This window comes from Luteimonas saliphila, from assembly GCF_016774335.1.
Lineage (GTDB): Bacteria > Pseudomonadota > Gammaproteobacteria > Xanthomonadales > Xanthomonadaceae > Luteimonas > Luteimonas saliphila.
The window spans coordinates 217,247-270,976 of sequence record NZ_JAETWA010000045.1; the positions used below are offsets into that span (position 1 = coordinate 217,247).

Below are 53,730 nucleotides of genomic sequence, written 5' to 3' on the forward strand. Positions count from 1 at the left end.
TCCGCTCCGTTAACTCAAGCAACGGCGAGGTTGTGATGAAAGGCCTTCCATACTTGGTCAAGGGACGTATTCACGGAGAGACTGCCTCAAACATTGTGTTTGTCACGGAAGAGTTTCTTGCGAACGTGTCTGATGAGCAGTTTCGTCAAGTTATGCGGTCCACGGTTTCTGACATCATTGAGGAAAAGTACGGGCCCGGCGTCGAGTTTGAGTTGACGTGGGAACGCGGAAATTTCGCAGAGATTCCCGTTTCGTCGTGAGACGAATCGCCGCACTGTCGTGAGACAGCGCAAGTCCTGACAGGACAGCCGGGTGGGATTCCCGGCCCTATTTGGGAGCGTGGCCGAGAGGCCGAAGGCAGCGGCTTGCTAAGCCGTAGGTCCGTTGTGGCCCGCAGGTTCGAATCCTGCCGCTCCCGCCAGGTTCAAACGGGCGGTTCCGCTGTGCTGGACGGCAAGCGGTCTCGAAAACCGTGGTGCCCAGAGATGGGTAAGGGTTCGACTCCTTAACCGCCCGCCACATTCACGCAGGCAGTGCTCCCCGTGGAACGGGAGCCGTAGGGCTGCGCCACCGACTGCCGTGAGGCAGCCGACCGCATCGCCGCGAGGCGAAGCAATCCCTTTGCTGGAAAAGACAATGAGCGATTACAAGAAGCAGATCGAGGATCTGCAGGCGACGCGCAAGGCCAAGGCCGAGCGCATGAAGGCGATCCAGGCCAAGGCTTCCGACGAGGCCCGCACGCTGGACACTGGCGAGCAGGAAGAGTTCGACACCCTGCAGGCCGAGCTTGGCACCATCGACAAGAACGTGGGCAACCTGCGCACGCTGGAAGCGATGGACAAGGCCGATGCTGCGACCGCCGCGCCGATCAACGACAGCGCCAACCGCAACGCGACGGTTTCAACCGCCCGTTCGCATGTCGAGGTCAAAGACACCACGAAGCTTGAGCCGGGAATGGCGTTCGCGCGCATTGCCCGCGTCAAGGCGCTGGCGTTCACCGGGCAGGCCGGCACCCGCAATGAGCTGGATATTGCCAAGAACGTGTACCCGGGCGATGAAAAGCTGGTCACTAATCTGGTGCAAAAGGCTCCAGTGTCGGCGGCCAACACGCAATCCGAGACGTGGGCAAGCCCGCTGATCAACGACCGGGGATCTGCGTTCGCGGACTTCGTGGAGTACCTGCGTGCACGCGGCCTGTTCGGTCAGATCGCAAGCCGCTTCCGTACCCTGCCGTTCGATACGCCCGTCCTGATTCAGACTTCGGGCGCGATGGGCTACTGGACCCCGGAGGGTGCAGGCAAGGGCGCAACCTCTTGGGGCTACACCAAGACGCGCCTGTCCCCGCTTAAGGTCGCCACCATCGCGGCAGCGACTCAGGAAATGCTGATGCGGGCTTCTGTAGCCGCTGACACGCTGATTCGTGACGAGCTGGCCCGCGCGGTGAATGCCCGTATCGACACCACCTTGGTGTCGGAGGACGCGGCGGTTCCGGACGAGTCTCCGGCCGGTCTGCGCAACAACGTGACTCCACTGACCCTGACCGGCGACGGCAGCGTGGCGGGCATCCGCTGCGACATCGCGCAGTTCCTGAAGGAGCTGGTTACGGAGAATCTTTCCGTGGCTGGCGCTTTCTGGGTCATGTCGGAAACCACCGCAATTGACTTGTCGATGGCGACGAACGAGGTTGGCGCGACTGCCTTCCCCGGCGTGACCCCGACCGGCGGCACTCTGGCCGGCCTGCCTGTTTATACGTCTCAGTACGTGCTGGACGAGACGGAAGGCCCGGTCGTGATGCTGGTGAAGGGTGACGAGATCTTCCTCGGCGACGAGGGTGGTATTCAGGTCTCGGTTTCGGATCAGGCGTCCATCCAGCTCGACACCGCGCCGACAAACAACAGCATCACCCCGACGGCAACGTCCTTGGTGTCGCTGTGGCAGACCAACTCCATCGGCTTCCGAGTGGAGCGGTATCTGAACTGGGCGAAGCGTCGTGCCCAGTCGGTGGTTTGGGCGCATGTCAACTGGAATGCGTGCGCGTCGTAAGCGGTAGTTCGGAGGGGCTGGGAAACCGGCCCCTCCTTTTCATAGGCGAGGACCAATGTTGATCGAATACGTGGCGAACGGATCTCGGCGGGAAGTGCGGGACAGCATCGGCGAGGTTCTTATCGCCCGCAAGATCGCGCGGCCCGTCTATGACACCCGGCACGTTGAGCCGGAGCTGGAGATTTCCCCGCTCACCGGCAAGCCGAAGCGGCAGTACAAGCGCCGGGACATGAAGGCCGAAGAATGAAAGGCAAGCTCGCGGCATTCGCCGCCAACCCGATGACCTATGTCCTCGGATTCGCGCTGTGCGGCGCCGTGAGCGTTGTTTCCGGTGTGGCCTTGCTGGCTGGTGCCGGGTGGGCGCTGGTGGCCTCTGGCGCGTTCCTGCTGGCAGCGGCGGGCTACATTACAAAGGGGCTGACGCCTAATGGCTGAGTTGACCATCTTTGGGGCGCTGCGCAATGCGGCGACCAGCCAAAAGGCGCTAACCCCTGTCTCCAACTGGCGCGGAGGCTGGCGGACGATCCACGAACCGTTCGCTGGCGCGTGGCAGCGTAACGATGAGCTGAAGGTCGGCGACCTGACGTGCTACCCGGCGCTGTATGCGTGCCTGAACCGAATTTCGCAGGACATTGGCAAGCTGCCGTTCCTGCTGAAGCGGGAGGATGACAACGGAATCTGGCAAACGGTCGAGAACACGGCCTATAGCCCCGTCCTGCGCAAGCCGAACGGATACCAGACCGCGCAGCAGTTCCGCGAGTCGTGGATTCTGTCGAAGCTGATTCATGGGAACACCTACGTCCTGAAGCAAAGGGACAATCGGGGCGTGGTCACGTCCCTGTACGTGCTGGACCCGTGCCGCGTGATCCCGATGGTGTCGGACGCCGGCAATGTGTTCTATCAGATCAACTATCCGTCGGCGCAGAACCTGCTGCCGCAATCGTACCCGGCTGAACAGCTGACGGTCCCGGCTTCGGAGATCATCCACGACCGGATCAATTGCTTTCACCACCACCTGATCGGGGTTCCGCCGCTGTGTGCCGCGTACTGGCCAGCGGTGAAGAACCTGAAGATTCTGAAGTCATCGGCTGAGTTCTTCGGCAACAACGCGCAGCCGGGCGGCATTCTGACGGCGCCTGCGGGGATGGGGCCGGAGGACGCCGAAGCGATCAAAGCCTACTGGGCCGAGAACTACACCGGAGCCAACGCCGGCAAGATCGCGGTAATCGGCGCGGACATGAAGTTCACCGCGTTTGCGATGAAGTCCGCAGACTCGCAGCTGGTCGAGCAGATGCGCTACTCCGACGAGCAGATTTGCCAGCCGTTCGGCGTGCCGCCGTTCAAGATCGGCATTGGGGCGATCCCCGCCGGCCTGGGGGTGGACGCGATCAATCAGCTCTACTACGCCGACGCCCTGCAGGGGCACATCGAGTCGATGGAAAACCTGCTGGACGAGGGGTTGCGGATCAGCCGGCCGGAAGGCGTGGAGTTGGACCTGTGGCCTCTGCTGCGCATGGACCTTGGCAAACAGGCTGACGTGATGGTCAAGCTGACTGGCGGCGGGATCGCCACTCCGAACGAAGGTCGCAAGGAATTCGGTTATGCGCCCTTGTCCGGCGGCGACACCGTTTACATGCAGCAGCAGGACTTCCCGCTGGATCAGGTGCGCAAGAACAAGATCGTGGAAGCGGAGCAGAACCCCGCACCACCACCCGCCCCAGAACCCGAGCCTGACCCGGAAGCGGAAGCCGAGCGCGACGAGACGCGCCGCATGGCTGCGGAGCTTTACACACTCAAGGCGTTTGACGCCGCCCGTATCGAGGCTACGCGATGATTGACCCGATTGAGTTCGGCAAGCACATGGGCGGGATCGTCCGGGATGCCGTAGCCCCGCTGCTGAAGCGGATCGAGGAACTGGAAGCCCGGCAGCCAGAGCGCGGCGAGAAGGGCGCCCCCGGTGATCCGGGCCGCGACGCCGATCCGGTGGCAGTGCCTGACGTTGTTGACGAACTTGTCAAAACTGACGCGCTCAAGACGCTGATTGACTTGCAGGTAGCGGAATCACTTGCAGAATACATCAAGGCCAACCCCCCAAAGGATGGCAGGGACGGTGATCGCGGACCTCCCGGCGATACTGTGTCGGCGGCCGATGTTGCGTCCGAGCTGGTCAATAGCCCAGTCATCGATCACGTCATCGCCACCCGCACTGCTGATGCGGTCGCCAAGCACTTGGGCTACAACCCCCCGCCTGCCGGTAAGGATGGCGCGCCAGGACCGGAAGGCCCGCGCGGCGAGAAGGGCGCAGACGGCAAGGACGGGGCTGGAGTGGCTGACCTGCTGATCGACCGCGAGGGATCGCTGGTGGTGACCCTGACGGACGGCCGCACCAAGTCGCTGGGCACAGTGATCGGCAAGGACGGCACGCCGGGGCGCGACGGCAGGGACGGCGCCGACTTCACCGACGTTGAATTCGACTATGACGGCGAGCGCACCCTGACCATTCGTGGTCGGGGTGGTGAGATCGTCAAGCGGCTGCCGATCCCGATTGACCGGGGGTATTGGTCCGAGGGCAAGGGCGCCGAACAGGGCGACGTGTACACGCATGATGGCACCGCGTTCATCGCCCTACGCGAGACGAAGGCCAAGCCGTGCCGGGAGAATGGCGAGGACTGGCGCATCCTGGCGCGCAAGGGCCGCGATGGGAAGGACGGGCGGAACGGTATCGACCGGACCAAGCCGGTGAAGGTCGGCGGCGATGCTTGAGCTTGTCAGCGTCGAGGACGCCCGCTATCAGCTTCGGCTGGACGACCCGGACAGCGACGGCGGGGCGGATGACGGGTGGCTGGCGATCTTCATCCCGGCCGTGTCGGCTGCGGTCGCGCTGTGGCTGAAAGACGAGTGGCGGGTGTACCTGCCGGAGCTGGATTCAGTCGGTGTCCCCGTGCTGGACAGCAACGACGACCCGATCCCCGCGCTCGATAGCAGCGGCGCCCCCATCGTTCACCCGACCGTGCGCGCGGCGGTGCTGATCGAGCTGGCCTCGCAGTTCCGGTTCCGCGAGGGCGAGGGGAAGGACAACGTGGTCACACCCGATGCGGGCTATGGCTACACGCTCAACAAGGCGAGCACGGCGCTGCTGACCGGGCTGCGTCGGCCGACGGTGGCCTAAGTGAGCCTCGCATCCGGCCGCCTGCGCCACCGCATCGAGCTACAGGCTCCGGTGACGACGCAAGATCCGATCACGGGCGAGATGGAGACGACGTGGCAGACCTACGCCCGCGTGTGGGCTGAGATCGTTCCACTGTCCGCGCGCGAGTTCATCGCCGCATCCGCCGAGCAATCCGAAGTCCGGGGCCGCATCACGATACGCCGCCGGGCTGACGTGAACGCATCGCACCGCGCGGTGCATCGCGGGATGGCGTACGACATTCTCGGCGTGCTGGCCGACCCGGTGAGTGGGTTGGAGTATCAGACGCTTCCGGTGAGCGAGGGCGTCAAGGTCGCGTAATGCTTTGGTACGTCCTCGCCCCCGGCCCGAGCATGTCGGCCGGGCTGGCCGAGCGCGTCCGGGGCAACAATTGTTGCGTGGTCAGCAACACCTACACGCTGGCCCCGTGGGCTGACGTGCTGGTCGCCAATGACCATGCGTGGTGGCGCAAGCATCCCGAGGCGCACCAGTTCTCAGGGCGCAAGTTCAGCGCCAACGAGATCAAGGGAGTCGAGCGGGCCAAGCCCTGCACCTTCGGCAGCCGGGGGAATAGCGGTGTCCTGGCGCTGGACGTGGTGCGCAACCTTGGGGCCAAGCGCGTGATCCTGCTGGGGCTGGACATGCACGGCACGCATTTCTTCGGTCCGTACAAGAACGGCTGCACGAACACGACCGAAGCCAAGCGCCGGATTCACGTCGCGCAGTTCAAGCAATGGCGGCGGCGGAACCCCGGCATTGAGGTCACCAACTGCACCGAAGGGTCAGCCCTGACGTGCTTTCCCATGGCGAGGCTAGATGAAGTCGATTGTCACATGGCTGTGGAATGACGGTGGACGCGGGTACAAGCCCGAGCACGTCAACGTCCTGCACCGGATGTTCAAGCGCCACCTTCCGGAGCCGCATCGGTTCATCTGCATCACGGACGATGCGGGGCAGTTTGACGAGGGGGTCGAGATTATGCCAACGCCTGCGGACGCCCGCGCGCTGGCGAACCTGAAAACTCCGGAGGGTTCACGGTTCCCGAGCTGCTACCGGCGGCTGTGGATGTTTTCGGACGAGGCTCGCTGCCTAGGTGAGCGCGTCCTGCTGGTGGACATTGACCTTCTGCTGGTCGGGGATGCGTCCAAGCTGTTCGCACCGCAAGACGAGTTCGTTGGCTGGAAGCCGAGCGCATCGTGGGGACACAACAACAACCGGATCGGCGGGGGAATCTACCTGTTGACGCCGGGAGCCCGCACCGAAGTCTGGACGGACTTCAAGGGCGCCGAGTCAATCCGCGAAGCCCGCGCCAAGGGATACCGTGGCAGCGATCAAGCGTGGCTGAGCCACAAGCTTTGGGGATGCCCACTGTTCCCGAAGTCGGCCGGAATCTACAGCATCCGCGACCTGCGAAATGGTGCGGTGAAGCCGCCGTCGGATGCGGTGCTTATCCAGCACAACGGGACCACGAAGCCGTGGACATCGCGTGTTCCGTGGGTGCAGAGCGCGTGGCATTGATTACCGAGGAATACCGCAGGCTTAACCGGGAAGCGCACGAAGATCCAAGGTATGGGACGGCGGGGCAAATGCACGCCGATCTGGTGCAGTCCGTCATCGACCGATCCGGGGCGCGGGCCCTGCTGGACTACGGGTGCGGCAAGCAGACACTAAGCGGCGCTTTGAGTGGCGTCGAGTATCGGGGATACGACCCCGCCTTGCCGGGTCTGGACGGGCCCCCTGCGCCCGCTGACGTGGTGTATTGCGGCGACGTGATGGAGCACGTGGAGGAACAGTTTACTGATGCCGTCTTGGCCGACGTGGCGAGTATGGCAGGCAAGGCGGCCATCTTCACGATCTGCTGCGCCGAGGGCAATCGAATCCTTGGGGACGGCAAGCCCGCGCATCGGAACGTCCACCCCGTAGAGTTCTGGCGGGGCAAGCTGTCCGCGTATGGCCGGCTTGAGGAACACGAGGGGATCGCAAGCAAGCCCGAATACCGGGTGGTCGTTTGGAAGGGGAATTGAGTGGCTGACTTCGAGTTCCGAATCGAGGGCCTTGAGGAAGTCAAGCGCAAGCTGAAGGCCCTGCCGGAGAAGTTCGCCAAGCGCGGGATGCGACGGGCACTTCGCAAGGGCGCCAACATCGTGCGCAACGCGGCGCGCAACAACGCCAAGCGGATCGATGACCCAGCAACCCGCGAGCAAATCTGGAAGAACACCGTTGTTGCAGGTGGTGGAGCGCGGCGGGAGCGGCAGGAAGGCGGCCCGATGATGCGGATTGGCGTGCGTGGTGGCGCCAAGCCAACGAGCGGCGACAACGGCCAGCCCGGCGGTAACACGACCCACTGGCGGTTCATTGAGCTGGGGACAAGTCTCGCAGCCGCGCAGCCGTTCATGCGGCCCGCGCTGGCTAACAACGTGGCGGCCGTGACCAACGCCGTAGTGGACGCGGCAAAGGTCGAACTTGATAAGGAACTGGCGAAGCTCTGATGATCCCGACCATCTTCACCTACGCCGCGCAGTCCGTCACAGTGACGACGCTGCTTGGCACGAACCCGACCCGGTTCTGGTCGTTCAACCAAGCGCCGCACGCCAAGGATGACGCCATCGCGGCTGCGCCCTATTCCGTATGGCAGTTGGTCTACGGCTCGCCCGCAAACTACATCGGCGGACTGCCCGATTCGGATAACACCGGAATCCAGGTGGACTGTTACGCCACCACCGCAACAGGTGCGCGCTCCGTGCTGATCGCCCTGCGCGACGCATTCGAGCCGCACGGCTACGTCACCGCATACAACGGCGAGGACAGGGACACCGCAACGGGCCTGTACCGCGCCGGCTTCACCGTCGAGTTCTGGACGGATAGAGGCAGCTAGTTCGGGGTCTAGAACCCGAAGCCGCCAGCCGTGAGGCTGCCGGTTCACCGCGCCGTGAGGCGCTGTTTCCCATCGATGGAAGGAAAGAAAAATGCCAGCTCTGAATGTGCAGGGTTCCAACCTGTACTTCATCGACCCGGACGCCAGCGGCGGACCGGAGGTTGTTGAAGTCGGGTGCGTGACCACCCTTGACGGCCTGACGGCCTCCCGCGACCAGCTTGACGTGACCTGCATCTCCGACGAGGCGCGCAGGTTCGAGGCTGGTCTGCTGACGCCCGGCGCGGCGACGTTCACCATCCTGTTCGACCTGTCCGACGAGTCTCATGCGCGGATGCATGAACTCTACCGTGCCGGCACGACCTTGGAGTGGGCGCTCGGCTTGGCCGACAACCCGGACACTCCGCCGACCGGCGTCGATTCCGACGGGTTCATCCTGCCGACCGACCGCAGCTTCATCACGTTCGAGGGCTACCTGTCCGACTTCCCGTGGTCGTTCGCTACCGGGCAGAAGGTGACCAACAACATCTCTGTGCAGGTGTCGGACTTCCCGCTCCTGGTCCGCGCGACCACCTAACGGCGTAGCACTACCTTCGGAGGGGGTCAGCGGGGTTTCCTCGCCGTGCTACCGCGCCCCTCCACCTATTCAGGCGAGACGAAATGACCACGATGAAAGAACTGCGCGCCAAGGGCGCGCTGGTGTCGGACGTTCCTGTCCGCAAGGAAATCACCTTCAAGCTGGACGGCAGCGATGACATCACCGCCGTGATCCATGTGAAGAAGCTGTCGGTCGGCGACCACGAGAACCTGTTTCTCACCGGCACCGACGACAAGAACCGGACCTGCAAGCTGATCGCCGAGACGATCACGCTGGGCAACGACGGCAAAGAGAAAATCACCTTCAAGGATGCGTACCAGCTGCATCCGGCGCTGGCTGGCGCAATGCTCGCCGCCTTCAACGAGGTCAACGGCGCAAAAAAGCCCTAACCGCTCGCGACAAGTTCCTGCACGACCTGGCCATGGCCCTCGGCATGACCGTGGCCGATGTGCGCGAGCGGGTGTCTTACGGGGAGCTGTTGGATTGGATGGCCTACACGGAAGAGATGGGACCGCTTAACGGGCATGTCCGCGTGGAGTGGGCGATTGCCCGCGCCGTCGCGCCATTCCTGAAAGACGTGACCCCGCGCGACCTGATGGCGTGGCCCAAGGAAGCGCCCAAGCCCGCAACCCCTGACGAAGTGTTCGGCGTCCTGATGGATGCCGCCCGAAAGAACAAGAAGGACTGATATGGCAACCCGCAGCCTCGGCGCGTTGACGTTGGACATCATTGCCAAGATCGGCGGCTTCGAGCAGGGCATGGACAAGGCTGCCCGTGTCGCTGACCAGCGCATGAAGCAGATCGAGGCGCGGGCTAAGAAGTTCGGCGTGGCTGTGGGCGTTGCACTGGTGGCCGGCGCGGGGATCGTTGCCAACGAACTTCGCAAAGCCATCAACAGCATGGACGAGCTGACGAAGGCGGCGCAGCGTGCGAATGTTCCGGTCGAGGAATTCACCAAGCTTGCCCATGCCGCCAGCTTGGCCGACGTTCAGATCCAAGACCTGCAATCGAGCATGGGCCGGCTCGCCAAGGCGCAGGGAGACGCGCTCAAGGAAACGTCGCAGCAGGGTCGCATCTTTGAAGCGCTAGGAATCGCGGTCAAGGACGCAGGAGGGAACCTGCGTTCGACCTATGAAGTGTTCCTTGACTTCGCGGATGCGTTCAAGCGCAACCAAGGGTCCCCGGAGATCATGGCGGCTGGCCTACTGCTGTTTGGCCGGTCGTTCCAGAACCTTGTCCCACTGCTGAAGGAAGGGTCGCAGGGGCTTCGCGATGCTGGCGACGAAGCGGAGCGCCTGGGGCTGGTGTTCAGCGCCGAGGCTGGGGCCAATGCCGAGAAGTTTAACGACGACCTGACCCGCCTGCGTGGCGCGCTTCGTGGCGTGTGGGTCGAGATTGCTCAGCAGCTTCTGCCGCAGCTTTCCGAGACGACGGACCGGCTGCAACAGTTGGCGAGGGATGGCGACCTCGCGTCCAACGCGGTCTCTGTTATTTCGGCGGCGATGAAGTCCGGCGTCTGGATCATTGAGCAGTACAACAACGCCGTTGCCCGGACCTCGATCGCCATCGAGACGGTCGCCAACTCCGCGAGCGGGCTTGCGGAGATCATGCGCAACGTCGGCGTCGGAGGGCTGCTGAATGAAGGTTCCGTCCGAGACGGAATGGCGAAGGTCGCCAAGGCATTCGAGGACGGGCAGAAGCAACTAGACAACCTGATCGAGCGCCAGAACAGCCCGTGGCGCAACGTCCGTTCGGGCTCGTCCACGGTCACTCCGGGCGGCTCCGGCCCTGACAACCTCTCAGCTCTTGGGTTGGCGCTGGGGGATGCTCCCAAGCGCGGCGGCAAGTCCGAAGCGCAGAAGCAAGCCGAACAGCTACAGCGTTCCTACGACTCCCTGATGGAGACGATGCGCGAACGCATCGACCTGATGGGCGTCGAGTCCGAAGTCTCGCAAATGCTGTACCGCGTCACGAACGGCGACCTGAAGGCGCTGGACGACACGCGCAAGCAAGCACTGCTGACGCTGGCGGAGGAATTCGACGCCAAGAAGATGCTGCGCGAGGAAATCGAGAAAGAGAACAAGGAGCGAGAAGAAACCCAGAAGCGGATCAAGGACGGTCTGAAATATGGCGAGGAAGTGCTTGACCATCTCCGGTTCGAGCTTGAGCTGATGAGGATGGGCAACGCCGAGCGCGCCGCTGCCATCCAGCTTTACGGCATGGAATCTGAGGCGGTCGCCAAGTACGGGGAGGCCATCATCCAGGCTAACCGCGACATTGAAGAACAGCTCAGGCAGATCGATGTGGTGGACGACTTCCGTTCGGAGTTCGCCGACTTTTTCGAGGACGTGCTGACTGGAACCAAGTCCATCAAGGACGCTTTCCGCGACATGCTGGACAACATCAACCGGATGATCCTGCGGCGTATCAACGAGAACTGGGTCGAGCAACTGTTCGGGCAAATGGGGACTACGCAGACAGGATCGTCTGGCGGGTGGCTTCAGCTATTTGGCAGCCTGTTCGGTAGCGGCAGGGCCAATGGCGGCGGCGTCAAGGCCGGGATGATCTATCCGGTTACCGAGTTCGGAGACGAAATGTTGACCGTCCGGGGACGGAACTATCTGCTGCCCGCCAGCTCGGGAACCGTCACCTCTAATCAGCAAATGGCGAGAGGCGGTGGTGGTGTGGTGTTCAACAACACCAACAACTTCAACCGCCCTGTAACGCGCAGCACCGGGCAACAGATCTCGCTTGAGATCGCTCAGAAGACTCGAATGGCAACGGTAAGGGATAGCTGATGGCACATCTTGAAGCATTCATTCCGGCCTGCGCGGCGTATGGCTGGGTCGGCGGCCCTGAGTTCAAGACTGAGGTGCTGCAGCTTCGGAATGGGAAGAAGCGGAAGAACGGAGAGTGGAGTCAACCCATCTATCGTTTCACGCTTCCGTTCAACAATATCAGCCAGGGGATGTACCTCGGAATTCTCAATCACTTTCTCGCATGCCACGGGCAGCTGCACACGTTCCTCTATCGGAACCCGCTCGACTCTGCGGCGAACGATGAAGCATTCGCCGTTGGTGACGGAACGACCACCGTCTTTCAGCTCAAGAAGGTTAGCAATGTCGACGGAGTGTTTATGCAGCGGGACGTGACTGCGCTCTTCGTGCCAGGCGATAACGGTTCTGCAGTCCAGGCATCCATCGAGGTCACCGAGGACACTGTGCCCGCGATGGCGACCGTCGATTACGAGCGGGGGCTTGTTGCGTTCGACTCTCCCCCCGAACTCGGCGCGATCCTTCGATGGTCTGGTGATTTCGCGCATTGGGTCAGCTTCGCGCAGGACTGGCTTCCGTTCTCGATCGACAACAGGTCGGGCGCCGAGTATGTCAATAACGGGACGATAGATCTGATCGAGGAAGACCCGCCGGAAGAGGTTGAATCCTGATGCGCGCCTGTTCGGAAGCGCTACTGCAGCATCTGCGCGGTTCCTCCACCACCATGTGCGGTCTGCTGAAGATCGGCCCGCTCGCAGACGGCAGCTATCTGTGCATGACCTCGCTAGACCGGGACCTCACCTACGACGCCACCGCATGGGACCCGGCCGTGACCGGCGGCGAGCAGACCTACCACGCATCCACCGGCTTCCAGGACTCCGCCTATTCGGCCACGCACGACCTCGGCGTCGACAACGCAGAAGCCGAGACCCTTCAGCCAGTGTTCCCGAATACCAACGGCGTCACCGTTGAGATGATCGACCGAGGCGACCTCGACGGCATCCCGTACGACATCCTGGTCGTGAACTACCGCGACCTGTCGATGGGGCACATCTACTGGGCCTCGGGCCCGCTGGGCGAGCAGATCGTTACGCGCGACGGCATCGTGAGGCTGGAGCTGCGCAGCTGGTCGCAGCTGATGAAGCAGCGGTCGGTGGTGCAGTACACGTCGGTCACCTGCCGCGCGGACTTCGGCTCGATGCCCATCGGTACCGGTGGCGGGATGATCGATGAGCGGTTCCCCTGCAACTACGACACCACCGACGAGTGGGTGCAGGTGGTGGTGACGGACGTCGGCACCGAGACGGTGCGCGAGTTCACCGTGGAGGCCGATGGCGGCGACACGCTGAACCCGGCGGCCGACTACTACGCGCCCGGCCTGATGGTGTGGGAGTCGGGCAACAACGCGGGCCAGCGGCTGGAGATCGAGGCCTACGACGACGGCGCCGTGAGCCTGATGATCGCCGCGCGCAACCCGGTGCAGGTGGGCGATGCCGGCCGGCTGCGGCGCTCGTGCACGAAGCACTGGACCGGGCACAACAGCTGCGAGACCTACGACAACCGGGAGTGGTTCCGCGGCGAGCCGAACCTGATGATCGGCGATGCCCTGGCGCTGAACGTGCCGGGCGTGGCCGGCGGTGGCAGCATCGACGGCACCGGTGAATCGGCATGAGGCTGCTGGGCGCGCCGTTCACCGACGAGGAACGGCTGGCGGCCATCGCCGCCGCGCGTGCGCTGCTGGGCGTGCGCTGGGGCCACCATGGGCGCGGCAGGCGCCTGGACTGCCTGGGCATGGTCCACGCCGCTGCCTGCGCCGTGCGCCCCGCCATTCCGGCCCTGCCGACCGACTACGGCCGCACGCCCTACGGCGGCACGCTGCGGTCGCGCATGTGCCAGTGGCTGGGCGACCCCGTGCAGCGCGAGCCCCGCCCGGGCGACGTGGTGTCGTGGACGCTCGCCGGCGAGGAAAACCATGTCGGCCTGATCACCGACCACCGCGACTACGGCATCGGCCTGATCCACTGCTATGCCCGCACCGCGGGCGGCAGCGGCGGCAAGGTGATCGAGCACGGCATCGACGCGAAAGAGCGGCGCCGCATCGTGGAGGTCTGGGCGCTATGAGCGGCAGCACCATTGGTGGGGTAGTCGGCGGCGTCATCGGCTTCGTCGTCACCGGCTTCAACCCTGCGGGCGCGCAATGGGGCGTCATGCTGGGCTCGATGGCCGGGTCGATCATCGACCCCGAGCGCATCGCTGCGCCCGACGGCCGCGACGCCCAGGAGCAGACCACCACCGACGGCATCCCGATCCCCGTCGTCTATGGCTCGCCGTCGCCGTTCATGGGCACCGTGCTGGATGGCGAGCGCAAGGCCCGCCGGATCAAGGGCAAATACCAGTCCGGCAAGGGCGGCCCGCGCGTGCAGGAGCCGGACAGTTACCTGTGGACCGGTGCCATCCTGATCTGCGAGGGACCGATCGACGGTCTGGCCTTCATCGTGCGCAACGGCGTGCTGGTGGCCGACTGGCGCGACAACCCGAAGATCCCAGCGGCCGAAACCGCCAAGTTCGCGAGCAAGATCCGCATCTACCTGGGCACCGAAGACCAGAACCCGGACCCGGCGCTCGAAGCGATTCACGGCGTGGGCAACACGCCCTACTACCGCGGCCGCGCCTACTTCGTCATCGTCGACGACGACGTCACCGACACCGCTGGCCGGATCGCGCAGTACGCCTTCGGCGTGGTCAAGAGCGGGCAGACCAACACGGTCACGGTGTCCGAGTACGCGACCCCGCCGCTGTCCAGATTCCAGAATGCCGACTGGCCGCTGGTCGACTCCGAGATCGAGTACGACCTGACGGGCTACATGCACAACTACAACGGGGACGGCGGCGCATATCTGTCCTCCTACACCGGCTCGTCCATTCAGGACATCAAGAGCCACTTCGCCGACCACCTCGGCGGCAACCGTTCCTTCACCGCGTTTCTGGGGTGGTCAGCCTCCACGGCCGTCGAGCCCGGCGGCGTCGCATCCGGGCCGTTGGGGTCTTTCGGTTACACCGGGCTGCAGACGCAACCCGATGTGACGGACAACGCGCTGCTCTGGCTCGTCTTTGCGGACACGCAGCCAGAGAACATCCTCAGCACGATCGACTGCACGACGGTGCCGCTCGGCGCGCCGCCGAACACGTTCAACGAGTCCGGAATGCAGGTGATGCAGGTGCCAGGGAGCTACCCGGGCGCCTTCATCATGGCGGGCTACTGCATCCCGCCAGGTGCGCCCTACATCGTGGCCGGGCTGCCGGCGCTCTACATCAGGGTCAGCCGCAAGCGGCGAATTCCGGACTACGAGTTCGGAGATCCGTGCGACGAACGGATGCCGGTCAAGCTGCCGGATGCGCCGGCCTACCACATCGACTGCGATGGCGTGATCGACGGTTCCCCGGAGATATCGACCGCTACCGGGATCTTCCGTCACTTGAGGCTGCTTCAGTTGCAGACGATCGACGGACGCCTCCAGGTCACGGCGTACCCGGTCGGTCCCGTCCTGCGCAACGACGACCCCAACTACAGCAGCCAGGTCTTCTGGGAAAACGCCTACAACCAGGCCGTGCTCGCCGGTCGGATTCCAGCGGGTCTGACGTACGGCGTCGACTATCCGCAGGCATCGAGCACCGCCACCAATCCGGTCTACATCTACACCTATAGCACCACCACCATCGAACCGGACGAGGTGTTCCTGCAGGAGGTTCAGGAGGATCTGGCCTACCGCTGCGACGTGCCCGCGTCGCGCATCGACGCGAGCGAGCTGGCGGCCATCCCGATCCCTGGCTACATGGTGGCCACCCCGGCCACGGGCGCGAATGCCAGCCGCGGGCTGCAGCCGATGTTCTTCTACGACATGCCGGAGGTCGACGGCAAGATCCGTTGCGTGGTGCGCGGCAAGGCCGCAGTCGGCACGCTCACCGACGACGACTTCGTCTCGATCGAGACCGACGACGAGGACATCCGCAGCCAGCAGATCGAGTTCCCGAAGAAGATCCACCTGGCCTATCCGGACCCGGAGCTGAACTACGCCGTCACGAAGCAGACGTTCTCGCGCGAGGCGGCGAGCGTGGTCAGCGTGGACGAGCAGATCGTGAGCACCACGATTCCATTCAGCGGTGACCAGGCTGCCAAGATCGTCGACATCATGGGCAAGGTGGCGTGGGCTTCTGCCGAAGGCAGGATGAAGTGCACGCTGCCGCGCGAATTCACGCTGTGGACCCCGGCCGACTGCTTCAACTACAACGGCAAGCGCTGGGAGATCTTCAGCGCCAACTACGACAGCTACGCCACCATCGCGCTGGAGGCCCGCTACGACCGCGCCTCGAACTACCTGTCCATCGCCACGGGCAAGGATGCGCGGCCGCCCGGCGAGCAGACTTCCGGCCTTCGCGGCCCTACGCGACTGGAGACGATCAACCTGTCGCCGCTGCTCGATTCGCAGGATCGGCTGGGCCTCTACTTCGGCGTGTGTGGCATCCTTGAGGGCTGGCGCGGTGGCATGGTCAGCGCCTCCATCGACGGCGGCGCCACGTACACCACGCTCGGCACCTGGCGTGACGGGTCGGTCATGGGGCACTCCACCACGGCGCTGGGCGAGGCCAGTCCATGGGTCTACGATCCCGCCGCCACCGTGACGGTCAAGGTGCACGGCGGAGAGTTGGAATCGGCCACGTTCCTGCAGTTGCTCAACGAGGCGAACGCCTGCGTGATCGGCGACGAGGCGATCCAGTTTTCCCAGGCCGTGGAGTTGGACGAATACGTCTACGAGTTGACCGGCCTGACCCGCGCTCGCCACGGCACCACGATGCAGGCGCATGGCGTGCACAGCCGGTTCGTGCTGCTGGGGGGATCGCTGAACTTCGTGGAGCTGCAGGCGTCGTGGATCGGGCGCACGATCACCCTGCACGTGCAGAGCATCGGCACGCCGGCCGGCACCGGCTACACCGAAACCTTTGTCTGGCAGCCGGCCAACGCGCAGACCGAGTGGCAGCCGTTCCAGTTCCAGCACGAGCACGACGGCAGCAGCACGCATGTCAGCTGGAACGGCCGCGGCCGGCTTGGCACCACCGCCACCCCGTTCCATTCCAGCTACTTCGACGGTTACCGGATCACACTCACGGATGGCGCCACGACGGTGACCTTCGATACCGCCGCGACGAGCTTCGACTACAGCGACGCTCAGCGCACCGCGGACTTCGGCAGCCTCGATCCGCTGTCGGTGTCGATCTCCGCATTGAACCGCATCACGGGCCCCGGCCCGGCACTTACAGGAACGATCTGATGTCCGTTGAGCCGAGAACCAATCTGTCCTTCTGGCCGCCCGGTGCGATGCAGCCGGACCTTGTGTTCAACGCCATGATCTTCTGGCTCGCCGTGTGGGCGCAGGGCGTGGTGCTCTCCCAGGAGAACGACCCACCAGGCTCGCCTGATCCTGGCGACACGTATCTGGTCCAGACGGGCACCGGCGCGTGGGCGGGGCAGGACGACAACATCGCGTACTGGGACGGCTTCCAGTGGAAGTTCTTCGTGCCGGGCGAGGGGTACTTCGTCCGCGATCTAGACGCCGATGTCTGGCTCACCTACAGCACCGGCAGCGGGTGGACCGTCTGGGCGGGCTCCGGTGGCGATCTGCGCAACACCACGACTGCGATTACGTCTGGCACGACGGTAACGATCGACCTGTCGCAGGGCGACTACTTCACCTTGACGCTGGCGCACAACGCGACCGTCGCTTTCTCGAACCCTCCGGGGAGCGGCAAGGGCTTTTCTGTCCGCCTGCGCGTTACGCAGGATGGCACCGGCGGGCGTTCGCTGACCCAGCCGGCCGCCGTGAAGCTCACCGATGGCAGCGACCTGGCGATTCAGTCGGGCGCCGGCGTCGTGACGCTGGTCCACTACACCAGCGATAACAACGGCACCAGCATCGACGCAACAATCAAGGCGCGCGGCGTATGAGCCTACTCGCCGCGCACGCAATGATGATGGCCAGCGGCGACGTATACGCGCCGGCCTGGAATCCCGCCGACTGCCACTCCAGCATCGCGCTGTCCTCCGCCAACACCATCGCCACGCGGACCACTGCAGCAGCGGCTTGGCGCTCTGTCCGCAGCATCACGTCGCACAACTCAGGGAAGTGGTACGCCGAGTGTGAGAACTTGGCGAACGGCGCGAGCAACGGCTCTGCGATATTTGGAATTGGCGATCCAATCGACGCGCTGACGATCTACCCGGGGCAGTCAAACAGCAGCTACGGGGTGCAAGCGAACGACCCGGGAGGGAAGCGAACATATACCAACGGAATCCCAACGGGTCGCGCTGGCGCTACGATAGGAATCGGCGGAGTGAGTTGGGTAGCGGTTAACTTCGGCCCCGGCCATATCTGGTTCGGCGATAGCATTAGCGGCTGCTATGCGGGCGACCCCGCCGCTGGGACGGGGCCGCAATACACGTTTGCAGCAGGCACCGCCCGTAAGCTCATGCTCGGCCTGTTCAGCAACCCGCAGTCCTGCCTGCTGCGTAACCATCCAGGCCAGAACCTGCTAACGATCCCCGGTGGCTTCTCGATGTGGGGCTGACGCCCCCCACAGCAGCCGGGCCATCGTTGGCGATATGTCGTGCTGGTCGAGTTCATCGACCACAAGTCCGAACTGCCCGCCAAGCTCTGCCGCGCGCTTCTCCACGAACGGCCGGTAGGTGTGGGCAAGATCGCCTGGGAAGCAGCAGGGGTCATGCCGCACCAGTACCTGGAACTGCTCGCGGCCCTCGGAAGCGGCCATAAGGTACAGGTCGATGTAACCCATGCTCAATCCTGGCAGCGACTGCTCGTGGTCGCCGATCGAGTGCGGGACGAATTGGCGCAGGTATTCCGGAAGCGAGCCAGCAATCTGGTAGCTGCGCTGGATGCGCGGGTCCATCGCGGCGTAGACAACCGTTGTCCAGCCGCCGCCGGACAGCCCGACCATGATCACCTCGTCGTAAGCCTTCTGCTCCAGGGCATAGTTCAGCCCAAGGGCCACCGGCTCTAGGAAACGACGCAAGGGGTACGGCTCGCCATCGATCCGTTCGTGATAAACGCCCGGCAGCATGCTGATCGCGAGCACGTCATAGCCGGCCGATTGCAGCGCCCGCGCGCCGAACGCTTCCTCGGCAACCTGCTTGTGGCCGCCATGGTAGATCGCGAGCGAGCGCGACGGCTTGTCGGCGGGCAGGATCGAAGCCCTCACCAACTCGCGGCCCGTGGGCAGTTCGCCACCGAACACCTCCCGGATCAACTGCGCCCGGAGGCGGTGCACGTCCTCGACGGTGCGCACCTGCGTTTCCGCCTCGAAGTCCGGGATCGCCAGCTCCGGCGGCGGCGGGGCGGTCACCACGGGCTTTTCCTGCGACAAGCGCCAAGCCCACGTCGCGCCGGCCGCTGCCGTCAACACGATGAGAATTGCGACGTTGCGCTGCATGCCCCTCCGCCCCCTGTGGCAGGTGGCCTATCCTACCTCGGAGCGGGATATGGCTCCGACGATAGCCGGGTGACCTTTGTGGGCCGTCCGTCGCGCCCCACGCGACGCATGGGCGTACCCTGCGCCCATGCTCCCCGACAGCTACCGCTGGGCCGATTCCGACACCGGCGCCGTCCTGTTCCAGCGCTACGGCGCCGTGGCGAAGGTCACCGTCGACGGCCGGGTGACCCTGATCGGCGGCAAGCGCATCGAGGGCCCTGCGGCCAGCCTGGCGCAGGGGAAGCGCTTCGTGGAGCGGTGGATCGCCGCCAACGGGGCGCCGCTGCGCGCGCGGGAGCGGGAGATGCGCGACAGACTGCGCAACAGGGCCGGCACCTGAAGGGCAGAGTCAGTGCTGGCGGCGTGAAATCAGCTCGATCAAGCGCCCACAATCGTCCGGGCCCATGCGCCCGATGTGGGCCTCGTGCTCTGCCAGGCCCATGGCCTCGGCCATCCAGAGGTACGCGGCCGACCGGCTCATGCCACCGCCCTGCCATAGGCCGTCCAGGGCGGCGTGTGCGCGGCGACGCCACTCCCGGGTATGCGCGTCGGCCAAGGACCCCAGCGGACGCGTAGTGCCGGCGTAGCAGCGGATATATGCGTCGCAGGGGGTGCACTTCCAGGCGGGGCCCCAGTCGGCGGGGTAGGGGTAGCCCGGGTCCGCCGGCGCCAGCAACACGGCCGGTTCGCGGCAGTAGGGGCAGGCTACTCCGGGAATGGCGTGTCCTCGTCGCCTTCGCTGCCGAACAGGGCGGCGTCGAGGGCGCCGTCGACGATGTCGTCGATCCGTACCGTAGCCAGCTCACGCAGTTCCACCGGAGCCTGCGCCTTGATCTCGTCGGCCCGCTCCCAGAACCAGGCAATGAAGTCGGCAGGGGTACGGCCAGCGCGCTCGTTGGACCAGATGGCCACGTCGATCGCCAGGCGCTGCAGCGCGGCCTCGACCTCGTCAGGCGTCATCGCAGGGCTCTCCGTCGTCGCCGGGGATCAGCCCGGCCTCGTGCAGGATGCAGCTCAGTCGCGAATCGACGTGAGGCAGGTCCGCTGGCGCGGCGCTCTCGCGGATCTCGTCGGCGATGCCGGCGAAGGCGTCCATCTGGTCCGAGGCCTGCGTCTCGGCCAGCAGTTGCGGCATGTGGGCGGCGAGCTCGTCGAGGCGGCGATCAAGGGTGGCACGGTCCTGGTGGGGCATGGTTACGCAGCCTTGCGGTGTTCGTAGTAGGGGTGGCGCTTGTCGTCGAAGATGGCGTAGAGCGCGTCGAGGCGCTGTGGATCCGGGTTGAGCCAGGCCTCCAGGTGCTCGGGCTTGATGTTGATGATGGTGCGATCGTGGCCGGCGGCGGCCACCTCCGGCTCGGGCTCGTCGGTGATAGCGGCGAAGCAGGGCATGTCGGGCTCTTTGCCTTCGGGATCCGTCCAGTTGGCCCAGAGGCAGGCCACCAGCATGGGCTCGCCGGTCTTGGGGCGGAACTGCAGGCGGACATTCTTGCGGTCCGGGCCCTCGACGTTCTCGAAGAACGTGTTCACCACCATGAGCCCGTGCGTGTAGCCGAACTGGTGGCGCCAGTAGCGCTCCAGGTTGTCCCGACGGGCGTTGTAGGTGCCACTCATCTGGCCGGTGCGGGTGAAGTCGCTCGATGCCGGCTTGCCGGGTTGGCGGAGCTGGTACCTCATGGGGCGGACCACGTACCCGTCGCCCTCGCGGATCAGCACCGGCACCCACCACTGCGGGTAGAACTGCCAGTCCCGGGGCTTGAGCTCGGTGCGGTGCAGGTCCGCGATCCAGCCCTTCAGCTGGTCGACCTTCCGCGAGGCGCGGCCAACCTCGGTCTCCGCGGTCTTGGTGTGCTTGGCCGCCAGCTTCCGCTCATTGTCGGCCTTGCGCTTGGACTGCTTGAACAGCTCCTGCTGCCAGTCCTGTTCGTCCTGGGCCAGCATGGCGTCCATGGCCTGCGCGACCTCGGGTGGCAGATCAGGCCGGAGGGTGTCGATCAGCGCCTTGGGGATCTTCTTCCGTTCGAGGCCGTTCTGCTGCAGCCAGAGCTTGGCGAAGGCCTTCAGGTCCATGATGGCGCCGACTTCGCGGACCATTTTGCGGTAGTCGGAGTGGATCTGGGCGGAGTAGCACATGGGCGGGATGGTAGCGCCGGCCTGTGAAAAGGGGAGCATGCTCGGCGTAGGAATTCCCCGACACGCCAGCACGCTGCGGCCCGATTGCTTGGTCCCGGCCCCACGGGCACCCTGACCCTGCCAGCAACGCACGGCGCACCGACGCGACCATGGCGGAGCCATCCAGCCGTGCGGACCCCGTAAGGGATTGCGGGGTCGCTGGCACACCTCGCGGCCAAAGCGCCGCGATTACGCCACCGCTACGCCAAAGTAGTGGACAGTTGCGGAAATAGTGGACAACGAGGCTCGGAGAAACTCACGCAACCCGTTGAATTCATGGCGCCCGAAGTTGGACTAGACACGCCGGTTCCCCTTGCGCCGATTCTCCGCCCTGGTGATGACCCGAAGATTGCCATCCCAGTGAAGCCCGCTGAAGTTTTTCCCCAGTAGCGGCTCTATGTGGTCAACCTCGTGGGGAATTCCGGTCTCGCTTGTGAGTCGCCGCGCTTCGGCATAGATGGCCTGAATAGCCGCCACGTCAGCCCACGGCGGCATGGCCTCGCGCAATCTGGCATGGTGCAGGTGCTTTACATGGGCCTGCTTCGCGCGCCGTTCGCGCTGGGCGGGTTCGCATAACAGCTTGCACAGCTTGGCCCGCTTGGCTGCGGTCAGACCTTCCGCCGACAGGCCAGCGCCTTCGATCATGGCAATCTGACGAAGGCGCAGCGACCTTGCTTTCTCATAGCGAGACATGGGCAGAGCGGCACCACGGATTCGGTTTGTGCTCACTGTGCTAACCGATGCGTCAGAAAGCCCAATTGTACACCACGCCGGTCCTCTAAGTCGTTGTTTGACATAGCTTCAGACGAACGGCTGGGCTTTAGGAGGGGGACGCTCTATCCAGCTGAGCTACGGGGGCCAAGTGGGTGGATTTTCGCATGCCCGGAACGAACAAGCCAAAACGAAGCGAGGCCCGCGGTGGATCCGCGGGCCTCGTCGTGGGTGGGGCGATGTGCGGCGGGTCGCCGCGTCTCAGGGCGTGACGGTCACCGTGCCACGCATCAGCGAGGAGTGGCCGGGGAACGAGCAGAAGAAGGTGTAGGCGCCCCCGGCCTTGAGCTTGCTGCCGGGAAGCGAGGCGCTCGTGGTCTCACCGCCGCCGATCAACTTCGTCGCCGCCAGGACGCGCGCATCGCCCGCCGGCAGGTAGCCGCCCGCGGCACCGGCCTTGAGCCCGTCCTTGGCCACGGCGTCCGCGTCGGCGGTGGCCGTGACCACCACGTTGTGACCCATCGCCGCGACCGGCAGCTTGCCGGTGTGCTGCAGCTCGATGGAGACGCTCTTGCAGGCGGCCGAGACGCTGACGCTCTTCTGGTCGAACTGCATGTTGTCGCCGCCCTTGAGCTTGATCGTGCAATTGGGGGCGGCCTGGACCACACCGGCGCAGCCGAGCAGGGCCAGGGCGAGGAGGGATTTGCGGATGTTCATGGGGTGGTACTCCGTAGGGTCGGGTGTCGATTCCGGTTGACGCCATGGTCGCGCTTTGCAGGGCGCGGTGCCTTGATCTGGATCAGCCGATGCGGATGCGCCGCATGTGAGACTAGCGTTGCACGGCGCCCAGCCGCTATCCCGGGGCTGAATGCCGGTTGGGCATCGCCTGCGCGATCGCGAGGGTGCGCCGCGGCCCGTCCGCAGTGCATCGACGCCTCCGCTCGGGCGTCTTCACTCCCGTCACCGCTTGCCGATCAATGTCGACCTTTGAACCGCCATCGCCCTTGCCCGGCCCGGACCTCTGTACCGAGGAGGAGGTGGCGCGTCTGGTGCACGCGTTCTATGCCCGGGTGCGCGCCGACCCGCTGCTGGGGCCGGTATTCGCAACGCATGTCGCCGACTGGCCGGCCACCTGGCGCATCTGGTGGACTTCTGGTCGGCGATGCTGCGCGGCACGCGCCGCTTCAGCGGGGCCCCGGTGCAGCGCCACAACGCGCTGCCGGGGCTGGATGCAGCGATGTTCGAGCGTTGGCTGGCGCTATTCGCGGAGACCACGGCCGGCCTCGGCAACCAAGCGATGCAGCGACTCGCCGACGAGATGGCGCAGCGGGTGGCGGCGAACCTGCAGGCGCGCTATCGGCCGGAGGACGGGGCCGCGGACGCAAGCGGACTCCATCGCAGTCGGCCTGGGCGGTGAGGGACGCAATATCGAGGCGGGCGGGCCTGGGGCGGGTGGGATGGAGTCGTTCCTGCGCGTTGGGGCTCGACGGCAAGGTGGTCCCGGTCACGCGATGACGGCGGGACGGGTCCTAGGGCAGGGGCTGGCAGCCCAGGGCCGACAGCAGGTCGTGCAGCGCCGGCACCCGCATCAGCCAGGGCGCGGCGATCGTCAGCAGTCCCATCGCCAGCACCACCAGCGCGGCGCCCGTCCGCAGCCCGGGACGCTGCAGCCAGCGTCCCATGCGCTGGCCCGACCAGGTCAGCGGCAGCATCACCGGCAGGGTGCCCAAGCCGAAGGCGAGCATCGTCAGCGCGCTGTTGCGTGGGTGCGCCTGCAGCCAGGCCACCGTCAACAGGCTGAAGCTCAGGCCGCACGGCAGCCAGCCCCAGAGTGCGCCGATGCCGAGCCGCCGGGGCGGCGTGTCCGCCGGCAGCAGGCGCCGCTGCAGCGGCTGCAGCCACGACCAGGCGCGCGCGCCGGGCCGGGACAGGAAGCCGGGCAGCGCCCGTACGCCCAGCAGGCGCAGCGCCACCACCACCAGGGCCGCGCCAGCCAGCGCCCGCAGCACGATGCCGATCCAGGGATCGCGCAGCACCGTGACCAGCCCGTGTCCGAACGTGCCCACGATCAGCCCCGCCAGCACGTAGCCGCCGACGCGCCCGAGGTTGAGCTGCAGGGCGCCAGACCAGCCGCCGCCGGGAGCGGTCGCGGACAGGCCGGTGGCGATGCCGCCGCACATGGCGGCGCAGTGCAGGCCGCCGAGCAGGCCGCTGGTCAGCGCGGCCAGCAGTACCAGCCAGTCAATCGGCATCAGGCGTCCCCGGTGCGCGATTGCGTTCGCGCGCGGCGCGGGTTTCGCGCAGTTCGTCCTCGTCCTCGGCGAGGATGTCGAGGCCGGGTGTGTCCAGGTCGTCGAACTGGCCACGCCGCACCGCCCAGACGAACGCCCAGACCGCCAGGCCCAGCAGCACCAGGCTGATCGGCACGAGCAGCAGCAGAATCCTCATTGCGGACTCCGGGTCAGGCGCAAGGCGTTCAGTGTGACCACCAGCGACGATCCCGCCATGCCCAGCGCCGCGATCCACGGCGTCACCAGGCCCGCGGCCGCCAGCGGCACCGCCAGCAGGTTGTAGCCCAGCGCCCAGGCGAAGTTCTGGCCGATCACGCAGCGCATCCTGCGCGCCAGTCGCACCGCGGCGGGAATACGCAGCAGCGTCGGCCCGGTCATCACCAGGTCCGCCGCGCGTTGCGCCAGCGCCGCGCCCGTGTCCATCGCCAGCGACACGTCGGCGCCGGCCAGCACCGGCGCGTCGTTGAGGCCGTCGCCGACCATCGCCACGATCCGGCCGTCCGACTGCAGCCGCCGGACCAGAGCGAGCTTGTCTTCGGGGCGCTGGCGGGCATGGGCTCCGTCGATGCCGAGCGCTTGCGCCAGCGATGACACTGGCGCCGCGGCATCGCCACTGGAGAGGTGGATGCGCAGGCCGAGCCCGCGCAACGCCTCCAGCGCCGTCGGCGCGTCGCCGCGGATCGATTCGCGCAGGGCGAAGCGTGCCGCCGCGTTCCCGCCGTCGCCGAGCCAGAGCGCGCCGTCGTCTTCGCCGCCACACGCGAACTCGGCACGGCCGAGCTTCCAGCCGCGCCCGGCGATCGCGCCCTCGATGCCGTGGCCGGCGACCGCACGTACCCCAGCCACAGGCAGTCCGGCATCGGCATGCGCGAACGCGGCAGCGAGCGGGTGGTTGGCATCGCGTTCCAGCGCCGCGGCGATGGCCAAGGCGTCGCCCGCGGCGAATCCGTCGAACGTCTCGACGTCCGCCAGGACCGGACGGTCGTCGCTGAGCGTGCCGGTCTTGTCGAACACGATGTCGGTCGCGCCGGCCAGCGTTTCCATCGCGTCGGCGCGCGTGGCCAGCACGCCCACGCGCGCCAGCGCGCCGTGCGCGGCCGCGAGCGCGGTCGGCACCGCCAGCGACAGCGCGCAGGGGCAGCTGATCACCAGCAGCGCCAGCGTCACCTCGAACGCGCGCGAGGGATCGTGCAGGCGCCAGCCGGCGTAGACCAGCACGGCGACGAACAGCAGGCCGACCACGAAGCGGCTGCCGACACGGTCGGCCATGCGCGCCAGCCGAGGGCGGTGCGACTGCGCGTCCTCGACCATGCGGGTCAGCTGCGAGAGCCGCGTCTGCTGGCCGGTGCAGGTGACGCGGATACGCGCGGGCGCCTCGCGATTGACCGTGCCGGCGTAGACCGGTGCTCCCGGCGCCTTGCGCACCGCACCGGGTTCGCCGGTCAGCAGCGATTCCTCGAGCCAGGTCTCCGCGTCGAGCAGCACGCCGTCGGCGGGCACCGGTTCGCCCACCGCGATGCAGGCCACGTCGCCGGGACGCAGGTCGGACAGCGCCACCGACTCGCGGCCGCCGTCGGCGGCTTCGCGGGTCGCGAACGCGGGCCGTGCGCGCGCCAGCGCGTCGACCTGGGCGCTGGCGACGTTGCGCGCGCGTTGCTCCAGCATGCGCGCGGCCAGCAGCAGGAACACGAACATCACCGCGGCGTCGAACCACACGTGCGCGCCGCCGCGCAGCGTCTCGACCAGGCTGGCGAAGTAGGCGAGCAGGGTGGAGGTGGCGATCAGCGTGTCCATGCCGACATGGCGCGCGCGCAGTTCCCGCCACATGCCCGACAGGAACGGCCAGCCGGAATAGAACACCACCGGCGTGGACAGCAGGAACGCGATCCAGCGGAAGAAGTCGCGGGTGGCGGCCGGCATCTGGTTGTCGAAATCCAGGTACAGCGCCTCGGCCAGCATCATCGCCTGCAGCGTGCCCAGCCCCGCTACACCCAGGCGCAGCAGCCAGCGGTTGCGCTCGGCGATGCGGGCGCGCTCGCGCGCGTCGCCGCCGGCCAGGTAGGGCCGGTAGCCGAGTGCGGCGAGCCGGTGCAGCACCCGCGACAGCGGCGTGAGCGCCGGGTCCCAGTCGATGCGGATGCGTCCGGTGACGGCGTTGGCGGTGATGTCGTGCACGCCCGGCTCGCGTGCCAGCGCCTTCTGGATCAGCCAGGCGCAGGCGGCGCAGCGCATGCCGTCGGTGAGCAGGGTGATGCGATGGCCGCCGTCGATCGCGTGCGCGTGTTCGCGCAGCAGGTCTTCGCGGTCCCAGGCGGACAGGTCCACGCGTTCGTTGCCGACGCGGCCGGCGGCGACGGTGCGCAGGCGGTAGTAGTCGCCGAGGTCGGCGTCGCGGATCCAGCGCGCCGCCGCCGCGCAGCCGTCGCAGCAGTAATCGCGGCTCTCGGCATCGACGACGCGATGCACCGCGCCACGCGGCAACGGCTCGCCGCAGTGGTGGCAGGCGGGCGCCGGTACGGCGTCCATGCGGACGCCTAACGCGTCAACGACGGGGCCAGACGCGCCGCGTGCTGCTGTTTGGGCAGGCGGCCGCGCAGGCGCCAGCTGCCGTCGGCGGCGGAGAGTTCGACGATCCAGTCGTGGCCGTCGTCGATCGCCTGCTCGGTGCGCCAGCCGGTGGCGCTGGGCGGGAGATCGGCTTCGAGGTCTTCGGCGCTGCGGCTGGGGTGCTGCAGTACCAGCCGCAGCGTGGCCCTGCGCGCGAACTCGCCGGTGGCGGGAATGACCTCCAGCACGCCTTCGTCCGCACGCAGCACGGCGCTCAGGCCGAGCGCGCGCGCATTCTCGTCGGGCCCGAGATTGGCGGTCTGGATCTGCGAAACGCGTTGCACGTCGTCGCGCACCGAGTCGCTGCCGCCGCTGCGGGTGGCGATGACCAGCAGCGAGATCCCGGCCACGACAGACGCCAGCGGCAGACCGATCACCAGCCACATGATCGGCAGCTTCCAGAAGGGTTTTTTCTCGCTCTCGTTCATCGCACCGGTCCGAAGAAGCTGCTGTCGACCACTTTGCGGCTGGCGCCGTCGTCTTCCTCGACGATGAAGCGGATGTCGTTGCGCCCGGCCGTCCCGTCGCGCGAGACCACCACCACCGGCACCGACGCCACCGCCCCGGCCCTGGCGCGCACGGCGCCGCCATTGTCGCGCAGTTCGATGCCCGGCGCCGCCTCGACCGAGATGCGGAACGTGCGGTCGCGGTCGGACTTGTTCACCAGCTTGAGCGTGTAGTCGTTCTCGACGACGCCATCCGCGGTCTCGCGGTAGAGCGCATTGCGGTCGCGCAGCGCTTCGACGATCAGGTCGCTGCGGGTACTCACGCCCACTGCCCAGGCGACCATGAAACCTAGCAGCAGCAGGCCGTAGACGACGATCCGCGGGCGCAGCACGCGGGTCGACTTGCCGTCGATCGCGTTCTGCGTCGAGTAGCGGATCAGGCCATGCGGGTAGCCCATCTTGTCCATCACCTCGTCGCAGGCGTCGATGCAGGCGCCGCAGGCGATGCACTCGTACTGCAGCCCGTTGCGGATGTCGATGCCGGTCGGGCAGACCTGCACGCAGATCGTGCAGTCGACGCAGTCGCCCAGTTGCTCGGGCGCGAACTTCGGCAGCGGCGCCACCTCGCCCAGGTCGCCGTCCCAGGTGATCGTGCCCTTGGCGTGCACCAGTTGGGAGGCCGCGGAAGGGTGCCGGCCGGCGCGGAACACGTAGTCGTAGGCGGTGGTCTTGTCGAGCAGGCCGCGGACGCGCTCGAGCACGCTGCCCAGGCCGCGCTTGCGCGGACCGCGCGGCTCGCCGCGCAGCGGGTCGTAGGCGATGATCAGGGTGTTGCGGTCGAACATCGCGCTCTGGAAGCGGGCATAGGGACACATGTACTTGCACACCTGCTCGCGCAGGAAGCCGGCGTTGCCCCAGGTGGCCAGTGCGTAGAACAGCACCCAGAAGGTCTCCCAGCCGCCCCAGGACAGGGTGCCCAGGCGCGCGCCGAGATCGGTGATCGGCGTGAAGAAGCCGACGAAGGTGAAGCCGGTCCACAATGCGAACAGCATCCACAGCGCGTGCTTGGCGCCCTTGCGCAGGACCTTCTCGCGGGTCCACGGCGCGGCATCGAGCTTCATCCGCTTCGGCCGGTCGCCCTCGGTCCAGCGCTCCATCCACAGGAACACCTCGGTCCACACCGTCTGCGGGCAGGCGTAGCCGCAGAACAGCCGGCCGGCCAGCGCGGTGAAGAAGAACAGCGCCAGCGCGGCGATGATCAGCAGCAGGGCCAGGAACAGGAAGTCCTGCGGCCAGAAGGTCAGCCCGAAGACGTGGAACTTGCGCGCGGGCAGGTCGAACAGCACCGCCTGGCGGCCGTCCCAGCGCAGCCACGGAAACACGTAGAACATGCCCAGCAGCCAGACCACGGCCGCCACGCGCAGGCGGTTGAGCGGCCCGGAGACGTCGCGCGGATAGACCTTGCGTTCCTTCACGTAGAGCGAGCTGTCGCCCTCGTCGACCACATCGATGGGGATGTTGCGGCTCATCGCGACGGTCCCGTGGGTCCGGTCGGGACGGAGCGCGCGTTCGGGTTGGGGGGCAGGATGTTCATGTGCATGGCTCCACCGGTCGTGGCCCGGTGTGGCTGGGGACGGCGGCCCGCCGTGCGGACCGTCCCAGTATGGGGTTCGCCCAGCGCGGCAAAAGCGACAGAATGTCCCAGCACGCGTCGGGCCCGGGGGCGCCTCGCCATCGTCGGCATCAACCGGGCGGCAGGGCCCGGTTGAAACGGCTCGCCGGCCGCAGCAGGATCCAGGTGAACAGGCTGGACGCCGCCGTCGCCAGCCAGAACATGAAGAACCCGAGGGTGTAGCCCAACTCGCGCGTGACCGGCAGGTCGGGGAAGGTCATGTCGCGCAGCTCGATCGGGTCGATGAAGGCGAAGAACACCATCGTGCACACGCCCGCGGCGAAGAAGCTCGGCCACAGGATCGCGCCCACCCGCTGCGCCATGGGGCGCGGCGGGTGGTCGAAACGCGGCTCGGTGTAGTCGGTCATTGCCGTTCCGGCGGAGCCTGTGCGGTTGCCGATTGTGACAGCGACCAGACGTAGGCCGCCACCAGGCGTGCGCGGGTTTCGCCAAGCAGGTCGCGATGCGCGGGCATCACCCCGTGGCGGCCGTCGATGATCGTCGTGCGGATGCTGTCGAGCGTGTTGGGATAGAGCGTGTTGCGCACGGTCAGGTCCGGCGCGCCGAGGTCCTGGTTGCCCTTGCCATCGGGGCCGTGGCAGGCCACGCACAGGCTGTCGTAGTACTTCTTGCCGCGCGCGGCCATGTAGTCGCTGCGCAGCGTGGCCTCGATGTCGTCCGAGCGTAGTGCGCGCACGTAGGTCGCGGCCTGGGTGATCGCGACTTCTCCGCCGATGCCCTCGAGCACGGTGCCGAGCGGGGGCATGACGCCCTGTCGGCCGTCGAGCACCGACTGCAGGATCCGCTCCGGATCGCCGCCCCAGTTCCAGGTGGCGTCGGTCAGGTTGGGATAACCCGGCGCACCCTGCGCCGAGGAGCCGTGGCAGGCCGCGCAGGTGTTGGCGAAGATCGAGCGGCCCAGTTCCATCGCCGCCGGATCCTGCGCCAGGCGCTCGAACGGCTGGTCGGCGTAGACGCCGAAGGTTTCCTCGAGCTGGCGGTCGCGGCGCGCCTTCTCGGCGTCGTGCGCGCCGGCGGAGGTCCAGCCGCTGGTGCCGGCGAAGCTGCCGAAGCCGGGGAACCAGACCAGGTAGCCGATGCTGAAGACGATGGTGATGTAGAACAGGTTGATCCACCACTTCGGCAGCGGCTTGTTGTACTCGGTGATGTCGCCGTCCCAGACGTGACTGGTGTCTTCCGGCTTCGGGTCGCCCGGGCGCCGGCGCGCGGTCCACCACAGCAGCCAGACGCAGCCGCCGATGTTCAGCACCACCAGGACGATGACGTACCACGACCACGCGCTGCTCATCGGGGGGACTCCTGCTCATCGTCCAGCGGCAGTTGCGCCGCGTCTTCGAACTCGCGCTTGCGCTTCGGGCTCCAGGCCCAGATCCATCCGCCCACGAAGCACACCAGCAACACGGCGGTGACGATGCCGGAGATCATGGCGCGTCTCCCGTCCTGGGTGCGTTTCGACCGAGGCCCTGCAGGTAGGCGACCACGGCATCGAGCTCGGTCTTGCCGGCGACCGCCTCCGGCGCCTGGGCGATGTCCTCGTCGGTATAGGGATCGCCGATGCCCTGCAGCGCGCGCATGCGATACGCGACCTGGTCGCGGTCGACGTTGCGGGTGGCCAGCCACGGGTAGGCCGGCATGTTCGACTCGGGCACCACGTCGCGCGGGTTGATCAGGTGCACCCGGTGCCAGTCGTCGGAGTAGCGACCGCCGACCCGGGCGAGGTCGGGCCCGGTGCGCTTGCTGCCCCACTGGAACGGCCGGTCGTAGACCGATTCGCCGGCCAGCGAGTAGTGGCCGTAGCGCTCGGATTCGAAGCGCAGCGTGCGCACCATCTGCGAATGGCAGTTGTAGCAGCCCTCGCGCACGTAGACATCGCGGCCGGCCAGCTCCAGCGCGGGGTAGGGCTCGACGCCCGGGAGCGGTTCGATCGCCTCGGCCTGGTACATCAGCGGCACGATCTCGGCCAGGCCGCCGAACGAGACCGCCACCGCGATCAGCACCGCCATCAGGCCGATGTTCTTCTCGACCTTCTCGTGGGCATTGTGGTTCTCGCTCATGCCTGCGCTCCTGCGCGTGCCTGCGCCTGCGGCGCCAGGGCTTGGGTCGGATCGGGCGGCAGCACCGGCTGGTCGGCGGCGACCGCCTGTCCCTCGCGGTAGGTCTTCCACACGTTGAAGGCCATCAGCAGCATGCCCGCCAGCACCACCACGCCGCCGAGCAGGCGCACCAGGTAGTACGGGTAGGTGGCGTTGAGCGCCTCGACGAAGCTGTAGGTCAGGGTGCCGTCGTCGTTGGTGGCGCGCCACATCAGGCCCTGCATCACGCCGGCGATCCACATCGAGGCGATGTACAGCACCACGCCGACCGTGTGCATCCAGAAGTGCAGGTCGATCCACTTGATCGAGTACATCTCGCGCAGGCCCAGCAGCCGCGGCAGCAGCGCGTAGATCGAGCCGATCGAGATCATCGCCACCCAGCCCAGCGCGCCGGCGTGGACGTGGCCGACGGTCCAGTCGGTGTAGTGGGAGAGCGAGTTGACCGTCTTGATCGACATCATCGGCCCCTCGAAGGTGGCGATCATGTAGAAGCTGATCGCGACGATCAGGAACTTCAGGATCGGGTCGGTGCGCAGTTTGTGCCACACCCCCGACAGGGTCATGATGCCGTTGATCGCCCCGCCCCAGCTGGGCGCCAGCAGGATCAGCGAGAACACCATGCCCAGGCTCTGCGCCCAGTCGGGCAGGGCGGTGTAGTGCAGGTGGTGCGGACCGGCCCACATGTAGACCGCGATCAGCGCCCAGAAGTGCACGATCGACAACCGGTACGAGTACACCGGCCGCCCGGCCTGCTTGGGCACGAAGTAGTACATCATTCCCAGGAAGCCGGCGGTCAGGAAGAAGCCGACCGCGTTGTGGCCGTACCACCACTGCACCATGGCGTCGACCGCGCCGGTGTAGATGCTGTAGGACTTGCCGATCCCGACCGGGAGCGAAATGTTGTTGACGATGTGCAGCAGCGCCACGGCGATTATGAACGAGGCGTAGAACCAGTTCGCCACGTAGATGTGCTTGACCTTGCGGATCGCGATGGTGCCTAGGAACAGCACCGCGTACGCGACCCAGACCACCGCGATCAGGATGTCGATCGGCCATTCCAGCTCGGCGTATTCCTTGCCCTGGGTCCAGCCCAGCGGCAGGGTGACCGCGGCCAGCACGATCACCAGTTGCCAGCCCCAGAACACGAACGCCGCCAGCTTGTCCGACAGCAGCCGCACGTGGCAGGTGCGCTGGACGACGTGCAGACTGGTGGCGAACAGCGCGCAGCCGCCGAAGGCGAAGATCACCGCGTTGGTGTGCAACGGACGCAGCCGTCCGTAGCCGAGCCACTCGATGCCGTGGGTGAGGTCGGGCCAGTACAGCTGGGCGGCGATGATCACCCCCACCAGCATGCCGACGATGCCCCAGACCACGGTCATCACCGCGAACTGGCGTACCACCTTGTCGTTGTAAGTCGTTGTCGCGGCCTGTTGCATGGGGCCTTCCCGGGGTCCGAACGTTGCGCAGATTATGCACGCGGCGCGAAACCGTCGTTGATCCAGATCAAAGCGTGCCGGCCGGAATCATGGAAGGTTGCGTCGACGGACGGCCGGCCCGCACGGCTTGATCCGGGTCAAGGCGAAAGTGCCGGCGCCTGCGGATACTTCCGACCATGCAGACGACCCCATCCCCTGTTTCCACCCAGCCGAGCTGGCGTTTCGACGCCGACCTGCTGCGCCGCTACGACCGGCCGGGACCGCGCTACACGTCGTACCCGACCGCGCCGAACTTCACCGAGGGCTTCGGCGAGGCGGATTTCTGCGACATCGCCCGCCGCAGCAACGACGATCCGATCCCGCGCCAGCTCTCGCTCTACGTCCACATCCCGTATTGCCAGAGCCCGTGCTTCTACTGCGGCTGCAACCGGGTGATCACCCGGGACGAGGCGAAGGGGCGGATCTACCTGGACCGGCTGCAGCGCGAGATGGCGCTGGTCGCGCCGCTGTTCGACCGCGACCGCGAGGTGGTCCAGCTGCACCTGGGTGGCGGCACCCCCAACTTCCTCGCGCCGCGCCTGCTTGGCGAGCTGGTGAGCAGCCTCGGTCGGCAGTTCAGCTTCAGCAACGCGCTCGACCGCGACTTCTCGATCGAGCTGGACCCGCGCTTCGTCGCTCCCGAGGACATCGAGGTGCTCTCGGCGATCGGCTTCAACCGCACCAGCCTGGGCGTCCAGGACTTCGACCCCGAGGTGCAGAAGGCGATCAACCGCGAGCAGGGGATCGACGAGACCCTGGCGATCATCGACGCCTGCCGCCGCTTCGGCATGCGCTCGATCAACGTCGACCTGATCTACGGCCTGCCGAAGCAGACCCCGGAAGGTTTCGCGCGGACCCTCGACACGGTGATCGCCGCGCGTCCCGACCGGCTGGCGGTCTACGGCTATGCGCACATGCCGCGGCTGTTCAAGGCGCAGCGGCAGATCCGCGACGACGACCTGCCCAGCGCGCAAGGCAAGCTGGCGCTGCTGGAACTGGCTGTGGAGCGGCTCGGCGCGGCCGGCTATGCCTACATCGGCATGGACCACTTCGCGCTGCCCGAGGACGAACTGGCGCGCGCGCAGCGCGAAGGCGGCCTGCACCGCAACTTCATGGGCTACACCACCCATGCGCAGACCGACCTGGTCGGCTTCGGCGTGAGCGCGATCAGCCACGTCGGCGACAGCTTCACCCAGAACCACCGCGACCTGCCGTCCTGGGAAGCGGCGGTGGACGAGGGCCGGCTGCCGATCTGGCGCGGGCTGATGCTGGGCAACGACGACGTGCTGCGCGCGGATCTGATCCAGCAGCTGATGTGTCAGGGCGAGATCGACACGCGCAAGGTGGAGAAGGCCTACGGGATCCGCTTCGGGGAGTATTTCAGCGATGCGCTGGCCGCCCTGCGCCCGCTGCAGGAGGACGGCCTGGTGCAGTGCCCGCCGGGCACGATCCGCGCCACGCCCCGTGGAAGGGCGCTGTTGCGTATCATTGCCATGTGTTTCGACCGGTACCTGGGCGCCCAGAGCGAGGGAGTGCGCTATTCCCGGACCATCTGAGGCGACCGCATCAAGGCAGCGAGCGTGCAGGAATCCCCACTGAAGGTGTTGCCCGGGACACCGATCGCCGACGATGGCGACGAGTTCAACTTCTGCAGTACCTGCGCCTTTTCCGCGGCCTGCCTGGCCGAGGGCTACGACAAGAGCCTGCTGCGCGACCTGCATGTGCTGGTCGAGCATGTCGGCCCGTTCCGTGAGGGCGATCACATCTTCCGCGAGGGCGATCCGTTCAATGCCATCGCCGCGGTGCGTGCGGGCACGGTCAAGACCTATGTGAACGACGCCAACGGCCGCGAACAGGTGCTGGGGTTCTTCCTGCCGGGCGAGGTGATCGGTCTCAACGCGATCGCGACCTCGCGCTACCCCTGCAATGCCGTGGCGCTGGACACGGTGATGCTGTGCCGGTTCTCGTTCCCGATGATGGCCACGCTCGCCGGGCGCATGCCGGGCCTGCAACGCCACCTGTTCAACCTGCTCAGCCAGGACATCGGCAAGGCCTCGTTGCTGTCGGGCAATTTCACCGCCGACGAGCGGCTGGCCGCGTTCATCGTCCTGCTGTCGCGGCGCTTCGCCGAGCGCGGCTTCTCGCCCACGCGCATGCGCCTGACCATGGCCCGCACCGACATCGCCAACTACCTGCGGCTGGCGCCGGAGACGGTCAGCCGGGTGCTGCGCAAGCTGCAGGACGAGGGCGTGCTGAAGGTGGACCGGCGCGACATGGAGCTGCTCAAGCCCGCGGTGCTCGAAGAACTGGCGCACCACGTCCTGCGCGACTGAGGCGAGCGCAGGTTGCGTGCCGGTTGCGCCTGAAGGCGCTCCTACCCACCTGCTCTGCAGGAATGCCTCCAGGCGCGACGCGGCCGTCGAGCCACGCGAGCGCCCTCAGGCCCGATCCGGCCGTCGACCCATGTAGGAGCGCCTTCAGGCGCGACCGCCTCGCCACGGACCCGTCGCAAGGCGCGTCCGGATTGCGGGGCGCCCCGGCCCGCGCGCAGTCCCGCCCAGGCAGGAGCGTAGCCCGGATAAGGCCAAAGGCCGCATCCGGGGTGCGGAAACAGCCGCGGACGCATAACGGTATCCCACCCCTTTTCCACTGCCGGGAGAGGGTCGGGGCGAGGGTGGTGCCCGGGTCGGGCCCGGAGTGCGAGCCGCGAAGGCACCGGCTCGTGCACGCTTGACGCAGGTCAAGGTGGCCCAAGCGCGGTCGCAAGACCATGCCGCGAACTCCGTAGAGGCCGCGACATGGATTCCACACGCAAGCTCTGGACAGGACTGGCGGTCCTGTTGATCAGTTCCTTCGCCGTCCTGCTCTGGGTCGGCAGCGAGGTGCACCGCCAGGCGCCGCCGATGCCCGAACGGGTGGTGTCCAGCGACGGCGAGGTGCTCTATACCCGCGCCGACATCGAGCGCGGCCGCCAGGTCTGGCAGTCGATCGGGGGACAGCAGCTCGGCTCGATCTGGGGCCATGGCGCCTACGTCGCGCCGGACTGGGGCGCGGACTGGCTGCATCGCGAAGCCGAGGCCATCCTCGACCGCTGGGCGGCGCGCGAGCACGGGCTCGCCAGCTACAAGGCACTCGACGTCCCGACCCAGGCCGCGTACGCGGCACGCGTACAGGGCCTGTTGCGGCCCAATACCTGGGACGCGGACACGGCCACGATTACGGTCGACCCCGACCGCGCCGCGGCGATGGCGCAGGTCGCCGCGCACTACGTCAGCCTGTTCGGCAACGAACCGGAGACCGCGGTGCTGCGCGAGGCCTACGCCATGCGCAACGACACCGTGGATGGCGCGGAAAACCGCCAGGCGATGACCGCGTTCTTCTGGTGGGTGTCCTGGTCGCAGGTGACGCAACGGCCGGGGCAGGAGATCAGCTATACCGCGAACTGGCCGGCCGACAAGCTTGTCGGCAACACGCCGCCGCCCAGCGCGCTGCTGTGGACGGTGTTCAGCGTGCTGTTCCTGATCGCGGGCGTCGGCCTGCTGGGCTGGCACTACGCGGTCAACCACGGCGAGGAGATGGCGCCGGTGCTGCCGGCCTCCGATCCGCTGGCCGACATCAGGCTCACGCCGTCGATGCGCGCCACCGCCAAGTACTTCTGGGTAGTGATGGCGCTGTTCCTGGTGCAGATCCTGCTCGGCGCCACCACCGCGCACTACCAGATCGAAGGCCAGCAGGCCTACGGCTTCGCGCTGTCGGAGATCCTGCCGTATTCGCTCACGCGCACCTGGCACACGCAGCTGGCGGTCCTGTGGATCGCGACCGCGTGGCTGGGCATGGGCCTGTACATCGGCCCGGCGATCTCGGGTCACGAGCCGAAGTTCCAGCGGCTGGGGGTCAACGTGCTGTGGGTGTGCCTGATCGTGATCGTGGTCGGCTCGTTCGCCGGGCAGTGGTTCGCGGTGATGCAGAAGCTGGGCCTGGCGCACAACTTCTGGTTCGGCCACCAGGGCTGGGAGTACGTCGACATCGGCCGCTTCTGGCAATGGTTCCTGTTCGTCGGCCTCGGCCTGTGGCTGCTGCTGGTGGGGCGCGCGCTGTGGCCGGCGATCGTCGGCGGCGGCGAATCGAAGTCGATCGTGCTGCTGCTGTTCCTGTCGGTGGTGGCGATCGGCGTGTTCTACGCCGCCGGGCTGATGTGGGGCGAGCACACCCACCTGTCGATGGTGGAGTACTGGCGCTGGTGGGTGGTGCACCTGTGGGTGGAGGGCTTCTTCGAGGTGTTCGCGGTGGCGGTGATCGCCTTCCTGTTCACCCGCCTGGGCCTGCTGCAGGTGAAGACGGCGACGATCGCGGTGCTGTTCGCCACCATCGTGTTCCTCGCCGGCGGCGTGCTGGGGACGCTGCACCACCTGTACTTCACCGGCACGCCGACCGCGGTCATCGCGCTGGGCGCGAGCTTCTCCGCGCTGGAGGTGGTGCCGCTGGCCTACGTCGGCTTCGAGGCCTACCACAGCTACAGGCTCGGCAAGGCGACGCCGTGGATGGCCCGCTACAAGTGGCCGATCATGTTCTTCATCGCGGTCGCGTTCTGGAACCTGGTGGGCGCGGGCCTGTTCGGGTTCCTGATCAACCCGCCGCTGCCGCTGTACTACATGCAGGGCCTGAACCTGACGCCGCTGCACGGGCACACCGCGCTGTTCGGGGTCTACGGCATGCTCGGCGTGGGGCTGATGCTGTTCTGCCTGCGCGGGCTCAAGCCCGACGTCGAATGGAACGAGCGCGCGCTCTCCGTCTCGTTCTGGGCCTTCAACATCGGCCTTGCCGGGATGGCGCTGCTGACCCTGCTGCCGATCGGCGTGCTGCAGCTCAATGCGGCGCTGGAGCACGGCTACTGGTACGCACGCTCGGCGGAGTTCATGCAGCAGCCGCTGATCGACCTGCTGGTGTGGATGCGGGTGCCGGGCGACACGATCTTCAGCATCGGTGCGCTGGCGCTGGCGTGGTTCATGCTGCGGCTGTGGATCGTGCCGAAGCGGCGCGCCTTGCCGCTGCGCGAGGCGGCGGCGGGCGCATGAGCCTGTGATGGAGGATGCAACGATGGAAGGATCGACGGGCCGCACGATCGCGTTGGACCTGGTCGACAGGCCGGAAGTGGAGATCGACGCGGCGCTGGTCGCCGGCGGCTTCGGCCTGGACGTGGACGTGTTCCGCCAGCTCATGGACGAGCGGCGGATCGCGGTGCTGTGCGAGCGCGGCACCGGCGAGGACGCCGGTCGCTGGCGCGCCAGCTTCTACCGTGGCGCGACCCGCGTGCGCATGGTGGTGGAGCCGGACGGGACGCTGGTTCCGGGTGGCTACGAAGTCGCCGAAATGCCCTCGCGAGGAGGGGCGGCAACGGGCGCGGATCGGCCCGCGCGCGCATGAATCCCGCGCTGCCGGCGTCTTGACCTGTGTCAACGTCGCCTTCCGCCGCCTCGCCCAACATGTTCGGCATGACCACTTCCGTTTCCAGGCCATCGCCACGGCTGCTCGCCGCGGCCCCGCACCGGCTGATGTTCTTCATCGGCGCCGGCAACCTGCTGCTGGCGATGGCATGGTGGGCCGCCTGGCTCGCCGCACAGCGCTGGCCGGGGTTGCTGCAGGCGCCGCAGGCGGCGACATACGCCGGCTGGCTGCATGCGTTCGTGATGCAGTTCCAGGTGCTGCCCAGTTTCTTCTTCGGCTTCCTGCTGACGGTGTTCCCGCGCTGGATGGGGCTGCCGGACATCGTGCGCTGGCGCTATGCGCCGGTGGGCGTGGGCCTGTTCGGCGGGCAACTGGCGATGCTTCTGGGCGCGCTCGGGCTGGAGGTTGCCCTGTTGGTGGGCCTGCTGATGACGCTGGCGGGCTGGGGCGCGGGCGTGTGGATCCTGGGCCGGCTGCTGCTGGCCGAGCGCGGGCGCACCTGGCATGCGCGCTCGTGCTTCGCGGCGATGCTGCTCGGACTGGTCGGCGTGGCCTGCTTCGGCGGTTTCCTGGCCACGGGCTCGCCATGGTGGGTGTTGTTCGCCATCAAGCTCGGCACCTTCGGCCTGCTGCTGCCGGTGTACCTGACCGTCGCCCACCGGATGTTCCCGTTCTTCGCCGGCAACGCCGTGCCCGGCTACGTCGTCTGGCGGCCGATGTGGCTGCTTGTCGCGATCTGGGCATTGGCGATGGCGCATCTCGTGCTGGAGCTGCTGCATGCCTACGCGTGGCTGTGGCTGGTCGACGTGCCGATGCTGGCGCTGGCGCTGTTCGTGCTGTGGCGCTGGTGGCCACGCGGCAATGCCCCGGGCCTGTTGTCGGTGCTGTTCGTCGGCCTGCTGTGGTGGCCGCTGACCTTCGCGCTGTTCTCGCTGCAGAGCCTGGCGTACTTGGCGACCGACGTCTTCGTGCTCGGGCGCGCGCCGGCGCATGCGCTGTTCATCGGCCTGTTCGGCAGCGTGCTGGTGGCGATGGTGAGCCGCGTCACCCAGGGGCACTCCGGGCGACCGCTGGCGATGTACGGCCTGGCGTGGTTCGCCTTCGTCGGCATCCAGGCGGTGGCGGCGATGCGCATCGCCGCCGAGCTGATGCCGGATGCGCTGCTGTGGCAGGCGCTGGCGGCGCTGGGCTGGCTGCTGGTGCTGTCGCCCTGGGTGCTGCGCATCGGCCTGATCTACCTGTCGCCGCGCGCGGACGGCGAGCCCGGATGAAGGTGGCGACAGGCGTCCGCGCGGCTGCTGTCGGCGGCGCGTCAGCGATTGCTGAAGCGAATGCCGGGATCCTCGCGCGCACATGCAACGCACGGGGCAGGTCCGGGTCTCCCGGCGTCGATGATCCGTATCATGCCGTCCGCGAGGTGGACGGCGCCCTTCCCGCAGGTGGGAGGCGGCCGACCGTCGGCCTTCTGTTCGAGGTTGCTTTCCGATGATCGAGTTCTACCCGCAGATCAAGCACGCCCACATCGGTCTGGCCTTGCTCAGCGGCGGGCTGTTCGCGTTGCGCGGCCTGGCGCTGTTCGCCGGCATGCGCTGGCCGAACGCTGCACCCGTGCGCTGGTTCAGCTACACCGTGGACACCGCGCTGCTCACCGCGGCGATGATGCTGCTCACGATCCTGCCCGGCGCGCTCTACGCCAACGGCTGGCTGGCGGTGAAGGTCGCGCTGATCGTGGCCTACGTGGTGGTGGGTGTGTTCGCCCTGCGCCGCGGCCGCACCGCCCGCGTGCGCGCCGCCTGTTTCGTCGTCGCCCTGCTGCTGTTCGCAAAGGTCTATTTCGTCGCGCGCACGCATCACCCGCTGGGCGTGTTGTACCTGCTGGGGTGACGGCGGGATTCCTCAAAGGAAAACGCCTTCAGCCGGTGGCGACCGCACACGACGCACCCACGCACCAGGCGACCACGGCGAGCACCGGTACGCGTCCGCTGGCGAGCAGACCCAGGGCCACCGCTGCGACCAGCAGGTCGGTCGGACCGCGGATGCCTTCGCGCCATACCGGATCGTAGAAGGCGGCCGCAAGGAGTCCGACCACGGCGGCATTGATGCCCGCCACGGCGCGGGCGGCGAGCGGCCGGCGCGCCAGCGCCGCCCAGAACGGCAGCACGGCCGCGAGCAGCATCAGGCCCGGCAGGAAAATGGCGACCAGCGCGATGGCGGAGGAGGCCGCAGCCGGGAGGCCCAGGGGGATATCCGCGCCGAGGAACGCGGCCAGGGTGAACATCGGCCCGGGCACCGCCTGGGCGGCGCCGTAGCCTGCCAGGAACGTGTCGCCGTCGACCCAGCCCGGCGCGACCACCGCCTCCTGCAGCAGCGGCAACACCACGTGCCCGCCGCCGAACACGAGCGCGCCTGCACGATAGAACGCCGCGAACACGCCGCCCGCATCGGGCGCCGACGTCGCCGGCAACGCGAGCGCGATCAGCAGCAGCGCCAGCCACACGGCCAGCAACATCGCACCCGTGCGACGCCCGTGCGGCAGGGGGAGGGGCTCGAAGTCCTGCGACGCGACGCCGCGGCACAGTACGAGCCCGGCGCCGCCGCCCAGCACGATCGCGACCAGTTGCGGCCCGGCGCCGGCAGTCGCCAGCACCAGCGCGGCGGCGGCGAGGGCGATGCCGATGCGCGGCAGGTCCGGTGTCAGGCGCCGGGCCATCCCGGCCAGCCCGTGCGCGACGACGGCCACGGCCAGCAGCTTCAGTCCCCGCACCACGGCCGGCATCCAGGCATCGTCCGCGAGATCGGGCAGCAGCAGCGCCAGCACGAACAGGCACAGCGCCGAGGGCAGGGTGAAGGCCACGAACGCGGCGAAGGCGCCGCGCCATCCCGCCCGCTGCAGCCCGAGCGCGAAGCCGAGCTGGCTGCTGGCCGGCCCCGGCAGGAACTGGCACACCGCCACCAGTTGCGCGAACCGCGCCTCGTCGAGCCAGCCGCGGCGCGCCACGCATTCGCGATGCAGGTAGCCGATGTGGGCGATCGGCCCGCCGAACGAAGTCAGGCCCAGCCGCAGGAAGGTGGCGAACACCTCGCGCGCGGAACCCGCCGTTGTCGACGCGATGTCCGGAGGGGGCGCGTGGTCGCTCAACGCACCCGCCGCCCCTGCGCATCGATCACCACTTCGCCGTCTTCCTTCGCGAAGGGGCGGGTGACCGGTGGCAGCAGGTCGAGCACCACCTCCGACGGGCGGCACAGCCGGATGCCGCGGTCGGTCTCGACGAAGGGCCGGTTGATCAGAACAGGTTCGGCGAGCATCGCGTCGAGCAGGGCGTCGTCGTCGAGTGCGGGATCGTCCAGGCCCATCTCCCGCCAGGGCGTGTCCTTGCGGCGCAACGCCTCGCGCACGGACAGGCCGGCGCCGGCGATGAGTTCGGCCAGGCGCTGGCGCGTGGGCGGCTCGCGCAGGTATTCGATGATCCGCGGCTCGATGCCGGCGTGGCGGATCAGCGCCAGCGTGTTGCGCGAGGTGCCGCAGCCCGGGTTGTGAAGGATCGTGGCGAGCAAGGCCTGGTCCTCAGCGACAGCAGGCGGGGCCGGCCGCCGCCAATGGCGCGGCGGGCACGGGGAGCGGTACCGGCGCGGCGGTTTCGACCGCGCCCGACGCCTGTGCCAGCGTGGCCGCCGCCAGGTCGCCCTTGCGCTCGCTGTAGCGGCTGGTGAGGTAACCGCTGCGGTCGCGAACCATCAGGGTGAACTTCATCAGCTCTTCCATCACGTCGACCACGCGATCGTAGTACGGCGAAGGTTTCATCCGCCCGCTCGCGTCGAATTCCTGCCAGGCCCTGGGCACCGACGACTGGTTGGGGATGGTGACCATGCGCATCCAGCGGCCGAGCACGCGCAGCGCGTTGACCACGTTGAACGACTGCGACCCGCCGCAGACCTGCATCACCGCGAGCGTACGTCCCTGGGTGGGACGCACGCCGCCTTCCTCCAGCGGCAGCCAGTCGATCTGGTTCTTGAACACCGCCGTGGGGCTGCCGTGGCGCTCCGGGCTGACCCACACCTGGCCTTCCGACCACAGCGACAGGCGGCGCAGTTCCTGCACCTTCGGGTGGTCGGCCGCCGTGCTGTCCAGCAAAGGCAGGTCGTGCGGATCGAACACGCGGGTCTCGGCGCCCATCGCGCGCAGCAGGCGCTGCGCTTCCAGCGCGAGCTTGCGGCTGAAGGACGCGGGCCGCAGCGAGCCGTAGAGCAGGAGGATGCGGGGCGGGTGGCGTGGGCCCACCGGATCCAGGCGGGCGGGGTCGGGCAGCTCGAGCGCGCCGGTGAGGAGGTTGGGCAGATCGGGATGGGTCATGGCTGTCTTGTCCGTGCAATATTGTTCGATTATTCTAGAAACATGGAAATGAAAGACGCAACCATCGCGCTCGCCGCGCTCGGCCAGGACACCCGGCTGGCGGTGTTCCGCCTGCTGGTCGAGGCCGGTCCCGAGGGATTGGCGGCAGGTGCGATCGCCGAAGCGCTGTCGGTGCCGCCGGCGACGCTCTCGTTCCACCTCAAGGAGCTCGGCGCGGCAGGCCTCGTAGTCGCGATGCCGCAGGGGCGTTCGATCCGCTATCGCGCCGACTTCGAGGCGATGGACGCACTGATCGGGTTCCTCACCCACAACTGCTGCGGCGGCAATGCCGAAGCCTGCCGGCCGGCAGTGGCGTCGCGCAGCGGCACCCGGCGCAAGGCATCGGCAGCATGACCCGGTCGGATCGCGCGGCGACGCCGGCGCAGGGCATGGGACCGTTCGAGCGGCGCCTGAGCCTGTGGGTGATGGCGTGCATCGTGGTCGGCACCACGGCCGGATGGCTGCTGCCCGGCGCCTTCACGACGCTGGGCGGAATGGAACTGGCGAGCGTGAACCTGCCGGTCGCGGTACTGGTGTGGCTGATGATCGTGCCGATGCTGCTGAAGATCGACTTCGCGGCGATGCGGGCGGTGGGCCGGCAATGGCGCGGCATCGGCGTCACGCTCGGGGTCAACTGGCTGTTCAAGCCGTTCCTGATGGCGCTGCTGGCCTGGCTGTTCCTGCGGGTGCTGTTCGCGCGCTGGCTGCCGGCGGAACAGGTCGACGAATACGTGGCCGGGTTGATCCTGCTCGGCGCCGCGCCGTGCACGGCGATGGTGTTCGTGTGGAGCCACCTGTCGGGCGGCGATCCGGAGTTCACGCTGTCGCAGGTGGCGCTCAACGACGCGGTGATGGTGTTCGCGTTCGCGCCGGTGGTCGCGCTGCTGCTGGGGATGTCCGCGATCCGGGTGCCGTGGGACACGCTGCTGCTGTCGGTGGCGATCTACATCCTGATCCCGCTCGCGGTGGCCGTGCTGCTGCGCCGCGCGCTGTTGCGCCGCGGTGGCACGCCCGCGCTGGCGCGTGCGCTGGCGCGGCTCGGTCCCTGGTCGATCGCCGCGCTGCTGGCGACGCTGGTGCTGCTGTTCGGTTTCCAGGGCGGGCAGATCCTGCGCCAGCCGCTGGTCATCGCGCTGCTGGCCGTGCCGATCCTGGTCCAGGCCTGGCTCACCTTCGGCGTGGGCTACTGGCTCAACCGCCGGTTGGGTACGCCGCACTGCGTCGGCGGTCCGTCGGCGCTGATCGGCGCCAGCAACTTCTTCGAGCTCGCCGTGGCCACCGCCATCGTGCTGTTCGGCGTCGATTCGGGCGCGGCGCTGGCGACAGTGGTGGGGGTGCTGGTCGAGGTGCCGGTGATGCTGTCGCTGGTACGCGTTGTCAATACATCCCGCGGCTGGTACGAGGCGCGAGGCTAGTCCGGTTTCCCCTCCCGATGGAGTTCGCCATGCAGGGTCACTACAACCTGTTGTTCCTGTGCACCGGCAATTCGGCGCGCAGCATCATGGCCGAGGTGCTGGCCAACGAGTTGGGCCATGGGCGCTTCACCGCCTGGAGCGCGGGCAGCCGTCCGCGCGGACAGGTCGACCCGGTGGCATTGCAGGTGCTGCAGGAGGCAGGGTTCTCCACGCAGGGCCTGCGCAGCAAGTCCTGGAGCGAGTTCGCGCAACCCGGCGCGCCGGAGATGGACCTGGTGATCACCGTCTGCGACAGCGCGGCCGGTGAATCGTGCCCGGTGTGGCCCGGGCAACCGGCCACGGCGCATTGGAGCATCCCCGATCCGGTCGCGGCGACCGGCAGCGACGAGGTCGTGCGCAAGGCGTTCGCGCAGGCGCTGATGGCGTTGCAGCAGCGCATCCACCTGCTGGCGGCGCTGAGGATCGAGGCGCTGGACCGGCTGGTGCTGGAGCGCCAGGTCCGCGAGATCGGCCACGGCTGAGCGTCGAGTCCACACTTTCGTTCGTTGTCCAACTGGGGAAACATGAGCATTCGCATCGGTATCAACGGCTTCGGCCGGATGGGGCGACTGGCCCTGCGCGCGGCCTGGGGCAGTCCCGAATTTTCCTTCATCCACATCAACGACCCGGCCGGCGACCCGGCCACGCTGGCGCACCTGCTGCAGTTCGATTCGGTGCATGGACGCTGGGACCGCGACATACACGTAGTGGACGACGCGCTGGTGATCGACGGCGCCCGCATCCCCGTCAGCCGCAACCACGACATCGCCGCCAGCGACTGGACGGCCTGCGACGTGGTGATCGAGGCCTCGGGCAGGTTCCGCAAGCCAGACGTGCTGCAGCCCTACCTCGACCAGGGCGTGAAGCGGGTGGTGGTGACCGCGCCGATCAAGGCCGCCGGCACGCTGGACATCGTGATGGGCGTGAACCACCAGCGTTTCGATGCCGCGCGGCACCGGATCGTTTCTGCCGCCTCCTGCACGACCAACTGCCTCGCGCCGGTGGTCAAGGCGATCCACGAAGGCATCGGCATCCGCCACGGCAGCCTGACCACGATCCACAGCCTCACCAACACCCAGGTGATCGTCGATGCACCGCACAAGGACCTGCGCCGCGCGCGCGCCTGCGGCAGCAGCCTGATCCCCACGTCCACCGGCTCGGCGACCGCGATCGCCGAGATCTTCCCCGAGCTGCGCGGACGCCTCGACGGCCACGCGGTGCGCGTGCCGCTGACCAATGCCTCGCTCACCGACTGCGTGTTCGAGGTCGAGCGCGCCACCACGGTGGAAGAAGTCAACGGACTGCTGCGCACCGCGGCGGAAGGCGAACTGGCCGGGATCCTCGGCTACGAGACGCGGCCGCTGGTGTCGATCGACTTCCTGCACGACCCGCGCTCGGCGATCGTCGATGCGCTGTCGACCCTGGTGGTCAACGGCACCCAGGTGAAGATCTACGCCTGGTACGACAACGAGTGGGGCTATGTGAACCGCACGGTGGAACTGGTGCGGCTGGTCGGCCAGGCGGGTTGAACGATGCTCGCGCGCCTGTCGCCCGACGTCCGCCGGTACCTGCTGGTCACCGGCAACTACTGGGCGTTCACCCTCACCGACGGCGCACTGCGGATGCTGGTGGTGCTGCATTTCCACCAGTTGGGCTACAGCCCGCTGCAGATCGCAATGCTGTTCCTGTTCTACGAGGTCTTCGGCGTGGTCACCAACCTCGTCGGCGGCTGGCTGGGCGCGCGCATCGGGCTCGATCGCACCATGCACATCGGGCTGGCGCTGCAGGTGCTGGCGCTGGGCATGCTGCTGGTGCCGGCGGCCTGGCTGACCGTGGTGTGGGTGATGGCGGCGCAGGCGCTGTCGGGCATCGCCAAGGACCTCAACAAGATGAGCGCCAAGAGCAGCATCAAGCTGCTGGTGGCGGACGATCGGCCGGGCACGCTGTATCGCTGGGTGGCGGCGCTCACCGGGTCGAAGAACGCGCTCAAGGGCGTCGGCTTCTTCCTGGGCGGCGTGCTGCTGACCACGGTCGGTTTCGCGCCCGCGGTGGCGATCATGGCCGCTGCGCTGCTGCTGGTGTGGCTGGCGAGCCTGGCACTGCTCAGGGGCGACCTGGGCAAGGCCGGCGCGCGGCCGAAGTTCCGCGACCTCATCTCCAAGAGCCGTGCGATCAACCTGTTGTCGGCAGCGCGGATGTTCCTGTTCGGGGCGCGCGACGTGTGGTTCGTGGTGGCGCTGCCGGTGTTCCTGGCGACCACGCTCGGCTGGGACTTCTGGCGCGTGGGCGGGTTCATGGCGGCATGGATCATCGGCTACGGGGTCGTGCAGTCGCTGGCGCCTTACGTCACCGGTCGCCAGGACGCGCGCATGCCGGGCGGCGGTGCCGCGTTCGCGTGGGGTGCGGCGCTGGCGGTGGTGCCGCTGGCGATGGCGGGGATGCTCGCGGCGGGCCTGTCGCCACAGCCGGTGCTGTTGGGCGGCCTGACGGTGTTCGGTGTGCTGTTCGCGGTCAACTCGTCGCTCCACAGCTACCTGATCGTCGGCCACGCCGCGCGCGACGGCGTTTCGCTGGACGTGGGTTTCTACTACATGGCCAATGCGATGGGACGCCTGCTGGGCACGGTGCTGTCGGGCTGGGTGTTCCAGGTGGCGGGGATCGGCGCGTGCCTGGTGATCTCGGGCGTGTTCATCGCGTTGGCGGCGCTGATCGTGCGCGCATTGCCGCCGGTGGCAGCCACCGCGAAGACAGCGGCTCAGCCATGAGTGCGTAGCGCCTCGACCACGCGGACGCCGTGGTCGGCGGGCAGACGCGCACTCGGTTGGATACACTGGGCGGACGACGTGCGGCGACCCGCCGCGTGTTCGCATCGGTCGCGTCTACCCGGGACCGCCCCCGCGCGACACCGGAAGCCGCCAGCCGCGCCGGATGGCCAGCCAGCGCAGCACGAAGCAGGCCGCGGCGCCGCCGACGGTGACGGGCGCGGGCGGCAGGCCCAGCGCATCGCCGGCGACCACCACCGTCGCGCCGACGAAGGCCGCGATCGCGTACAACTCGCGCTGCAGCACGCTCGGGACCTGCGCGACCAGCACGTCGCGCACGATCCCGCCGCCGACGCCCGACAGGATGCCGAGCATGATCGCGCCGGTCGGGCCGAGGCCGGCCTCGAGCGCCTTGTCCGCGCCGAGCACCGCGAACAGCGACAGCCCGACGGCATCGGACAGCTGCACCGGGTTGCGCATCCGCTCGACCCGTTCGTGGCGGTAGAAGGTCAGCAGGCCTGCGGCGCTGGAGATCGCGAGATAGCGCCAGTCGAGCACTGAGACCGGCGGCGTCGCGCCCAGCAGCACGTCGCGGACGATGCCGCCGGCGGTGGCCGCAGCGAACGCCAGCACCAGCACGCCGAACAGGTCGAGGCGATGGCGCACCGCCACCAGCGCGCCGCTGATCGCGAACGCGAAGGTGCCGACGAAATCGATGATCGCGATGAAGGTGGAGGTCATGATCCGTTCGCCCGAGGTGCGCGGGGGAGGGTAGGCGGTCAGCGTGCCCCGGGGAAGCGCCTTGTTTGCCGGGAGCATTGTTCTCCTGGACAACGGGATCGGGCCATCATTCTGATGGCTGATGGGAGGCCGGCTCCCGGTCGCGTGCGACTTCGGAGGGGCCGCAGTGCCCCGGGCAGGGGTCGCGCACCGCTCGGGCAGACGTCCCTGTCCGCACTCGCGGCCGCGGCACATCCCTGTGCCGCTTGCGCAACCCCTGCCCGGAACACTGCGGCGCGTCGGCGTCCGTTCCGCGCCTTCGGGGGCGGGTGCGGCGATGTCTTCCAGGTGTCCAACCGCGGTCGAAGACTTTCGATAGGGGCTGCCGTTGCGCGGAGCAGCGTAGGCGCGGGGGGCGCCCGGGGTCCGATGCTTCGCGGCACCGGCACATCGCTTTGCCGTTCTGGAACTGCTGCTTTCGGAGATCGCAGCACGAGCAGCGATGAGCCGTGCCCTGGCGCCCGGGGATCGCGGCAAGCAAGACATGGATGTCTTGCGCGCGAGTGAGGGCAGGATGCCCTGACCGAGCGGAAAGCGATCCCCGGGCGCCAGGGCGCGGCGTCCATCCGGAGCCCCGAAAAGAGAGTGTTCCATCGCGCGCCCATTTCTCCCTCGTTTGGGGAGAAGAACAAAAAAGCCCCCGCTTGCGCGGGGGCTTCCGACGACGGGGAGACGCCGGATCAGTTGCTGGACGGCAGGGAAAGATCCGTATCCGGCGCGATCGCGCCGACCGCCGAGGGGGTGGTCATCAGGTCGTGGTTCCACTTGTCGCCCTCGACCTTGAAGTGGGCCGCCGCACCGAGCAGCACCGCCTCGATCAGGTTGTGGTTGACGTAGGCGTACATGCCGGGCTGGCGGAAGGTGTACAGCGCCGCGCCCGCCGAACCGCCGCGGATGAACCAGGTCTCCAGGTCCTTGAGCGGGGCGTTGTTGAACTTGCCTTCCTCCCAGACGTAGTCGCCATGCCCGCCGATCAGGTGCGGACGGGTGTCGCGGTTGGCCTGCGAATGCACCATCAGCACGGTCTCGCCGACCTTGCTCTTCATCGCGTTCTCGCCCGTCAGGGCGCCGGCGGCACCGTTGAAGACCACGTGCGAGGGCACCAGGCCGCGCATCGCCGCAAGCGTGTCCGGCAGCGATTCGGCATGCGAACTGTAGGCCTTGAAGTTGCCGTCGGCATCGCGTGGGATGTAGAACTCGGTCTCGCCGATGTAGTAGGCGCGGTCGTAGCGCAACGCCTTCCCGTCGCCGTCCTTCAGCCCGTCGCGCGGCAGCACCATGATCGTGCCGTGCATACCCGCTACCACGTGCCAAGGGATCATCGGGCCGCCCGGGGCGCAGTGGTAGACGAAGGTGCCGGGGCGCGTGGCCTTCCAGCGCAGGGTGACTTCCTCGCCGGGCTGGACCACGGTCAGGTCGCCGCCGCCCATCGCACCGGTCGCGGCGTGGAAGTCGATGTTGTGGGGCATCGTGTTGCTGGCCAGGTTGACCAGCGTGACTTCGACGTAGTCGCCCTCGTGGACCACCATCAGCGGACCGGGGATCGAGCCGCCGAAGGTCATCGCATGCATCTTCGTGCCCTCGCCGTCGATGGTGATCTCCTTCTCGACGATGGGCAGGGTGAACTGCACGACCTTCGGGCCGCCCTTGGCGACCTGGTCGTGTTCATGCACCAGCGGGGGGCGCTTGAGCTGGACCTGCTGGCGCGGCAGGGCCGCCAGGTCGGATGCCTGGTCGAGCGTGCGGTTGACCAGCTCCAGCGCGTCGACCGCATGGGCGGGCGAAGGCGCGCCGGCGGCCGCGAGGGCCAGTGCCGATGCCAGTAGGGTCGTCTGCAGCAGTTTCATGAGGCTCTCCTCGATGTCCTCGGGTGTCTGGAGGCATCGTGGGGCCGGGGCGCCGGGAAGCACTTGATCCGCGTCAAGCAGGAGCCCGCACCGCGTGCTGCATGCGCCGCAGTTGCGGCCGGCTTGACGTGGATCAAGCCGGCGGGATCAGCCGCAGGGCTTGTCCTTCGCGAACGGGTTGAGCCGCCGCACCCAGCTGTCGCCGCAGTCGATGTCGACCGGCGCGATCTCCGCGGCTCGCGCCGCGGCGCGGCGCGCTTCCCCGTCGCGACGCGCCTGTTCGACGGCGGTGATCCGGGCACGGATCTGCGGCAGGGCCGCCACCGCCGCGCGCTCGCCTTCGAGGATCGCGGCGTTGCGCTGCTCGAAGCTCACCGGACCGATCTCGTTGACCTGCGGCCGGATGACCACGTCGGCGCGCGCGAGCTCCTGCCGGCCGAGGGTCTGGCCCATGATCGTGATCGACTGGTTGACAATGCCGGCCATGCCGGTCGGCGTGCTGCCGCCGGCCTTGCTGGAGATGTCGATGGCGATGACGATGTCGGCGCCGAGCTGGCGCGCCGCATCCACCGGCACCGGGCTGACCACGCCGCCGTCGACGTAGCTGCGCTCGCCGATGCGGGTCGGCTCGAACACGCCCGGCACGCTGCTCGAGGCGCGCACCGCCTGGCCGGTGTTGCCGCGCACGAACACCACGCGGTCGCCGGTGTCCAGTCGTGTCGCGACCGCTGCGAACGGCTTCTTCATGCGTTCGATCGGGAGCCTGCCGACCTCCGCGTTCACGTAGTCCTGCAGCGCCTGGCCCTGCACCAGGCCGCCGGAGAACAGGCGCACGTCGCGCAGGGTCGATTCGTCCAGCGCCACCGCCCGCTCCTGGATGCGGAACGGGTCCATGCCGCTGGCGTAGAGCGCGCCGACCACGCTGCCGGCGCTGGTGCCGGCGACCACGTCGGCGCGGATGCCGTTGGCTTCCAGCATCTTGATCGCGCCGATATGGGCGAAACCCTTGGCCGCGCCGCCACCGAGCGCCAGCCCGATGCGCGGGGGCGGCGCCGGTGCCGCGGGTGCGACCGGGACGGGCGCCGGCGGCATTTCCGCGCGCGGCGCATCGCGACCGGCACAGGCCGCCAGCAGCAGGAGCAGCAGCGGCGCGAGCCAAAACGGGGAGGGCGCGGGCGAGGTCGGGCGCATGCGGATCATCGTCGGGGAGCGCGGCGAGGATAGCGTCCATGGGCCTGTCGCCAGCTGAAGCGGCGACGGGCGATGAGCCCCGGCCGGCGCGCAGGCATGAAAAAGGCCGGTTTCCCGGCCTTGTTCATCGCATGTCGATTGGTGGAGCCAGGGAGGATCGAACTCCCGACCTCGTCATTGCGAACGACGCGCTCTCCCAGCTGAGCTATGGCCCCACGGCGGACGCGATTATACGGATGTGGGGGCGGTGTCGCCAGCCGCCTCCAGCAGCGGCGACAGCGACGGTTCGAGCTGGGCGCGGCGCCAGCCCGAGAGCACGCCGGGCCAGTCCTCGCCGTCGAGCAGCGATTCCAGCCAGCGCCGCGACGCCAGCACGCCATCGGGCAGCCCCAGTTCGATGCTGCGCGCGGAGACCGCGTCCTGGAGGCGCCGCAGGGCCTTGCGGTCGCGCTCGCTGGTGCGTGGCTCCGGGGCCTCGTCCTCGTCGGGCAGCGGCGTCTCCAATGCGCTCCACACCGAACCGGCTAGCTTGCGCGGGGCCTTGGGGTGCGCGTCGAACAGGCGCTCGAGCGCAGCGCGGTCGGCCGGCGCCTCGCGCGCCAGGGTGGTCGCCAGCTCGTTGTCCAGCACCCAGTTGCGCGGCCGGTCGCTGCGCCGCGCCTGCGCATCGCGCCAGCGCAGCAGCCGCAGCAGGCGGCGGCGGGCCGCAACGTCGAGGAACTGCGCGCTGCGCAGGGACAGGTGCGGCCAGCGCTCGCCCTCGTCGTTGCGAGCGCCGTCCAGCAGCCGTGCGCAGTCCTCGGCGAACCAGTCATCGCGACCGAGTGCGCGCAGCTTCGCCGACAGCGCGTCGTGCAGCGCGAACAGGTGGCGCACGTCCTCGGCGGCGTAGTCGAGCTGCGCCGGCGAAAGCGGGCGCTTCATCCAGTCCGAGCGGGTTTCGCCCTTGTCGACCGCGATCCCGAGCAGGTCCTGCACCAGCCGCTGGTAGCCCAGGCCGGCGCCCACGCCGGCCAGCCCCGATGCGATCTGGGTATCGAACAGAGGGTCGGGTACGACGCCGCAGGTCTGGCGCAACGCCACCAGGTCCTCGCTTGCGCTGTGCATGATCTTGACGATGGACCGGTTCGCCAGCAGCGGTGCGAGCGCTTGGGCCATGCCGCCCACGAGCATGTCGACCAGCAGGATCGTCGGCGCGCCGGGTGCGGGCGCCTCGATGGCGACCTGCACCAGCGACAGCTGCGGCCAGTAGGTCCGCTCGCGGATGAATTCGGTATCGATCGCCACCCGCGTGGTCGCCTCGGCGAGCTGCGAATGGAGGACGGCGGGGTCTGCGACCCAGATCACTGGCGATGACGACATGGGGCGGCAGCCTAACGGCGGGCGGGGCGGGATGGCAATCCTGAAACCGGCCGGACCGGAGAAGGGCGCCCGCTGCGCGCCGCTCGTCGCGATGGCTTAATCTGGTGCGGATGCCGTCGAGGAAGTCCGGTTCTTTGCGTGTGGCCTGGATCGCGCTGGCGGTGTGCGCCGTGTGCTTCGCGGGTTGCGCGCGCGATCCCGCGGATGCGGAGGATGCGGCTGTGGAAGCGGCCGCCACAGTCGACGAGGTCCCCGCGGCCGGCACAGGCAGCGTCACCATCAGCGGCGACGACAGCGTGGCCGGGAGCCTGACCTGGCGGGTGCCGGCGGTCGACCTGGCCGAGGCAAACGTGGGCGACCTCCGGCGACGGGCCACCGCCGCGCTCACGGAGGGGCGGCTGTACGAGGACGCCGACGCTGCGATTCCGATCTACCTGGCGTTGTCGACACGGCCCGAGCACAGCCGTTTCGCCGAGGCGGGCCTGCGGCGCGCACTGCGAAGCGTGCTCGAAGAGGGCGATGCCGCGCTCGCCGGGGCCGACGCCGGCGAGCCGGATGCGCTCGATCGCGCCAGACGCGCGGCCGCGGTGGCACGCACCGTCGACGGCGACGACGAGGCGGTACTCGATTTCCTGCAGCGCATCGACGTGGCCGAACGCGTGCGTGCGCTCGACGAGGCCGGAGAACGCGCGCTCGCGCAGGGCCGGCTGGGGGAGGAGGGCGGCGGCGCGCTGGCCGCGTTCCGCGAGGCGCTCGAGCTGCAGCCTGCGCAGCCGCGCGCCATGCAGGGGCTGGCCGCCGTCGAAAGCGCCCTGATCCGGCGCGCCGAGGCGGCTGCGGAATCCGCGGACTTCGATGCGGCGCTGCGCTGGCTGGCGCACGCGGCCGAGGTGCGTCCCGATGCCGGCCTGGAAACGGTCGTCGATGCGCACGCCCGCATCGCCGGCATGCGCGCCACGCGCATCGCCCGCCTGCGCGACCTCGGCATCGCGGCCCTGCCCAAGTTCGGCGGCGTGGACGTCGCCCGGCGGCACCTGGCCGAGATGCTCCGCATCGCCCGCCCGGGCGATCCGGCGGCCTCCGAATTGCGCGAGCGCATCACCCTCGCCGTACATTACGGGATGTACGCGCCGGGGCAGGTGTTCACCGATGCGCTCGGCACCGGCGGGCGCGGCCCGCAGATGGCGGTGGTGCCGCACGGTGCGTTCACGATGGGCGCACGCGACGGCGAAGCCGGCGCCAGCGACTACGAGCGTCCGGCGCACCCGATCCGCTTCGAGCGCGGCTTCGGCATGTCGATCCGGGAGGTCACCGTGGGCCAGTTCCGGCGATTCATCGCCGCGACCGGGCACCGCACCCGCGCCGCGCGCCGCGGCTTCTCGATGGTGTACGACGAACGCAGCGGCAACTTCGTGCGGCGCAGCGGGGTCGACTGGCACTCCGATTACCTGGGCCGACCCGCCGACGACGGCCTGCCCGTGATCCACGTCAGCGCGCGCGATGCGCAGGCCTACGCGGAATGGCTGTCGGCGCAGACCGGCAAGCGCTACCGGCTGCCGAGCGAGGCGGAGTTCGAGTACGCGCTGCGCGCCGGGGGCGAAGGGCGCTATCCCTGGGGCGATGGGGATCCGCCGGCGCGCGCGGCGAACACCACCGGCTCGCTCGACCGGTCGCCGGCAGGCAGGACCTGGACGAACGCGTTCACCGGCTTCGGCGACGGATACTGGGGGCCGGCGCCGGTGGGTCGCATGGAACCGAATGCATGGGGCCTTCACGACCTGGCTGGCAACGTCAGCGAGTGGGTGGCCGACTGCTGGCATGATGGATACCGGCGGGCGCCGAAGGACGGCTCGGCCTGGATCAACCCGGGCTGTCGCGACCAGGTCATCCGCGGCGGTTCCTGGGCGAGCTCGCCGGCGCAGACGCGCTCGGCGTGGCGCGCGCCGGCGAACGTGGACACCACCAATGCCCGGCTCGGCTTCCGCGTCGTGCGCGACTTGT

At 68.0% G+C, this 53,730-nt stretch carries 61 protein-coding genes and 3 tRNA genes (2 of these 64 only partly in view); 39 read left to right on the forward strand and 25 right to left on the reverse strand.

Translation table 11 applies throughout. The features are described from left to right. From JMO03_RS16260 to JMO03_RS16380, 25 genes are all read left to right on the forward strand, one after another. On the forward strand, positions 1 to 13 hold the final stretch of the coding sequence (locus JMO03_RS16260; RefSeq protein ID WP_202844790.1) for an HK97 family phage prohead protease. Its footprint begins 575 nt before the window's first position; only the last 13 of its 588 coding nucleotides appear in the window; the start codon falls outside the window, past its left edge; its stop codon occupies positions 11 to 13. 320 nt (positions 14 to 333) lie between these two features. Beyond that, a tRNA-Ser gene (locus tag JMO03_RS16265) sits at positions 334 to 421 on the forward strand. 9 nt (positions 422 to 430) lie between these two features. Beyond that, positions 431 to 519, forward strand: a tRNA-OTHER gene (locus JMO03_RS16270). Positions 520 to 636: 117 nt separating this feature from the next. After that, a complete protein-coding gene (locus tag JMO03_RS16275; RefSeq protein WP_202844791.1) occupies positions 637 to 2,043 on the forward strand; it encodes a phage major capsid protein in 1,407 nt (468 codons plus the stop codon). Between the two features lie 55 nt (positions 2,044 to 2,098). Then, a complete protein-coding gene (locus JMO03_RS16280) occupies positions 2,099 to 2,290 on the forward strand; it encodes a hypothetical protein (protein WP_238346239.1) in 192 nt (63 codons plus the stop codon). Continuing rightward, a complete protein-coding gene (locus tag JMO03_RS16285) occupies positions 2,287 to 2,478 on the forward strand; it encodes a hypothetical protein (protein WP_202844793.1) in 192 nt (63 codons plus the stop codon). The genes JMO03_RS16280 and JMO03_RS16285 overlap by 4 nt, the downstream gene beginning before the upstream one ends. Further along, on the forward strand, positions 2,471 to 3,877 hold the full coding sequence (locus JMO03_RS16290) for a phage portal protein (protein WP_202844794.1): 1,407 nt from the start codon (positions 2,471 to 2,473) through the stop codon (positions 3,875 to 3,877). The genes JMO03_RS16285 and JMO03_RS16290 overlap by 8 nt, the downstream gene beginning before the upstream one ends. Further along, positions 3,874 to 4,806, forward strand: a complete 933-nt coding sequence (locus JMO03_RS16295) for a collagen-like domain-containing protein (protein WP_202844795.1) — start codon at positions 3,874 to 3,876, stop codon at positions 4,804 to 4,806. The genes JMO03_RS16290 and JMO03_RS16295 overlap by 4 nt, the downstream gene beginning before the upstream one ends. Beyond that, a complete protein-coding gene (locus JMO03_RS16300) occupies positions 4,799 to 5,212 on the forward strand; it encodes a hypothetical protein (RefSeq protein WP_202844796.1) in 414 nt (137 codons plus the stop codon). The genes JMO03_RS16295 and JMO03_RS16300 overlap by 8 nt, the downstream gene beginning before the upstream one ends. Beyond that, a complete protein-coding gene (locus JMO03_RS16305; protein ID WP_202844797.1) occupies positions 5,213 to 5,551 on the forward strand; it encodes a phage head closure protein in 339 nt (112 codons plus the stop codon). Between the two features lie 77 nt (positions 5,552 to 5,628). Further along, positions 5,629 to 6,078 (forward strand): hypothetical protein, encoded by a 450-nt coding sequence (locus JMO03_RS16310; RefSeq protein ID WP_202844798.1) that lies wholly within the window; start codon positions 5,629 to 5,631, stop codon positions 6,076 to 6,078. Beyond that, the gene (locus tag JMO03_RS16315; protein WP_202844799.1) at positions 6,047 to 6,748 is read left to right on the forward strand and encodes a hypothetical protein; all 702 of its coding nucleotides are present in this window, start codon (positions 6,047 to 6,049) and stop codon (positions 6,746 to 6,748) included. The genes JMO03_RS16310 and JMO03_RS16315 overlap by 32 nt, the downstream gene beginning before the upstream one ends. Positions 6,749 to 6,816: 68 nt before the next feature. Further along, positions 6,817 to 7,254, forward strand: a complete 438-nt coding sequence (locus JMO03_RS16320; protein WP_202844800.1) for a class I SAM-dependent methyltransferase — start codon at positions 6,817 to 6,819, stop codon at positions 7,252 to 7,254. Then, positions 7,255 to 7,719, forward strand: a complete 465-nt coding sequence (locus tag JMO03_RS16325) for an HK97-gp10 family putative phage morphogenesis protein (protein WP_202844801.1) — start codon at positions 7,255 to 7,257, stop codon at positions 7,717 to 7,719. Continuing rightward, positions 7,719 to 8,105 (forward strand): tail completion protein gp17, encoded by a 387-nt coding sequence (gene gp17, locus JMO03_RS16330; protein WP_202844802.1) that lies wholly within the window; start codon positions 7,719 to 7,721, stop codon positions 8,103 to 8,105. Before JMO03_RS16325 ends, gp17 begins: the two co-directional genes overlap by 1 nt. Before the next feature lie 91 nt (positions 8,106 to 8,196). Further along, on the forward strand, positions 8,197 to 8,679 hold the full coding sequence (locus JMO03_RS16335; protein WP_202844803.1) for a phage tail tube protein: 483 nt from the start codon (positions 8,197 to 8,199) through the stop codon (positions 8,677 to 8,679). 83 nt (positions 8,680 to 8,762) lie between these two features. After that, positions 8,763 to 9,089 carry a phage tail assembly chaperone family protein, TAC gene (locus JMO03_RS16340; protein ID WP_202844804.1) on the forward strand — a complete coding sequence of 109 codons (327 nt, stop codon included), beginning with the start codon at positions 8,763 to 8,765 and terminating at the stop codon, positions 9,087 to 9,089. 32 nt (positions 9,090 to 9,121) lie between these two features. Then, complete coding sequence (locus JMO03_RS16345; RefSeq protein WP_202844805.1) at positions 9,122 to 9,388, forward strand: hypothetical protein; 267 nt, start codon at positions 9,122 to 9,124, stop codon at positions 9,386 to 9,388. Between the two features lies 1 nt (position 9,389). Further along, positions 9,390 to 11,498 (forward strand): phage tail tape measure protein, encoded by a 2,109-nt coding sequence (locus JMO03_RS16350; RefSeq protein ID WP_202844806.1) that lies wholly within the window; start codon positions 9,390 to 9,392, stop codon positions 11,496 to 11,498. Beyond that, on the forward strand, positions 11,498 to 12,145 hold the full coding sequence (locus JMO03_RS16355) for a DUF2460 domain-containing protein (RefSeq protein ID WP_202844807.1): 648 nt from the start codon (positions 11,498 to 11,500) through the stop codon (positions 12,143 to 12,145). The genes JMO03_RS16350 and JMO03_RS16355 overlap by 1 nt, the downstream gene beginning before the upstream one ends. After that, complete coding sequence (locus tag JMO03_RS16360) at positions 12,145 to 13,146, forward strand: DUF2163 domain-containing protein (protein ID WP_202844808.1); 1,002 nt, start codon at positions 12,145 to 12,147, stop codon at positions 13,144 to 13,146. The genes JMO03_RS16355 and JMO03_RS16360 overlap by 1 nt, the downstream gene beginning before the upstream one ends. Beyond that, entirely contained in the window at positions 13,143 to 13,595 is a 453-nt protein-coding gene (locus JMO03_RS16365; protein WP_202844809.1) for an NlpC/P60 family protein, read from the forward strand. Before JMO03_RS16360 ends, JMO03_RS16365 begins: the two co-directional genes overlap by 4 nt. Next, positions 13,592 to 16,801: a phage tail protein gene (locus tag JMO03_RS16370; protein ID WP_202844810.1), complete on the forward strand. Its 3,210-nt coding sequence runs from the start codon at positions 13,592 to 13,594 to the stop codon at positions 16,799 to 16,801. Before JMO03_RS16365 ends, JMO03_RS16370 begins: the two co-directional genes overlap by 4 nt. Further along, on the forward strand, positions 16,801 to 17,475 hold the full coding sequence (locus JMO03_RS16375) for a DUF2793 domain-containing protein (RefSeq protein WP_202844811.1): 675 nt from the start codon (positions 16,801 to 16,803) through the stop codon (positions 17,473 to 17,475). Before JMO03_RS16370 ends, JMO03_RS16375 begins: the two co-directional genes overlap by 1 nt. Further along, positions 17,472 to 18,095, forward strand: a complete 624-nt coding sequence (locus JMO03_RS16380) for a hypothetical protein (protein WP_202844812.1) — start codon at positions 17,472 to 17,474, stop codon at positions 18,093 to 18,095. The genes JMO03_RS16375 and JMO03_RS16380 overlap by 4 nt, the downstream gene beginning before the upstream one ends. Here JMO03_RS16380 and JMO03_RS16385 read toward each other — a convergent pair. Continuing rightward, on the reverse strand, positions 18,060 to 18,974 hold the full coding sequence (locus tag JMO03_RS16385; protein WP_202844813.1) for an alpha/beta hydrolase: 915 nt from the start codon (positions 18,972 to 18,974) through the stop codon (positions 18,060 to 18,062). The genes JMO03_RS16380 and JMO03_RS16385 overlap by 36 nt on opposite strands. A 127-nt stretch (positions 18,975 to 19,101) precedes the next feature. Between JMO03_RS16385 and JMO03_RS16390 the strand changes: the two genes are divergently transcribed. Beyond that, positions 19,102 to 19,353 (forward strand): hypothetical protein, encoded by a 252-nt coding sequence (locus JMO03_RS16390; RefSeq protein ID WP_202844814.1) that lies wholly within the window; start codon positions 19,102 to 19,104, stop codon positions 19,351 to 19,353. 9 nt (positions 19,354 to 19,362) lie between these two features. Here the strand turns inward: JMO03_RS16390 and JMO03_RS16395 are convergent, their stop codons facing one another. The 6 genes from JMO03_RS16395 to azu all read right to left on the reverse strand — a co-directional run bounded on the left by JMO03_RS16395 (position 19,363) and on the right by azu (position 22,610). Then, positions 19,363 to 19,692, reverse strand: coding sequence for a zinc-finger-containing protein (locus JMO03_RS16395; protein ID WP_202844815.1), 330 nt, complete (start codon positions 19,690 to 19,692; stop codon positions 19,363 to 19,365). A 26-nt stretch (positions 19,693 to 19,718) separates the two neighbouring features. Then, positions 19,719 to 19,973 (reverse strand): hypothetical protein, encoded by a 255-nt coding sequence (locus JMO03_RS16400; protein WP_202844816.1) that lies wholly within the window; start codon positions 19,971 to 19,973, stop codon positions 19,719 to 19,721. After that, positions 19,963 to 20,205, reverse strand: coding sequence for a hypothetical protein (locus tag JMO03_RS16405; RefSeq protein WP_202844817.1), 243 nt, complete (start codon positions 20,203 to 20,205; stop codon positions 19,963 to 19,965). Before JMO03_RS16405 ends, JMO03_RS16400 begins: the two co-directional genes overlap by 11 nt. A gap of 2 nt (positions 20,206 to 20,207) precedes the next feature. Then, positions 20,208 to 21,143 carry an SOS response-associated peptidase family protein gene (locus JMO03_RS16410; protein WP_202844818.1) on the reverse strand — a complete coding sequence of 312 codons (936 nt, stop codon included), beginning with the start codon at positions 21,141 to 21,143 and terminating at the stop codon, positions 20,208 to 20,210. Between the two features lie 333 nt (positions 21,144 to 21,476). Continuing rightward, positions 21,477 to 21,875 (reverse strand): hypothetical protein, encoded by a 399-nt coding sequence (locus JMO03_RS16415; RefSeq protein WP_202844819.1) that lies wholly within the window; start codon positions 21,873 to 21,875, stop codon positions 21,477 to 21,479. 279 nt (positions 21,876 to 22,154) lie between these two features. Beyond that, complete coding sequence (azu, locus tag JMO03_RS16420) at positions 22,155 to 22,610, reverse strand: azurin (RefSeq protein ID WP_202844820.1); 456 nt, start codon at positions 22,608 to 22,610, stop codon at positions 22,155 to 22,157. A 427-nt stretch (positions 22,611 to 23,037) separates the two neighbouring features. Here azu and JMO03_RS16425 point away from each other — a divergent pair, with 427 nt between their 5' ends. Beyond that, positions 23,038 to 23,310: a group III truncated hemoglobin gene (locus JMO03_RS16425; RefSeq protein WP_202844821.1), complete on the forward strand. Its 273-nt coding sequence runs from the start codon at positions 23,038 to 23,040 to the stop codon at positions 23,308 to 23,310. 112 nt (positions 23,311 to 23,422) lie between these two features. Here JMO03_RS16425 and JMO03_RS16430 read toward each other — a convergent pair whose 3' ends face one another. The 10 genes from JMO03_RS16430 to ccoN form a co-directional block, all read right to left on the reverse strand. After that, on the reverse strand, positions 23,423 to 24,145 hold the full coding sequence (locus JMO03_RS16430; RefSeq protein ID WP_202844822.1) for a sulfite exporter TauE/SafE family protein: 723 nt from the start codon (positions 24,143 to 24,145) through the stop codon (positions 23,423 to 23,425). Next, a complete protein-coding gene (ccoS, locus tag JMO03_RS16435) occupies positions 24,135 to 24,341 on the reverse strand; it encodes a cbb3-type cytochrome oxidase assembly protein CcoS (RefSeq protein ID WP_202844823.1) in 207 nt (68 codons plus the stop codon). Before ccoS ends, JMO03_RS16430 begins: the two co-directional genes overlap by 11 nt. After that, a complete protein-coding gene (locus JMO03_RS16440; RefSeq protein WP_202844824.1) occupies positions 24,338 to 26,710 on the reverse strand; it encodes a heavy metal translocating P-type ATPase in 2,373 nt (790 codons plus the stop codon). Before JMO03_RS16440 ends, ccoS begins: the two co-directional genes overlap by 4 nt. Positions 26,711 to 26,718: 8 nt before the next feature. Then, positions 26,719 to 27,219, reverse strand: coding sequence for a FixH family protein (locus tag JMO03_RS16445; RefSeq protein WP_202844825.1), 501 nt, complete (start codon positions 27,217 to 27,219; stop codon positions 26,719 to 26,721). Next, entirely contained in the window at positions 27,216 to 28,766 is a 1,551-nt protein-coding gene (locus JMO03_RS16450) for a 4Fe-4S dicluster domain-containing protein (protein WP_202844826.1), read from the reverse strand. The genes JMO03_RS16445 and JMO03_RS16450 overlap by 4 nt, the downstream gene beginning before the upstream one ends. 214 nt (positions 28,767 to 28,980) lie before the next feature. Beyond that, positions 28,981 to 29,277: a hypothetical protein gene (locus JMO03_RS16455; RefSeq protein ID WP_202844827.1), complete on the reverse strand. Its 297-nt coding sequence runs from the start codon at positions 29,275 to 29,277 to the stop codon at positions 28,981 to 28,983. Beyond that, positions 29,274 to 30,218, reverse strand: coding sequence for a cytochrome-c oxidase, cbb3-type subunit III (gene ccoP, locus JMO03_RS16460; protein ID WP_202844828.1), 945 nt, complete (start codon positions 30,216 to 30,218; stop codon positions 29,274 to 29,276). The genes JMO03_RS16455 and ccoP overlap by 4 nt, the downstream gene beginning before the upstream one ends. Then, a complete protein-coding gene (locus tag JMO03_RS16465; RefSeq protein ID WP_202844829.1) occupies positions 30,215 to 30,355 on the reverse strand; it encodes a cbb3-type cytochrome oxidase subunit 3 in 141 nt (46 codons plus the stop codon). The genes ccoP and JMO03_RS16465 overlap by 4 nt, the downstream gene beginning before the upstream one ends. Next, on the reverse strand, positions 30,352 to 30,984 hold the full coding sequence (gene ccoO, locus JMO03_RS16470; RefSeq protein WP_202844830.1) for a cytochrome-c oxidase, cbb3-type subunit II: 633 nt from the start codon (positions 30,982 to 30,984) through the stop codon (positions 30,352 to 30,354). The genes JMO03_RS16465 and ccoO overlap by 4 nt, the downstream gene beginning before the upstream one ends. Next, positions 30,981 to 32,459 carry a cytochrome-c oxidase, cbb3-type subunit I gene (gene ccoN, locus JMO03_RS16475; RefSeq protein ID WP_202844831.1) on the reverse strand — a complete coding sequence of 493 codons (1,479 nt, stop codon included), beginning with the start codon at positions 32,457 to 32,459 and terminating at the stop codon, positions 30,981 to 30,983. The genes ccoO and ccoN overlap by 4 nt, the downstream gene beginning before the upstream one ends. Before the next feature lie 176 nt (positions 32,460 to 32,635). Between ccoN and hemN the strand changes: the two genes are divergently transcribed. The 6 genes from hemN (at position 32,636) to JMO03_RS16505 (ending at position 39,827) form a co-directional block, all read left to right on the forward strand. Then, complete coding sequence (hemN, locus tag JMO03_RS16480) at positions 32,636 to 34,054, forward strand: oxygen-independent coproporphyrinogen III oxidase (RefSeq protein ID WP_202844832.1); 1,419 nt, start codon at positions 32,636 to 32,638, stop codon at positions 34,052 to 34,054. Between the two features lie 24 nt (positions 34,055 to 34,078). After that, complete coding sequence (locus JMO03_RS16485) at positions 34,079 to 34,831, forward strand: cyclic nucleotide-binding domain-containing protein (protein ID WP_202844833.1); 753 nt, start codon at positions 34,079 to 34,081, stop codon at positions 34,829 to 34,831. Positions 34,832 to 35,296: 465 nt separating this feature from the next. After that, positions 35,297 to 37,573, forward strand: a complete 2,277-nt coding sequence (locus JMO03_RS16490; protein ID WP_202844834.1) for a nitric-oxide reductase large subunit — start codon at positions 35,297 to 35,299, stop codon at positions 37,571 to 37,573. A 22-nt stretch (positions 37,574 to 37,595) separates the two neighbouring features. Next, a complete protein-coding gene (locus tag JMO03_RS16495) occupies positions 37,596 to 37,922 on the forward strand; it encodes a DUF6522 family protein (protein WP_202844835.1) in 327 nt (108 codons plus the stop codon). Positions 37,923 to 37,990: 68 nt separating this feature from the next. Then, positions 37,991 to 39,214 carry an NnrS family protein gene (locus tag JMO03_RS16500; RefSeq protein WP_238346240.1) on the forward strand — a complete coding sequence of 408 codons (1,224 nt, stop codon included), beginning with the start codon at positions 37,991 to 37,993 and terminating at the stop codon, positions 39,212 to 39,214. A gap of 214 nt (positions 39,215 to 39,428) precedes the next feature. Further along, positions 39,429 to 39,827 carry a SirB2 family protein gene (locus tag JMO03_RS16505; RefSeq protein WP_202844837.1) on the forward strand — a complete coding sequence of 133 codons (399 nt, stop codon included), beginning with the start codon at positions 39,429 to 39,431 and terminating at the stop codon, positions 39,825 to 39,827. A gap of 28 nt (positions 39,828 to 39,855) precedes the next feature. On the opposite strand, the gene chrA is transcribed toward JMO03_RS16505, so the two are convergent. The 3 genes from chrA to arsH are packed head-to-tail and all read right to left on the reverse strand — an operon-like array spanning position 39,856 to position 42,294. Continuing rightward, entirely contained in the window at positions 39,856 to 41,082 is a 1,227-nt protein-coding gene (chrA, locus tag JMO03_RS16510) for a chromate efflux transporter (RefSeq protein ID WP_238346241.1), read from the reverse strand. Continuing rightward, positions 41,079 to 41,498 (reverse strand): arsenate reductase (glutaredoxin), encoded by a 420-nt coding sequence (gene arsC, locus JMO03_RS16515; RefSeq protein WP_202844838.1) that lies wholly within the window; start codon positions 41,496 to 41,498, stop codon positions 41,079 to 41,081. The genes chrA and arsC overlap by 4 nt, the downstream gene beginning before the upstream one ends. 10 nt (positions 41,499 to 41,508) lie before the next feature. After that, positions 41,509 to 42,294, reverse strand: coding sequence for an arsenical resistance protein ArsH (arsH, locus tag JMO03_RS16520; RefSeq protein WP_202844839.1), 786 nt, complete (start codon positions 42,292 to 42,294; stop codon positions 41,509 to 41,511). A 42-nt stretch (positions 42,295 to 42,336) separates the two neighbouring features. Between arsH and JMO03_RS16525 the strand changes: the two genes are divergently transcribed. The 5 genes from JMO03_RS16525 to arsJ are packed head-to-tail and all read left to right on the forward strand — an operon-like array spanning position 42,337 to position 46,552. Beyond that, positions 42,337 to 42,687: an ArsR/SmtB family transcription factor gene (locus JMO03_RS16525; RefSeq protein ID WP_202844840.1), complete on the forward strand. Its 351-nt coding sequence runs from the start codon at positions 42,337 to 42,339 to the stop codon at positions 42,685 to 42,687. 35 nt (positions 42,688 to 42,722) lie between these two features. Continuing rightward, positions 42,723 to 43,748, forward strand: coding sequence for an ACR3 family arsenite efflux transporter (gene arsB, locus JMO03_RS16530; RefSeq protein WP_202844933.1), 1,026 nt, complete (start codon positions 42,723 to 42,725; stop codon positions 43,746 to 43,748). A 17-nt stretch (positions 43,749 to 43,765) separates the two neighbouring features. Beyond that, positions 43,766 to 44,269 (forward strand): arsenate reductase ArsC, encoded by a 504-nt coding sequence (locus JMO03_RS16535; protein WP_238346242.1) that lies wholly within the window; start codon positions 43,766 to 43,768, stop codon positions 44,267 to 44,269. A 42-nt stretch (positions 44,270 to 44,311) separates the two neighbouring features. Continuing rightward, the gene (locus JMO03_RS16540; RefSeq protein WP_202844841.1) at positions 44,312 to 45,316 is read left to right on the forward strand and encodes an ArsJ-associated glyceraldehyde-3-phosphate dehydrogenase; all 1,005 of its coding nucleotides are present in this window, start codon (positions 44,312 to 44,314) and stop codon (positions 45,314 to 45,316) included. Between the two features lie 3 nt (positions 45,317 to 45,319). Next, a complete protein-coding gene (gene arsJ, locus JMO03_RS16545; RefSeq protein WP_202844842.1) occupies positions 45,320 to 46,552 on the forward strand; it encodes an organoarsenical effux MFS transporter ArsJ in 1,233 nt (410 codons plus the stop codon). A gap of 114 nt (positions 46,553 to 46,666) precedes the next feature. Here the strand turns inward: arsJ and JMO03_RS16550 are convergent, their stop codons facing one another. From JMO03_RS16550 to rnd, 5 genes are all read right to left on the reverse strand, one after another. Next, entirely contained in the window at positions 46,667 to 47,290 is a 624-nt protein-coding gene (locus tag JMO03_RS16550) for a trimeric intracellular cation channel family protein (protein WP_202844843.1), read from the reverse strand. Between the two features lie 719 nt (positions 47,291 to 48,009). Then, on the reverse strand, positions 48,010 to 49,176 hold the full coding sequence (gene nirK, locus JMO03_RS16555; protein ID WP_202844844.1) for a copper-containing nitrite reductase: 1,167 nt from the start codon (positions 49,174 to 49,176) through the stop codon (positions 48,010 to 48,012). 147 nt (positions 49,177 to 49,323) lie between these two features. Then, positions 49,324 to 50,367 (reverse strand): patatin-like phospholipase family protein, encoded by a 1,044-nt coding sequence (locus tag JMO03_RS16560; protein ID WP_202844845.1) that lies wholly within the window; start codon positions 50,365 to 50,367, stop codon positions 49,324 to 49,326. A gap of 139 nt (positions 50,368 to 50,506) precedes the next feature. Further along, positions 50,507 to 50,582, reverse strand: a tRNA-Ala gene (locus JMO03_RS16565). A 13-nt stretch (positions 50,583 to 50,595) separates the two neighbouring features. Next, positions 50,596 to 51,729, reverse strand: coding sequence for a ribonuclease D (rnd, locus tag JMO03_RS16570; protein ID WP_202844846.1), 1,134 nt, complete (start codon positions 51,727 to 51,729; stop codon positions 50,596 to 50,598). Positions 51,730 to 51,839: 110 nt separating this feature from the next. Here rnd and JMO03_RS16575 point away from each other — a divergent pair, with 110 nt between their 5' ends. Further along, positions 51,840 to 53,730: the 5' portion of a formylglycine-generating enzyme family protein gene (locus JMO03_RS16575; RefSeq protein ID WP_202844847.1), read on the forward strand. It continues 2 nt past the right edge of the window; the window shows 1,891 of its 1,893 coding nt (coding positions 1-1,891); it begins with the start codon at positions 51,840 to 51,842; its stop codon straddles the right edge of the window (only 1 of its three bases is visible, at position 53,730).

What these genes read in the sequence shown, in the direction of transcription:
- JMO03_RS16275 (WP_202844791.1), top strand. Translation starts at nt 637, where the DNA reads ATGAGCGATTACAAGAAGCAGATCGAGGATCTGCAGGCGACGCGCAAG.
- JMO03_RS16280 (WP_238346239.1), top strand. Translation starts at nt 2,099, where the DNA reads ATGTTGATCGAATACGTGGCGAACGGATCTCGGCGGGAAGTGCGGGAC.
- JMO03_RS16285 (WP_202844793.1), top strand. Translation starts at nt 2,287, where the DNA reads ATGAAAGGCAAGCTCGCGGCATTCGCCGCCAACCCGATGACCTATGTC.
- JMO03_RS16290 (WP_202844794.1), top strand. Translation starts at nt 2,471, where the DNA reads ATGGCTGAGTTGACCATCTTTGGGGCGCTGCGCAATGCGGCGACCAGC.
- JMO03_RS16295 (WP_202844795.1), top strand. Translation starts at nt 3,874, where the DNA reads ATGATTGACCCGATTGAGTTCGGCAAGCACATGGGCGGGATCGTCCGG.
- JMO03_RS16300 (WP_202844796.1), top strand. Translation starts at nt 4,799, where the DNA reads ATGCTTGAGCTTGTCAGCGTCGAGGACGCCCGCTATCAGCTTCGGCTG.
- JMO03_RS16315 (WP_202844799.1), top strand. Translation starts at nt 6,047, where the DNA reads ATGAAGTCGATTGTCACATGGCTGTGGAATGACGGTGGACGCGGGTAC.
- JMO03_RS16320 (WP_202844800.1), top strand. Translation starts at nt 6,817, where the DNA reads ATGCACGCCGATCTGGTGCAGTCCGTCATCGACCGATCCGGGGCGCGG.
- gp17 (WP_202844802.1), top strand. Translation starts at nt 7,719, where the DNA reads ATGATCCCGACCATCTTCACCTACGCCGCGCAGTCCGTCACAGTGACG.
- JMO03_RS16335 (WP_202844803.1), top strand. Translation starts at nt 8,197, where the DNA reads ATGCCAGCTCTGAATGTGCAGGGTTCCAACCTGTACTTCATCGACCCG.
- JMO03_RS16340 (WP_202844804.1), top strand. Translation starts at nt 8,763, where the DNA reads ATGACCACGATGAAAGAACTGCGCGCCAAGGGCGCGCTGGTGTCGGAC.
- JMO03_RS16345 (WP_202844805.1), top strand. Translation starts at nt 9,122, where the DNA reads ATGGCCCTCGGCATGACCGTGGCCGATGTGCGCGAGCGGGTGTCTTAC.
- JMO03_RS16350 (WP_202844806.1), top strand. Translation starts at nt 9,390, where the DNA reads ATGGCAACCCGCAGCCTCGGCGCGTTGACGTTGGACATCATTGCCAAG.
- JMO03_RS16355 (WP_202844807.1), top strand. Translation starts at nt 11,498, where the DNA reads ATGGCACATCTTGAAGCATTCATTCCGGCCTGCGCGGCGTATGGCTGG.
- JMO03_RS16360 (WP_202844808.1), top strand. Translation starts at nt 12,145, where the DNA reads ATGCGCGCCTGTTCGGAAGCGCTACTGCAGCATCTGCGCGGTTCCTCC.
- JMO03_RS16365 (WP_202844809.1), top strand. Translation starts at nt 13,143, where the DNA reads ATGAGGCTGCTGGGCGCGCCGTTCACCGACGAGGAACGGCTGGCGGCC.
- JMO03_RS16370 (WP_202844810.1), top strand. Translation starts at nt 13,592, where the DNA reads ATGAGCGGCAGCACCATTGGTGGGGTAGTCGGCGGCGTCATCGGCTTC.
- JMO03_RS16375 (WP_202844811.1), top strand. Translation starts at nt 16,801, where the DNA reads ATGTCCGTTGAGCCGAGAACCAATCTGTCCTTCTGGCCGCCCGGTGCG.
- JMO03_RS16380 (WP_202844812.1), top strand. Translation starts at nt 17,472, where the DNA reads ATGAGCCTACTCGCCGCGCACGCAATGATGATGGCCAGCGGCGACGTA.
- JMO03_RS16385 (WP_202844813.1), bottom strand. Translation starts at nt 18,974, where the DNA reads ATGCAGCGCAACGTCGCAATTCTCATCGTGTTGACGGCAGCGGCCGGC.
- JMO03_RS16390 (WP_202844814.1), top strand. Translation starts at nt 19,102, where the DNA reads ATGCTCCCCGACAGCTACCGCTGGGCCGATTCCGACACCGGCGCCGTC.
- JMO03_RS16400 (WP_202844816.1), bottom strand. Translation starts at nt 19,973, where the DNA reads ATGACGCCTGACGAGGTCGAGGCCGCGCTGCAGCGCCTGGCGATCGAC.
- JMO03_RS16405 (WP_202844817.1), bottom strand. Translation starts at nt 20,205, where the DNA reads ATGCCCCACCAGGACCGTGCCACCCTTGATCGCCGCCTCGACGAGCTC.
- JMO03_RS16410 (WP_202844818.1), bottom strand. Translation starts at nt 21,143, where the DNA reads ATGTGCTACTCCGCCCAGATCCACTCCGACTACCGCAAAATGGTCCGC.
- JMO03_RS16415 (WP_202844819.1), bottom strand. Translation starts at nt 21,875, where the DNA reads ATGTCTCGCTATGAGAAAGCAAGGTCGCTGCGCCTTCGTCAGATTGCC.
- azu (WP_202844820.1), bottom strand. Translation starts at nt 22,610, where the DNA reads ATGAACATCCGCAAATCCCTCCTCGCCCTGGCCCTGCTCGGCTGCGCC.
- JMO03_RS16430 (WP_202844822.1), bottom strand. Translation starts at nt 24,145, where the DNA reads ATGCCGATTGACTGGCTGGTACTGCTGGCCGCGCTGACCAGCGGCCTG.
- ccoS (WP_202844823.1), bottom strand. Translation starts at nt 24,341, where the DNA reads ATGAGGATTCTGCTGCTGCTCGTGCCGATCAGCCTGGTGCTGCTGGGC.
- JMO03_RS16440 (WP_202844824.1), bottom strand. Translation starts at nt 26,710, where the DNA reads ATGGACGCCGTACCGGCGCCCGCCTGCCACCACTGCGGCGAGCCGTTG.
- JMO03_RS16445 (WP_202844825.1), bottom strand. Translation starts at nt 27,219, where the DNA reads ATGAACGAGAGCGAGAAAAAACCCTTCTGGAAGCTGCCGATCATGTGG.
- JMO03_RS16450 (WP_202844826.1), bottom strand. Translation starts at nt 28,766, where the DNA reads ATGAGCCGCAACATCCCCATCGATGTGGTCGACGAGGGCGACAGCTCG.
- JMO03_RS16455 (WP_202844827.1), bottom strand. Translation starts at nt 29,277, where the DNA reads ATGACCGACTACACCGAGCCGCGTTTCGACCACCCGCCGCGCCCCATG.
- ccoP (WP_202844828.1), bottom strand. Translation starts at nt 30,218, where the DNA reads ATGAGCAGCGCGTGGTCGTGGTACGTCATCGTCCTGGTGGTGCTGAAC.
- JMO03_RS16465 (WP_202844829.1), bottom strand. Translation starts at nt 30,355, where the DNA reads ATGATCTCCGGCATCGTCACCGCCGTGTTGCTGGTGTGCTTCGTGGGC.
- ccoO (WP_202844830.1), bottom strand. Translation starts at nt 30,984, where the DNA reads ATGAGCGAGAACCACAATGCCCACGAGAAGGTCGAGAAGAACATCGGC.
- ccoN (WP_202844831.1), bottom strand. Translation starts at nt 32,459, where the DNA reads ATGCAACAGGCCGCGACAACGACTTACAACGACAAGGTGGTACGCCAG.
- hemN (WP_202844832.1), top strand. Translation starts at nt 32,636, where the DNA reads ATGCAGACGACCCCATCCCCTGTTTCCACCCAGCCGAGCTGGCGTTTC.
- JMO03_RS16490 (WP_202844834.1), top strand. Translation starts at nt 35,297, where the DNA reads ATGGATTCCACACGCAAGCTCTGGACAGGACTGGCGGTCCTGTTGATC.
- JMO03_RS16495 (WP_202844835.1), top strand. Translation starts at nt 37,596, where the DNA reads ATGGAAGGATCGACGGGCCGCACGATCGCGTTGGACCTGGTCGACAGG.
- JMO03_RS16500 (WP_238346240.1), top strand. Translation starts at nt 37,991, where the DNA reads ATGACCACTTCCGTTTCCAGGCCATCGCCACGGCTGCTCGCCGCGGCC.
- JMO03_RS16505 (WP_202844837.1), top strand. Translation starts at nt 39,429, where the DNA reads ATGATCGAGTTCTACCCGCAGATCAAGCACGCCCACATCGGTCTGGCC.
- arsH (WP_202844839.1), bottom strand. Translation starts at nt 42,294, where the DNA reads ATGACCCATCCCGATCTGCCCAACCTCCTCACCGGCGCGCTCGAGCTG.
- JMO03_RS16525 (WP_202844840.1), top strand. Translation starts at nt 42,337, where the DNA reads ATGGAAATGAAAGACGCAACCATCGCGCTCGCCGCGCTCGGCCAGGAC.
- arsB (WP_202844933.1), top strand. Translation starts at nt 42,723, where the DNA reads ATGGGACCGTTCGAGCGGCGCCTGAGCCTGTGGGTGATGGCGTGCATC.
- JMO03_RS16535 (WP_238346242.1), top strand. Translation starts at nt 43,766, where the DNA reads ATGGAGTTCGCCATGCAGGGTCACTACAACCTGTTGTTCCTGTGCACC.
- JMO03_RS16540 (WP_202844841.1), top strand. Translation starts at nt 44,312, where the DNA reads ATGAGCATTCGCATCGGTATCAACGGCTTCGGCCGGATGGGGCGACTG.
- arsJ (WP_202844842.1), top strand. Translation starts at nt 45,320, where the DNA reads ATGCTCGCGCGCCTGTCGCCCGACGTCCGCCGGTACCTGCTGGTCACC.
- JMO03_RS16550 (WP_202844843.1), bottom strand. Translation starts at nt 47,290, where the DNA reads ATGACCTCCACCTTCATCGCGATCATCGATTTCGTCGGCACCTTCGCG.
- nirK (WP_202844844.1), bottom strand. Translation starts at nt 49,176, where the DNA reads ATGAAACTGCTGCAGACGACCCTACTGGCATCGGCACTGGCCCTCGCG.
- JMO03_RS16560 (WP_202844845.1), bottom strand. Translation starts at nt 50,367, where the DNA reads ATGCGCCCGACCTCGCCCGCGCCCTCCCCGTTTTGGCTCGCGCCGCTG.
- rnd (WP_202844846.1), bottom strand. Translation starts at nt 51,729, where the DNA reads ATGTCGTCATCGCCAGTGATCTGGGTCGCAGACCCCGCCGTCCTCCAT.